Below are 56,910 nucleotides of genomic sequence, written 5' to 3'. Positions count from 1 at the left end.
ATCAGGTTATGCTGAACAATTTGTCCAAAAATTCGGATTAAATTTGCAATCTACCCCAGCGGTATATGGCTGTGGCGGCTAATCGGCATGGTCGCTGGTATGGGCAGTGCCGCGCAAACCGCTATAAATGGTCATTTAGGTGTCGTTCTAGGTTCATCAGTTAAGGCGGCATTCATTTCATTTTTGGTCGGTACCGTTACCTTGGTGATTGCAAATCTTTTGCTACAACCAAAATTGCAGATTGTTCAAGGCGAACATGGTAATCCATGGTGGATGTGGCTCGGCGGCGTATTTGGTGGCTTATTCGTTGCCGGTAATGCGTATTTAGTACCAAGTCTGGGGACCGGACTTGCAGTGGTTGTTATACTTGTTGGTCAAATGAGTGGTGGACTGGTGGTTGATCAATTTGGACTACTAGAATCTGCTAAAAATCCGATCACGCTACTCAAAATTGTTGGTATTATCGTTATGTTGATTGGTGTTGGCATAATCAGATTGTTATAAAGATGGTTTTCCTTGAACAAGGTCGCTAGCATATCAGTACGAGCTTGCATTTATACAAATTAGGTTGCAATTTACCATGCTTGAATAAATCAAAAAATGGCACCCGATGAAATTTTAACCTCATCAGGTGCCATTTTTTAGTTAAGTTGCATCATAACGACGGTTTTCAAACGAAAGCCGCGTGAGCATCAATCTGCCGAAAAGTAGCTAATCACATCTAAACTCGTATAGCTGACTGGAAAAGCGTGCTGTTGCCGGACCTGTTCTTGCCGTTTCGTAATACCATTATTCGCTAACGATTCCGGACTTTCGGCTAACGAAAAGTTGAAGATCCGGAACGTGTCATGAACGCCCCAAGGTACTGCAATGACTTGGGGATTGCCGAGAAATTCAGGGAAATCGTGGTAGAGCGCGGCTAAAAAATTCATGGCGAGCGGTTCGAGCAAGCGATGGAGTTTTTCATACTGCGTCCGGGCAATCAAGTTACCGACTTGTAAATAGCGCTCTAATTCAACATCAGTTGGATTTTCGCTCAAGGGCATGCCCTCAGGTTCAAACCACGCCTCCTGTTCTGGAAATTCGGCCAGAATTGCTAACAAATGTTGCTTGGTTGGCGTGATTGGTTCGGTCGGTTCCAGCGCATCTAACTGGGTGGCAATCACGTCACTTTCGAGATGTTCATCGTAAGCGTCGTTGATTGTAAAGCTAAATAGCGGACCAGATTGACGAAATTGACCGGTCAGCGGGAATTCGAACATAATTTGCCGATCGTTATCAATGAAATGAATGTTTCCCGCAAAAAGACACTTATCCGCGTCGATTTTTTCAATTTTCAAATCTAAGTCGAGGTCGGGGGTGACCGCGAATAATTCGTCGAGTTCAATTCCCAGGGCCCGCGTAATCTTATTGAGGTGGTTAAAGGTAATACTTTTGGCGCGACCATTAATTAGCTTGGTTAAGGTTTTAGGGTTGATGCCCGTCATGTCTGAAAATTCCTCATGGCTAATGGTGCGGTCCTGTAATAAGGTTTCGAGTTGTGATTGAATCATGCGAAAACACTCCTTTGAGTAGTTAGTTGCGAAGGTTGCCCCTTACACTTACTAATTACGCAAAACGATACAGGATACATGTGTAATACTATAAAAAATTAAAAATGGTGAATTTCTTTTTTACGTGCTAAGGCTAATTGCGGCTGGGCGTGTTGTTCATGATGCCAGTAAGCAATGATTAATAAAATCACGATGAGAACTTGCATGGATGATAACACGAAATCGGTCAGGCCATACGCCAAAATAATCGGGAGCGTCATGGCGAAGTAACGTAAATTTGGATGCCGTTGCGGACTTTGCCAGATTTGTTTCATTGACCAGCCGCCACCAACAATCAACATCAGGAAACCGACGCCACCCAAAATGCCGAATGAGGCGAGGAGCATCAAGAAAATATCGTGGGCATGGGGTACCGAAGTGCCGGTTAATTTTAAATACTGCTCGGCAAAACCGTAGTAAGTGACGCCAAATAGCGGCGCATTTTTGAATAAGGCCCAACTATTTTTCCAAATTTCGGTGCGGCCTTGCCACGAAGCGAGCCATGAGTGACTGCGGGGTAAATAAATCAGCAGGAGCATGCCCGCAGCACCTAGCAGACTGGTGACCACTAAACCATGGCGCCAATTCAACATATAGCTGGCCCAAAGAATCATCAAAACCATGATGGCCAGTCCCGTGCGTGATTTGGTTTGGTAGATGCCTAACATTAATAACGCGGCCCAGCCCCATTGTGTCCATTGCATGCTAGTGGTCGCAATTTTGGTGGTGGCGTGCGTGGTTAACTGAACTAACAGCAAGCCTAACGCAATCAACATCAGGCAACACGCGTCATTGGGGTTGTAGGCGGAACCAAAGAGGCGATTCTTATTGGCCGCATATCCCCAAAGGAGGTCGCCTAGCAAGAATTTCAGCCAATTGGGAAAATTCAGCCAGTGGTTGAGCCAATGAAATAAGTTACCACTGACCATAATGTATAAGCCAAATTGAATAATGAATTGCCGCACGTCCGCTAACGTAATGACGTGAGCGGACTGGCGACACAGCAGCCATAAATTCATCAAGACGAATAACATGAGCATCGATAGTAAGACACTTTTCCAATCATGATGATTTAAGTTCAGGCCAGTGACGACCATTAATAGTAAGATAAACGCTAACATCATATCGTGGGCGATCGTTTTGGGGCGCTTGAACAGTTTTAGCCATTGCCAACGGCTGAGATAGATCAGCCAACCGATGCCGACGGGTGGCAAAACTGCCAGTAGTTTTAGCCCATTTAAAAATTTTGTCGTGGATAGTTGCCGATTGTCCATAGTCATCAAACTTTCTCTCTATAAGTTAGATATCTTGAAACGTCATAAGTTATCAAGGCTTTCTATTATCGGGGTCAAATTTGAATTCTTTGTGGTGTTTTTAAAAAATTTAGTCATTTTCACCAAAATTTAGTAAGCTTAAGAAAACTGTTAAACTTTCAGTGGAAAAACCGCAACCATCATCGAAACAATGGTAAAATGTGAGTAGTTAAATACCGACCATCAAAGGAGTTTTGTGTGTGGATGCTCAACAGTTATCCCAACGGTTAGCGACCGTTGGTGAATTTGTACCAAAAGGTGCGCGGGTCGCGGATATTGGTTCGGACCACGCCTATTTACCGGCTAACTTAGCGTTAAATCACCGCATCAGTTATGGGGTTGCCGGTGAAGTGGTCGCGGGACCTTTTCATAACGCGCAACACGAAATCAATAAACTTGGCTTAAGTGACATTTTAACGGCGCGTTTAGCGGATGGTTTGTCGGCCATCGAACCCGCCGACCGCATCGATACGGTCACGATTGCGGGGATGGGCGGTCCGTTGATTCGCCATATCTTGACAGCCAATCCAGAACGCTTGGCGGGTGTTAACCGGCTTGTGCTAGAACCCAATGTCGGCGAAGCCACGGTCCGTGACTGGTTGCAACAACATCAGTTTAAGATTACGGCGGAACGGATTTTGAGTGAAGATGGGCATACCTATGAAATTATCGTGGCCGATAAAGTGGCGACCCCCGTCACATACACCGCCGCGGAGTTGTTATTTGGGCCATTTTTATTGCCGGAAAAGTCACCGGTGTTTATCGCTAAGTGGCAACGTGAATTACAGCGCACGCAAATGGCGGTCAGTCACATGCAACAAGCCAAAGTCGCGCCAACTGCCAATTTGGCGGCGGCCAATGCTAAAATTGAATTAATTGAAGGAGTCTTAGCGGATGCAGGCAAATGAGTTAATTAGTCGTTTTGAACAATTAGCACCTTTGAAGTTGAAGTGGAAAAATGATCCGACCGGGTTACAAATTGGTGACCCTAATCAAACGATTCATAAAGTGTTAGTGACTTTAGATGTGCGGCCAGAAGTCGTCGATGAAGCTATTGCGATGGGGGCGGAGATGATTTTTGCCCACCATCCGGTCATGTTTCGTCCGGCGAATAACTTAGATTATCAAGATCCACAAAAAGCGATGTATGCGAAAATTGCGGCTCATCATATTTTGGTTTATGCGGCGCATACGAACTTGGATAGCGCGGACGGCGGCATGAACGACTGGCTCGCTCAAGCGCTCGGACTGCAAAATGTCAGCGGTTTAGTGCCGGGCTATCACGCCGAAGCGGTCAAAATGACCGTGATGACACCCACGGCTTGCGTCGAACAAGTCCAAGATTATTTAACCAAAGCTTGTGGTGCGACCGTCAACCACTATGCGTTCAATTCTGGTGAACAATTCAGCGTCAACTTATTAAAAGATGACTTAGTGGCGGCGGTTGCCGGGGTCAATGCCATTGTGCCAGCTGGTCAGTGGCATTACGAAGTGTCACCACTGCTCACGGGTGGTCATCAATATACAATGGGCCGTGTGGGTGATTTGGCGCAACCGATGACCGTCCAAGCATTCGCGGAACATTGCAAGCAAGTCTTTGGGATCAGCGGCTTGCGGCTCGTTAGTCAGCATCCCGAACAACAGGTCAGTCGGGTCGCGGTTTTAGGTGGCGATGGCGGTAAGTTCTATCACGATGCCTTAGCCGCCGGCGCGCAAGTCTACGTCACTGGCGATGTTTATTATCATACCGGCCATGATATGTTAGCGGCCGGCTTAAACGTTGTCGACCCCGGACATCATGTCGAAAGTATCTGCAAGGCCCAATTAACCACGTTATTTAACCAATGGCGAATTGAAAACGATTGGCCGTTGGAAATTAAAGCTTCACAGTTAAACACTGATCCATTTACGTTCATTTAGAAAGGAAGATGTTTTATGGCAACTTATCCACATTTAATTAGCGATTTTTTATCATTTGTAAAAGTTAACAGTCGGTCCGACGAAAGTTCGACGACGATTCCATCTTCACCACGCGAAACCGCGTTCTTGGAAACTTTAATGAAGAAACTCACCGACTTAGGGCTGAGTGACGTGCACCAAGATCCCCAAAGTGCCTACGTATTTGCGACTGTGCCGGCCAATACTGACAAAAAAGTTAAAACATTAGGCTTCATTTCTCATATTGATACGGCCGATTTCAATTCCGAAAATATTGACCCACAAATCGTTGAAAATTATGACGGCAAGTCCGTGATTAAATTAGGCGATAGCGGTTACGAACTAGATCCAAAAGTGTTCCCACATTTGAAGAACTATGCGGGCCACGATTTAATTACGACCGATGGGACGACCTTATTAGGCGCCGATGACAAATCGGGGGTCGCTGAATTATTCAGTGTCGCCGAATATTTGTTAGCCCATCCTGAAGTTAAGCACGGCGATGTCCGCTTTGGCTTTGGTCCCGATGAAGAAATCGGGACGGGAGCGGACCACTTTAACGTGGCGGACTTCAACTGTGATTATGCTTACACCGTTGATGGCGGTCCTTTGGGCGAATTGGAATATGAAACGTTCAACGCCGCTCAAGCCGAAGTTAACATCAGTGGGGTCAACGTCCATCCTGGGGAAGCTTATGGCGTCATGGTCAACGCGTTACAATTAGCGGTTGATTTCCAAAATGCCTTACCCGCAGCGGAAGTGCCGGAAAAGACCCAAGGACGTGAAGGCTTCTTCTTCATGTTAGCGTTAGATGGGACGGTTGATAGTGCCAAGATGACTTATATTATCCGGGACCACGACCGTGATAAGTTCGAAGCGCGCAAGGCCTTATTTAAGGAAGCTGCCGCTAAGATTAACGCCCAATATGACGTTGAACATATCAAGATTGATATGAAAGACCAATATTACAACATGCGCGAAGTTATCGAAAAAGACATGACGGTCGTCGACTTGGCTAAACAAGCGATGCAAGAACTCGACATCGAACCAATCATCTATCCCGTTCGTGGTGGGACCGATGGCTCGAAGATTTCGTTCATGGGCTTACCAACACCAAACTTATTTGCTGGTGGCGAAAACATGCATGGGCGCTTCGAATACGTTTCCGAACAAGTGATGGCACGCGCCGTCGACGTGGTCTTACAGATCATCAAGAATAACGCAAAATAGAGCTTAATAATTGACCATTACTGACCTTTCGTTATACAATACAAAGGTCAATAAAGGTCAAACCTGAATTGGCAGCTAATTTAGCTGCCTTTTTGCTACCTGAGAATTGAGGAGGTCTGTGATATGAATCCAGAACAATTAACCGAAAGTTTACAACAAGCGTTGGCACAAGCGCAACAAATCGCGCAAACACGGCACCATCAAGAAATCGGTGTGCCGCATTTATTTAAATTTTTAACCCAACCCGGTGAACTAGTCCGGCAAATCTTTAGTGAAGCCGGCGTCGATTTGGATAAACTGCAAGTCGAACTCGATAAAGAATTAGACGATATTAGTACCGTTAGTGGCGGTAACGTTCAATATGGTCAAAGTTTTAGCAGCAGTTTAGCCCAACTGATGCAAACTGCCGAAGCCAAGCGCAAATCACTCGGTGACGACTTCTTAGCCACGGATACGGTGGCCTTAGCGTTGATGGACCAAACGGGTGACCAACTAACGAAGTATTTGAATCAAGCTGGCACCACGACGCAACAAGTTAAGAATGCGGTTGAACGCATTCGTAGTGGGCAACGGGTAACATCGCGTAACCAAGAAGACCAATATCAGGCGCTCGAAAAATACGGCGTTGATTTGGTCAAAGCCGCCCGTCAAGGTAATCAAGACCCCGTGATTGGTCGGGATGAAGAAATTTTAGACGTGATTCGGATTCTTTCCCGCAAAACGAAAAATAACCCGGTATTAATCGGGGAACCAGGGGTCGGTAAAACGGCGATCGTCGAAGGCTTAGCCCAACGGATCGTCCGCGGCGACGTCCCGGAAAACTTAAAAGATAAGACGTTATTTTCATTAGATATGGGGTCCTTAATTGCGGGGGCGAAGTATCGTGGTGAATTCGAAGAACGTCTCAAGGCAGTTTTAAAAGAAATCAAAAAGAGCGATGGCCAGATCATCATGTTTATTGATGAAATCCATAATATTGTCGGTGCCGGTAAGACGGAAGGCAGTATGGATGCGGGTAACTTGCTCAAACCGATGTTAGCCCGGGGCGAACTCCATTTGATTGGGGCGACGACGTTAGATGAATATCGTCAATATTTGGAAAAAGATAAAGCGCTGGAACGGCGGTTCCAAAAAGTTTTAGTGGCCGAACCATCCGTTGACGATACCATTAGTATTTTGCGGGGCTTGAAGGAACGCTTTGAAATTCATCATGGCGTCCGCATTCATGACAACGCGTTAGTAGCGGCCGCAAAGTTATCCGATCGTTACATTACGGACCATTTCTTACCTGACAAGGCGTTGGACTTAGTCGATGAAGCGTCTGCGGAAATTCGCGTTGAAATGAACTCCAATCCGACTGAATTAGACCAAGTTAACCGACAATTAATGCGGTTGGAAGTTGAAGAAGCGGCGTTAAAGAAAGAAACTGATGACGCATCAGTGAAACGCTTAGCTGATTTACAAAAAGAATTAGCCAGTGCCAAGGAAAAGCAACGCGCCTTAGCGGAACGCTGGAGTGCTGAAAAGAAGAGCCTACAAGCGTTGAGTGACAAGAAGGCGGCTTTGGATAAAGCGAAGCATGATCTGGAAAATGCCGAAAGTAAGTACGACTTAGAAAAAGCCGCCAAATTACAACACGGCACGATTCCAAAGTTAGAAGACGAATTAAAGGCGATGGAAGCCAACGACCATCATGACGATTGGCTAGTGGAAGAATCAGTTACCGCCGACCAAGTTGCCAATGTGGTTTCCCGGATGACTGGGATTCCGGTCAACAAATTGGTTGCCGGTGAACGTGAAAAGTTACTCCATTTAGCGGACAATTTGCATGAACGGGTCGTTGGTCAAGACCAGGCCGTTAATGCCGTCGCCGATGCCGTCTTACGGTCACGGGCCGGGTTACAAGACCCGAACCGCCCACTCGGTTCCTTCATGTTCCTCGGGCCAACCGGGGTCGGGAAGACCGAATTGGCGAAAGCGTTAGCGGAAAACTTATTCGATGCCGATGATCACATGGTCCGCATTGATATGAGTGAATATATGGAAAAAGAATCGGTGTCACGGTTAGTCGGGGCTGCCCCCGGTTATGTCGGCTACGAAGAAGGTGGCCAATTGACTGAAGCCGTCCGGCGCAATCCATATTCCATCGTGTTATTTGATGAAATTGAAAAAGCGCATCCCGATGTCTTTAACATTTTGTTACAGGTTTTAGATGATGGGCGTTTAACGGATGGTCAAGGTCGGACGGTCGACTTCAAGAACACGATTTTAATTATGACTTCGAACTTAGGGTCAGAATTATTATTAGCCGGCATGAACGACCAAGGCGAATTGTCAGCGGATACGCACAAACAAGTGATGACGTTAGTCCAAAGTCGCTTCAAACCAGAATTCTTGAACCGGATTGATGACATCATCATGTTCACGCCATTACAATTGAGCGCGATTGAACAAATCGTGGGCAAGTTGATTGACCGGTTATCCGGTCGCTTACAAGACCGCGAAATCACCTTGAAGATTTCCGACGAAGCGAAGCAATGGATTGCCAAACAAGGCTACGAGCCAGCTTATGGCGCGCGCCCATTACGGCGATTCATCACGAATCACGTCGAAACACCATTGGCTAAAGAAATCATTGCCGGTCGTGTAGCGCCACATTCGACGGTTGAGATTAATTTACTAGATGATCAATTAGTCTTCGAAAACCAAGCGCAACCGGAAGCAACGCCGGCTGAATAAGCTAGCGGTTCGATTGTTGATGGCTAGCCGGCTTCCGTGATAATATCACTCGATTATACGGCTCGTCTAAAGCACAACAAGTCCCGGTCACAAATGGTGGCCGGGACTTGTTGTGCTTAAAATTGAAATTATTCAGTTTAGCTGGAGGTCAGCGCTGCATCTTTGGAGGCCCTTCTCTAAATTAGTTGTTATTATAGTAAGTTACTGTATTCCTCAATAACGAACAAAAAATGTCTAACACAAATGGGCACGACCACCAAACTGAATTAGATCGGCACTATTATTATCGAAAAACAATCTAGCTGCCAGCTGACTGTAATGGAAGTCGCCATGCGGGTGGTGTTAGCGGGATTGGGTTGTATCCCGTTTACACCACGGACGTCTTTTGAGACTTGGGCTTCAGGCTCAAAAGCGAGGGCCAAGACCGCTTCTCAGGCTTGGGCCGGTCCTCATGGCGACTGGAATTACGGTCAGCTGGCAGCGACAAAATAGCACAAAAAAAGCTCATCCGTAGCAAACGCGTGCTGCGGATGAGCTTTTTCAGTAAATTAATTACTTGTTTTCGGAACCTTTAAAGGGCATCGAATGGTTAGTAATGTAAGTAATGCCGTTAACCATAACTAAGGCAAAAACTGCGGCGATAATCCCAATTTGTCCAAAGTTGTAGTTAAGGGTTTCAAGTTGACCACCGATGTAACCGATGATTTCCCCGAAGATTACACTCCAAACCACGACCATAATTTGTTTCGTCATTGTGCCGACACCTCCCAATGCAAGTATTTTAGCACAACCAATTAGAAAAGCAATTGGTTTATCACTGCCAACCTGAACAACTGTTTGGTATAATATACTTAACGATTTTATCGAAAGGAGACTATCATGGCTTACATTCCGTTACAAGTCTTGAGTACGTACAGTTTGTTGCAAAGTACGACTAAAATTAATGACTTAGTTCAGACCGCCAAAAAGCTAGGGTATCCGGCGTTGGCCTTGACCGATGTCGACGTGATGTATGGCATTGTTGATTTCTACAATGCTTGTCGGGCGGCGGATATCAAGCCAATCTTAGGCATTACGCTGAACTTACCCGGGCAGCAGTTAGTTGACCAAACGTTTGATTTAGTCGTTTTAGCCAAGGATTTAGCTGGTTATCAAGCCTTAATGCAGTTGTCGACGCTGAAGCAAACGGCCACGGCTGACGAACCGTTAACCTTTGACGCGGTCTTGCCACATTTGGCGCACTTAATGGTCTTAACGCCGGCGCGTGACAGTGAACTAGTCGCATTAGTAATGCAAGACCAACCCGATGTTGCGCAGACGTATATGCAAGCCTTGCAGACGGCGGTCGATGCCGATAGCTTGTATATCGGGGTGTCACTCGATCAAGCACCTGCATTACGGGCAACGTTGACGGCGTTTGCGGACCGCGTACAATTACCGGTCGTGGCTTTGGACCCGGTCGATTACTTGAATGCGACCGATTACTTTGCAGTGTCCGTATTACGGGCAATTGACAGTGGGCAAACCATCGACCAGCCGGAACAATTACGCGGCATTACGGGTAGTCACTTTTTGCAACCGGTTGATGATTTAGCCGCGGCATACAACGACTTGAATTTAACGGCGGCAGTACAAGCGACCCAAACGATTGCGGCTGCGTGTTCGGTTGAATTAGTGTTCCAAAAGCCGCAACTGCCTAAATTTCCAACGCCCGACCAGCAACCGGCGAATCAATATTTACGCCAGTTGTGTGAGCAAGGCTTAACTGCACGCTTACAGGCCTTGCCAGCTGATACCGACACGCAACCGTATCATGACCGCTTGGACCGTGAATTAACGGTCATTGATCAGATGGGCTTTGATGATTACTTCTTAATTGTGTGGGATGTCATGAATTATGCCCACGATGCCCAAATTACTACTGGTCCTGGTCGGGGTTCGGCCGCGGGCTCATTGGTGGCGTATGTTTTACAAATTACCGATGTTGACCCACTACAATACGGGCTGTTGTTTGAACGCTTCTTGAATGCCAAGCGGGCGAATATGCCCGATATTGATTTGGATATCCCGGACAATCGCCGTGAACAAGTTTTAAATTATGTCCACGATAAGTACGGTCATGACCGGGTCGCCCAAATCATTACTTTTGGGACCTTAGCGACCAAACAGGCGTTGCGCGACGTGGGCCGGGTCTTTGGTTTATCAACGTTTGAAATGAGCGATTGGAGCGTGGCAGTGCCGAGTCAGTTCCATATTACGTTGGACCAGGCTTATCATGACTCCCGCCGGCTACAAAATTTAGTGGCAGATTCGTCGAAAAATCAGTTGCTATTTGAAACGGCGCAACGTTTAGAAGGCTTACCCCGGCATTACTCGACCCATGCGGCCGGAGTTGTCTTGAGTCAAGCCCCGTTGATTTCCATTGTGCCATTACAAGCGGGCAGTGAAACGATGATGATGACGCAATATACCAAGGATACCGTGGAAGCAGTCGGTCTGTTGAAAATGGATTTCTTGGGCTTACGGAACTTGTCGTTAATGGCGAGTGCCTTGCACTACGTAAAGCGTCAAAATGGGCAACCACTAGCGATTACTAAAATTGATTTGAATGATCCGGCCACTCTGAAGTTATTCCAAGCGGGCGACACAACGGGAGTCTTCCAATTTGAATCGGCGGGGGTTCGTAATGTTTTGCGCAAGCTCCATCCGGATAACTTCGAACTCGTCGCCGCGGTCAATGCGTTGTATCGACCGGGGCCAATGGAAAATATCGACCACTTCATTGCCCGCAAAGACGGGCATGAACCGGTCACTTATCCCGCCCAAGAGTTACAACCAATCTTGGGTCCGACGTACGGCATCTTAGTTTATCAAGAACAAGTCATGCAAGTGGCGGCCGTCATGGGTGGCTTTAGTCTTGGTGAAGCCGATTTACTACGGCGGGCGATGAGTAAGAAGAAAAAAGCGGTCATTGATGAAATGCGGCAAAAATTCATTACCGGCGCGGAACAGAACCACTTTTCAGCGGCCGTGGCGACGCAAGTCTACCAATATATCGAACAATTTGCCAATTACGGTTTCAACCGTTCGCATGCGGTGGCGTACAGTAAGATGGCGTTTGAATTAGCTTATTTGAAAGTTCATTATCCCGGCGCCTTTTTTACGTCGCTAATGAACTCGATTTTAGGTAATGGCACGAAGCTGAAACAATATTTAGCGGAAGCCAAGCAACATCACGTTAAAATTTTGCCACCCGATATTAATCAAAGTGGCCAGTATTTTGATTGGGACGGGCACCAAATCATCTTCGGTTTGAGTTCGATTAAAGGCTTGCGCCGCGACTTTATTCAAAGCGTTATCACTGAACGCCAAGCTAACGGGCCATTCAAGACGTTACAACAATTCATGCAACGCTTAGATCCAAAGTGGCTCAAAGCCGATTTGATGAACGCTCTCATTTACGCGGGGGCCTTTGACCATTTTGGCTTGAATCGCGCCGAGCTGTTGACGAGTGTGCCGGAATTAATGTCCAGTGCGGAATTAGCTGGTAACAGTATGAGCTTGTTCCGATCGTTAGCCCCTAAGATCAAAAAGCAGCCTGAATTGCCGTTGGGCGAACGCTTAGCTAAAGAAGCCGAGTATTTAGGGGCCTATGTTTCGGGGCATCCGGTCGAGTCTTACCAGTGGCTGGCTCGCCAACAACAGGTGCAAAATGTTAGCACGCTCAACGTTGAACAACGTACCAAAATATTGGTCTATATTACGAAGATTCGCGTGATTCGTACCAAAAAAGGGCAACAGATGGCATTTGCGACCGGGAGCGACGAATCCGGGGAAATTGATTTAACGATTTTTCCGAATACTTACCAACGGTTGCAAGCCGACTTACAAACTGAAAAAATTGTCTTGATTAGTGGCAAAGTCGAACAACAGCGCGGTTTACAAGTCATTGTGGGCCAGTGGCAGCTAGCGGAGAATTTTCCGGCACCGACGAGCAAGTTGTTCCTCCAATTGACGCCGGATTTAGCGACGGCAGCGGTTCAGCGGCAAATATTGACGATTTTACGGCGCTTTGCGGGGCCGAATCCGGTCATTATTTACTCACAAGCCGATAAAAAGTCAGTTGAACTAAATTCACAGTATTGGGTGACCAATAATGATGAAATTGTTGGAACGCTTACAAGCCTATTAGGTCGCGATAATGTCGTCATGAGAAACGAAAACCCCTGATGCGACGGCGTTTTTTGAGGGATTTAATTTGAAAAAATAACAGACAACTTTTATGAAAAGTGTTAAAATCACTTATGGAGTTACGAACTCAATTTATTGCCTGAGGTGAAAAAATGAAACGCATTGGTATTTTAACCAGTGGCGGCGACGCTCCTGGTATGAATGCGGCCGTTCGTGCGGTTGCTCGTAAAGCAATGGCCGAAGGGTTAGAAGCATATGGCATCAATTACGGTTTTGCCGGATTGGTTGCTGGGGACATTCATAAATTAGAGTCAGCAGATTTAGATGGCGTTGTTGGACAAGGTGGTACTTTACTTTATTCAGCCCGTTACCCTGAATTTGCACATGAAGAAGGTCAATTGAAAGGTATCGAACAATTAAAAAAATTCGGTATCGATGCTTTGGTTGTTATCGGTGGCGACGGTTCTTATCATGGGGCCTTACGTTTAACTGAACATGGCTACAACACAATTGGGCTTCCTGGGACAATTGATAATGATATTCCATTTACTGACTTTACGATCGGGTTTGATACGGCAGTTAACACTGACGTTGAAGCGCTTGATCGGATTCATGATACGGCTCACAGTCATGACCGGACTTTCGTTGTGGAAGTTATGGGTCGTGGCGCTGGGGACGTTGCAATGTGGGCTGGTATTTCTGCCGGCGCCGATGCTATCGTGATTCCAGAACAAGATTGGGACATGGAAACTATTGCCAATACCATCAAACACAACCGCGCAAACGGTCATCGCAGCAATATTGTTGTCTTGGCTGAAGGCGTGATGGGTGCTGATGAATTCGTTGAAAAGTTATCTGAATACGGTGACTTTGATACGCGGGCTAACACAATCGGCCATATGCAACGCGGTGGTCGTCCAAGTGCTAAAGACCGGGTGATGGCTAGCAAGATGGGTGCTTACGCCGTAGAACTCTTACTTGATGGTAAGGGTGGCTTAGCCGTTGGTATCCAAAATAACCAATTGGTCACTCACAGCATGTTGGACTTATTTGATTCCAAGCATGAATCTGAATTGACTTTGACTAAGTTGAACGAAGATATTCGTTTCAACTAAATCGTTTTTCTACTAATCTGATAAAAATGACGTAAATGTCTTTTTATAAAAAACTTTCAAGGGAGAGATTTTTCTTATGAAGAAAACCAAGATTGTTTCAACACTTGGTCCTGCCAGCACCGATACTGACACTATTGTTAAATTAATCGAAGCCGGCGCAAATATTTTCCGCTTTAACTTCTCACATGGTGACCATGCAGAACATTTGGATCGTTTAAACAAGGTCCACGAAGCAGAAAAGATTACGGGTAAGACCGTTGGTATCATGCTTGATACTAAGGGTGCTGAAATTCGGACGACTGTTCAAAAAGACGGTAAGTCTGAATACAAGATCGGTGATAAGGTACGTATTTCCATGGACGATTCACTTGAATCAACTAAGGAAAAGATTGCCGTTACCTATGATGGCTTATATGACGACGTTCATGTAGGTGGTCATGTACTCTTCGATGATGGTTTATTAGACATGAAGATCGATGAAAAAGACGACGCAAATCGCGAATTAGTTACGACTGTTCAAAATGCCGGCGTCTTAGGCTCACGTAAGGGTACTAACGCTCCTGGCGTTTCTATCAACTTACCTGGGATCACTGAAAAAGACTCTGACGATATTCGTTTTGGTTTGGAACATGAAATCAACTATATCGCTGCTTCCTTCGTACGTAAGCCACAAGATGTCTTAGACATCCGTCAATTACTCGAAGAAAAGCACATGGAACACGTTCAAATCTTCCCTAAGATCGAATCACAAGAAGGTATCGACAACGCCGATGAAATTCTTAAGGTTTGTGATGGGTTAATGGTTGCTCGTGGTGACATGGGTGTTGAAATTCCAGCTGAAAATGTGCCATTGGTACAAAAGAGCTTAATCAAGAAATGTAACGCTTTAGGTATGCCAGTTATTACTGCTACCCAAATGCTTGATTCAATGCAAGAAAACCCACGTCCTACTCGTGCCGAAGCATCTGACGTTGCCAACGCTGTCTTTGACGGTACTGACGCAACGATGCTTTCTGGTGAAAGTGCTAATGGGCTTTACCCTGTTGAATCAGTTGCTATGATGGCTAAGATTGACCAAAAGGCTGAAAACACTTTAGCTGAAAACGGCAACTTACAATTAAACCGTTTCGACAAGACTAGTGTTACTGAAACTATCGGTATCGCGATTGCTCGTGCTGCTAAGAACCTTGGCATCAAGACGATTGTTGCTGCGACTGAATCTGGCTACACTGCTAAGATGATTTCGAAGTACCGTCCAAATGCTGATATCTTGGCTATCACTTTTGACGAACGGACTCAACGTGGCTTAATGGTTAACTGGGGTGTTCAACCAATCGTGGCTGACAAACCAGAAACTACTGATGACATGTTTGATTTAGCTGCTTCAAAGGCCGTTGAACTTGGCTTTGCTAAGGAAGGCGACTTAATCTTGATTACTGCCGGTGTGCCTGTTGGTGAACGCGGTACGACTAACATCATGAAGATCCAATTAATTGGTTCTAAGTTAGCTGATGGTCAAGGTGTCGGTGACGAAACTGTTATCGGTAAAGCAGTTATTGCTACTTCTGCACAAGAAGCTATCGACAAAGCGGTTGAAGGCGGCGTTTTAGTTACTAAGACGACCGACAAAGACTACTTACCAGCAATCGAAAAGTCTAGCGCTTTAGTTGTTGAAAACGGTGGTTTAACTTCACATGCTGCTGTTGTTGGTATCTCAATGGGTATTCCAGTTATCGTTGGTGTTAAGGACGCTACTACTGTAATCTCTGATGGTCAATTGATCACCGTTGATTCACGTCGTGGTATCGTTTACCGCGGTGCTTCAAACGCTCTTTAAGATTAACTTCAACTTAAATAAAAAAGTCATCGCCTCGGCGATGGCTTTTTTGTTACATAATTGAAAGGATGCTTGCCGCTGCCGGCTGACCGTAATTCCATCCGCTATGGGGACCGGTCCAAGCCTGAGAACCGGTCTTGGACCTCGCTTTTGAGCCGACAACCCAAGTCTCAAAAGACGTCCGTGGTGTAAACGGGATACAAACCAATCCCGTTAACGCCACCCGCATGGCGGATTCCATTACGGTCAGCCGACAGCTAAATTGATTTTTATCATAATGGTGTGACACCTCGCCAGCATAACGGTCGGACTATTTATTCGCCCATTATTGAGAAAGAATGGCGCTTGGAAGCTGTCGGTCCATGAGCGCGGCCAGATGGATGCTGAAATTGCGCTACTTGCACAATGACTGCCATTATTACGATGCTTACAGATTATTTATCGGTAAGACTATCTTGAAGGTGTCTGCTAACTAGCTAGAGCTCACCCGGTGGCTTTGCTAGCGGTATTTCGTTCGCATTGTTTAATACTAACTATGGTGTGACGTCATGACGTTCAGCTTAAAAATTTGGGCGGACTGGAAGCTTGGTGACTCAAAAAGGGTGTGGTAAGGTGGAACTAACAGTAGGTATGGGAGGGGCATGGTTATGGCGACAACTTTTGAACATGGGTTTATTGATATTCATGATGCCACGCAAAATAATTTACGGCATGTTAATTTACAAGTGCCAAAGTATGCGACGACGGTATTTGTAGGCTTATCGGGGTCCGGAAAGTCCTCATTAGTCTTTGATACGATTGCGGCGGCATCGCGGCGGGAACTCAATGAGACCTTTCCGAGTTTCACGCAGCAGTATTTGCCTAAATACGGCCAACCGCATGTGGGCGAGATTGACCATTTACCGGTCGCCATTGTAATTGAGCAGCAGCGGCTTGGGAAAAATGCGCGGTCGACGTTAGCGACTTATACGGGAATTTATTCGTTATTGCGGTTGTTGTTTTCCCGAATTGGCCAGCCATTTATCGGGTATTCCGATACATTTTCATTCAACTTACCACAAGGCATGTGTCCCGCCTGTCAAGGGCTGGGCTACGTGGATGATATTGATGAAGCCAAGCTAATTGACCCTGAAAAGTCGTTAAACGAAGGGGCAATCACGTTTGTGAGCTTCGGTCCGGATACGTGGCGGTGGCGGCGTTATGCGACCAGTGGCTTGTTTGATAATGATAAGCCGTTGAAGGACTATACGGCTGATGAATATGAAATGTTGATGCACGCGCCGCAACAAAAATTGGCCCATCCTGGCGACGGCTTTCCCCGGACGGCCTTGTATGAAGGCGTGGTCCCACGGATTCGGCGGTCGGTCATCGGCAAAAAAGAAGCCGAACATCATCGTGTCGCCATCGCAGCGATTGTGACGCGCAAGCCTTGTCCGGCCTGTCATGGGACGCGTTTAAAGCCGGAAGTTTTGACCAATCATATTAATGGCCTAAATATTGCGGATGTCACGGCCATGGATTTACAGCATGTCTTGCGTTTTCTCCAAGGAATCACCGCCCCGTTAGCAACGGATGTCGTCCGTGAATTGACGACTAAGATTCAGTCGCTAGTTGAGATTGGCTTGGGATACTTGACCTTGGATCGGGGGACTAGCTCACTATCTGGTGGGGAGGCCCAACGGATTAAAATCGCTAAGTATTTGACGAGTGCCTTAGTCGACATGGTTTATATTTTGGATGAACCGAGTGTCGGGTTACATCCGCATGATATTCAGCTCGTGAAACAAGCCTTAACGCGATTGAAAGATAAAGGGAATACCATTTTAGTCGTTGAACATAACCCAGCGATGATTGACTTTGCCGATTATGTGGTTGAGATGGGACCTAAAGCTGGGCAAGCCGGTGGGGCCGTGACCTTCACGGGGACTTATGACGAGCTGCTAGCGTCGGATTCATTGACCGGAAAGTGGTTACGTCAACCGCATCAATTCGGCTCTGAGCGGCAACCAACCGGTCAGATTGCGTTGCGTCAGTTGACTCAAAATAATTTAAAACAAGTCGATGTCGATATTCCGTTAGGGGTCATGACTGTCATTTCCGGCGTGGCTGGTTCAGGCAAGTCGTCGTTAGTGACCGCCTTGAAGCAGCACTTGACCCAAGACTATATTGATTTAGCTCAAGCCCCGGTCGGCATTAACATTCGGTCGACACCAGCGACTTATTTAGGGTTGTTAGATGGCATTCGCAAGCTGTTTAGCGACGCAAACGGGCGTGTGGGGACGAGTTTATTTAGCTATAATGGCAAAGGCGCGTGCCCGCGTTGTAAAGGTAAAGGGGTCACCATCACTAACATGGCCTTCATGGATCCAGTCGTGCAGACTTGTGAATTGTGCCACGGCCAGCGTTATAGCGAGACTGCCTTGCAATATCAGTATCAAGGTAAAAATATTGCGGAAGTTTTGCAATTGTCAGTGCAGGCTGCGGCCACTTTCTTTGCCGATACGCCTAAAGTGGCGACCGCACTAGCTAATTTGGACCGGGTGGGGCTAGGCTACTTAACGTTAGCCCAACCGTTAACCACGCTATCAGGTGGCGAGTTGCAACGGCTAAAATTAGCGGTGGAACTCGGTAAAAAAGGGACGATTTATTTGTTAGATGAACCAACGGCGGGCCTGCATCTACAAGATACCGCCCGCTTACTAAAATTGTTTAACGAACTCGTAGCCGCTGGTAATTCACTAATTATCATCGAACACAACTTAGCCGTGATTAGTCAAGCGGATTGGTTGATTGATGTCGGTCCGGATGCTGGCCAATATGGTGGCCGCATCCAGTATGCCGGTGTCCCGAGATTAGCCGTCGCTGAGTCGACTTCGCGGACGGGCGTGGCGCTCCGCGACTGGGTCACATCAACCGATTAGGATGCTGATTTATTAATGGTTTGATTAGACTATACAAGCCAAGTTCAGTGGCGTATATTGATAAAGCAACAAAAATCAATTAAATGAGGTTACTGAATGAAATTATTAATGATTCAAGCACATCCTGCCACGGCCAGCCACTCTAATTCGTTAGATGTCGCTGAGCGATTCCGCCAAGCGTACCAAGCTAATCACCCGGATGATGAAGTCATCATTCGCGATGTATCGGCTGGTTCACCAGGCATTAGCAGTGATTTGTTTGGAGCTATGCAACACCTACGCGCGGGGATGGCCCGCGAAGCCTTACCGGCGAGCGAACAAAAGCTAATGCAGCAACGCCACTTACTGATTGAAGAATTTGTTACTGCTGATAAATATGTTTTTGTAAATCCCAATTATAATTATTTTTTGCCGACCGAAATGAAGCAATATATTGATACGATTGCGGCCGTCCGGCAACTTTTCTACTACACGCCCGCGGGTCCCGTCGGCTTGTTACATGATAAGAAAGCCTTGCATATTCAGGCGTCCGGTGATATTTATCACACCGGTCCGAATCCCCAGCACACGAAAGATTTCGGCGATGAATATTTGCAATACATCTTACAAATTTTTGGGGTAACGGATTATCACGGCCTCTTTATTGAAGGTGGTCGCCTTAATCCAGAAAAGACAACCGATATTTTGGCGTCCGCACGGCAACAAGCAGAAACGCTGGCGGCTACCTTCTAAAACTTACTTAAAAAACATGCTAGTAGCTCGATACTGATGCCGATATGGTATTGGTGATTGATGCTATAAAAAATAGTAACGGACTGACAGCAAATCGCAATTTTTATGCGAATAGTCTACTAAACCGACACCCAAAAATTGGTGTCGGTTTTTTTAGGCTTATTTTAGCGGTAGGTGAATAGTAGTGGCATTAGCTCGAAAAGACTACGCTTAACGATGATGGGCAAAACGCTCAACTTGCTGTGCTAAATATTCGGGTGGCTCAGGCGTACCACGGGCGAGCCAGTCGGTTGCGACATTGACTACGGCGCCCGAGAAGAACTCAAGATAGTACGGTTCGTTGAAAATGGCATACGTGCGATTGTTGATGCGTTGTTGGCGGATGAGCAATTGAAAGACGGTTTGAAATGTTTTAATCAAGATCGTTAGTTTGCCGTTTTTTATCAATAATTTCGAAGTGTTGGCTTCACTTTTAGTCAGCTCAAAATAATGAGTCATCAGTTCCAGTAGGTTGATTTTACGGGCATTGGGCAAGTGTCGTAAGTAATTAAGCATATTTTGTTCTTGAAATGCGATGATAATATCATCGAAGCTATGATAATTGCGGTAAAAGTATGTGCGTGAGACGTGCGCTTTTTGACACAACTCAGTAATCGCAATATTGGCCATGGGTTTATCGGTCATGAGCTGGAGTAAGGCTTGATAAATGGCGGTTAAATTTTGTTGTTTACGTTGTTGTGGATTCATCAGTAACAACATCTCCCTTTTTGTAACCTAAACCTATCTTAATTGATGGGGTGGCCGTTACACTACCAATAACACTTAAAGGGGGAATTTTATGATGAAAAAAACAACTTTAACCGTGGGTACGATGGCGATTGGCATCTTCTTATGTATGCTCGATACGACGGTGATGAACATTGCTTTACCCGCCATGCAAACGGGGTTGCAGACGAGTTTGTCCCAATTGTCGTGGGCCTTGAATTTATATACGATTTTGTTTGCCAGTTTGACGATTCCACTTGGCCGGTTAGCGGATATTTATGGTCGCCATCGCTTTTATATTCTGGGGCTAGCCTTATTTCTAATGGGTTCGCTAACTTCAGGGATGGCCGCAAGTGTCAGTTGGTTAATTGCCGGGCGCGGTATTCAAAGTTTAGGCGCGGCGATTGTCTTTCCGGCCAGCATGACGATTGGCCTGGAACATGTTAGTCTCGCTAAACGAACGAGTGTCATCGCGATCTTAGGTACGACACAAGGCTTAGCTTCGGCCCTTGGACCAACGATTGGCGGCGCGGTCACCCAGTTTTGGGGCTGGCGGGGAATTTTCCTAATTAATGTGCCGTTAGTCGTTTTGGCGTTAGGGTTATGTTTATGGCTACTTGATTGGCACCAGCCGCGGCTCCGTAACGTTAAGATTGATTGGTGGGGCAGTTTATTTTCAATGGTGACCTTGTTTAGTTTGACACTAGTGCTCGTTAAAGGGAGCGATTGGGGTTGGACTAGCAGCGTGATTTTAGCATTAGGCGGCCTGAGCATTGTTAGTTTGAGCGTATTTATTTGGACGGAGGCCCATGTGGCGCAACCAATGATGCCACTGGACTTATTTAAGACCCGCCAATTTACGGGTGCGGCCGTTATTACCGTTATTGCAGGGATTTTTCTAGTGGCGTTACTAGTTTTGTTACCGAGCTTCTTTACTAAAGTTCAAAGTCACGACGAATTAACGGCCGCGTTAATGATTACCCCAACGTCATTAATGATTTTTATCTTTTCACCAATCAGTGGGTTATTACTGACTAAAGTGGGACCACGCTTAGTCATTGCTAGCGGAGCGGTTGCGATGGTGGCCGGCTACATCGTGATTAGTTGGGCCGACCCGGCCGACTATTGGCAAGTCTTGTTAGCACTACTACTCGTTGGTGCGGGCTATGGGATTATGATTGGACCAATCACGGTCTTAGCGGCTGGCAACTTTACGGGTGACTTATTAACGGCGTCACAAAGTGTGATTGGCGTCGCCCGTCAAATTGGGACTTCCTTAGCCGTCGCAATTTTCGTGGCGGCCCTGTCAACTAATTTAACGACGGCGAAAACGCATATTTGGCACACGGCGCAGCGCGAAGTGGCGGCATTAACGATTGATCGTCAAGCAAAGACTGACACACTGACTGCCGTTTATCGGCAATTACAAACCGAACAAACGGCGATGACGAGTGGTCCGGCCATCAGTGCCGCCAAACAACGCCGTTTAGTGCAGACGACCACCCAAAGAGTGCTCCAGCAAAAACACTTACAAGCCGCCCCGACTGCCGTCAAAAAACAAGTTGCCAAACAAGTGCAGCAACAAGTCGCACGGACGGTTGCCACGGATAATCGACAAATCGCGCAAGTGACGGCCAAAATTAAACACACGACAAAAATGGCGTTGACCCAAGCTTTCATGCGACCATATCGCATCGCGTTACCGTTTACAATCAGTTTGTTACTACTCGTGGGCTTGTTTGATCGACGGCGTGATTATTTGCAATTGACGGATGAACATGAAAAAAATTCCGGAACTCACCAGTGATTTTACCGCGAATCCTCGTAATTTAGCGCGTTTTCAGTTACAATAAATATCACGTGAGGTGTCGTATGGAAAGTTGGTTGTTTTTATTAGCGATTCTACTCGTGGCGTGGCTGGGAAAAAATCAGTCCTTGCAAATTGCCACGATCGTCGTCTTAGTGATTAAATTAATTCCTAACACAAGTAAGCTGTTAACCACGATTGGCCAAAAGGGCATCAATTGGGGGGTTACCGTGATTACGGTGGCCATCTTGATTCCGATTGCAACTGGTCAGATTGGTTTTAAAGACTTATGGCACGCGTTTAAATCACCCGTAGGCTGGATTGCGGTCGCTTGTGGCGTACTGGTTTCAGTCTTGTCGTTTCATGGCGTGGGGCTACTTTCGGCTAGTCCGGAAATTACGGTCGCTTTAGTTTTTGGGACGATTATGGGCGTGGTGTTATTACGGGGAGTTGCCGCCGGACCGATTATTGCGGCCGGCATTACTTATTGCATTATTACGGTATTACACTTGAGTTTGCAATGATATTGAAGGAGTTTATTAATGAATAGTTTTATAGGAACGGTCGTCCAGGCCAAAGTTACCGATGAAAATGATACGGCCTATTTTGTCCAATACGAAGGGCAAACCTTGATGGTCGACAAAATGGAACCCGAAAAACCCCTCCATATTGGTGGGTTATACGAAGGGTTTGTTTATGAAAATGAAGATCACCATTTACAAATGACCCGGTTCATCCCGGAGATTTCGTATGATCAATTTGTTTGGGGAACCGTTGTCCGGACCCGCCATGATTTGGGCGTCTTCGTGGATGTCGGTTTGCCAAATAAAGATTTGGTGGTCTCATTGGACGAGTTACCAACGATTAGTCGGTTATGGCCCAAAAAAGATGACCGCTTATATGTGAAGTTAGCGCATGATAATAAAGGTCGTTTATGGGCCACCCTCGCTGACCAAGCGGAATTCGCCGCCATGGCCAAACCGTATGACAAGGATGCCGTGAAGAATGCGGATACCCAAGCGACGGTCTTTCGCTTGAAGATGGCCGGGACGTCCGTTATTACCGATGATGGTCATTTAGGCTTCGTACATCCGTCTGAACGGGACCAAGAACCCCGCTTAGGTCAACATGTCAAAGCCCGGGTCATCGGTCATTTACGTGATGGCGAATTGAACTTATCTTTGAAGCCGCGGGGCTATGAAGAAATTGGTGACGATGCGCAAATGTTGTTAGCCGCGTTACAACATCAAGCGGACCATACGTTACCATTTTGGGACAAGAGTGATCCGGAAGATATCCGGACTTACTTCGGTATTAGCAAGTCCCAATTCAAACGGGCCGTGGGTAATTTATTGAAGCAACGCATCATTACCCAACAACCTGGTGAAATTAAATTAATCGAGGACTTGGATGACCAAGCCGAAGATTAATCAAAAGATGCAGGACCAGCTTGCTGATTACCTGCATTTTTTGCGTGTTGAACGCGGTTTAGTAACGAATAGTATTAAGAGTTATCAGCAAGACTTGACCGAGTTTTGTCAATATTTGACGACCCAAAAAATCGCCGATTTGCAAACGGTCGACCGCTACGTCATCTTGAATTATTTGCAATTTTTAGATGAGGGTGGGAAGTCCCGCAATACGATTATTCACGCGGTTTCCAGTTTGCGTAAGTTTTTTCAATACTTGGCGCAGATGCATCAAGTGGATAGTGACCCGATGCTGAAGATTGACACCCCCAAACGGGCTCAGCATTTGCCACAAGTCTTGTCGGCTAAGGAAGTTGAAAATTTATTGGCGGTGCCTAAGGTTGATACGCCCTTAGGTTTGCGTGACCGGGCCTTGTTAGAAGTCATGTATGCCACGGGGTTGCGGGTCAGTGAAACGATTAACTTGAAACTCGACGATTTACATTTAGACTTAGGTTTGATTCAAACGATTGGGAAAGGTGATAAAGAACGCATCATTCCGATCGGCGATGTCGCAATCGACTTTTTAGAACGGTATTTAAAGACGGCCCGGCCGAAGTTGGCCTCGCCAAAACGGCGTAATCCGTACATCTTTTTGAATAATCATGGCGGTCAGTTGACGCGTCAAGGCGTTTGGAAGAATCTAAAAGCACAAGTCAAAGCCGCGGGAATCGAAAAAAATGTCACGCCGCATACGCTACGACATTCGTTTGCGACCCATATTTTAGAAAATGGGGCCGATTTGCGGGTTGTGCAAGAATTAATGGGGCACGCCGATATTTCGACGACCCAAATTTATACGCATATTACGAAAAAACGCCTCGCGGAAGTTTATAATAAGTATCATCCACGAGCGTAATTAGGAGGATTGAGATGTTAGTCAAATATCGCAAAGATTACGAAAAAGTGGCGATGGGCCTGTTATCATTGTTGCCAGACTTTAAAGATATCGCGCATTTGCAAATGGAAATGCAGTGGTATCAATCAACTGGCAACCATCAATTATATTTATGGCGGCAAGCCGATGGTGACTTTAGCGGGGTGATTGGCATCGAAGTCGGACCTGATTTTGTGTTGGTTCACCATAACTCGTTATCACCCGAAGAACGCAATTCTGCTAATCAAGGCCAAATGCTTGATGAGCTGGCTGCGTTATATCCGGGCAAACGGGTGATGGGGACCTTAGCGATGGCAACAATTATTGGAGCGTGGGAACATCATCGAGACAAACAATCAACAACAGCCGATCACCATTAAGATCTCCGAATTTGAAGGTCCCTTGGACTTGTTGTTACACATGATTCGGCAAAACAAAATGGATATTTATGATATCCCGATTGCGGATATTACGCAGCAATACTTAGATTATTTGCATTCAATGGCGACGCTGCAATTAGACATCGCCGGCGACTATTTGGTGATGGCGGCCACGTTAATGACGATCAAGAGTCGGTATTTATTACCACAACCGACCGTCGATGACGATGAAGAGGCCGACGCGGATGAAGACCCGCGTGATTCGTTAGTTGCCGAATTATTAGCTTATAAAGTTTATCAAGAAGCGGCGGGCGAGTTACGGGTCAAAGAGCAAGCGCGGCATCAACATTTTACGCGTGAAGCGATGCTGATTCCCACCGACTTGGCGGCGCCGAAGCTTACGGCGGGCATCACCGTGGATGACTTGCAAGCGGCTTTTCGCCAATTAGTCGCTAAACGGCGGCGGGCGCGACCATTGATGAAAACCGTCGCTGCCGACCCGGTCAACATTGAAGACCGGATGACCCAGATTAAGACCCAATTAGTGGAGCATCCCCAAGGGGTCGACTTTGCGGACTTATTTACGGTCACGGCATCTGACGATATGTTAGTCACAACATTTATGGCCGTGTTAGAATTGACCAAGCAAACGCAATTAAAATTAGTACAAGCGGAGCGGCTCGGGCCAATCCAGTTATATTTGAGAACGGATGAACAGCATGACGAACATTGAACAAATTGAAGGGCTCTTATTTGTGGCTGGCGATGAAGGCATTACGGTGGCGGAGATGGAACATGCCACTGGCTTTGCTAAGCCAGCAATTAACACGATGTTAACGGCCTTGGCGACCCAATATGACCAGGCACCCGATTGTGCATTGACGATTCTATCAACGGCCAACACGTATCGTTTAGCGACTAAGGCCGAAGTGGCACCAATTTTGAAACGGTACTTTGAAGCGCCGTTGACGACGAGTTTGTCGCAAGCGTCACTAGAAGTTTTGGCGATTATTGCGTATCGGCAACCGCTGACCCGGATTGAAATCGATGAGATTCGGGGGGTCCAGAGTGGTTCGACGATTCAAAAATTAGTGTTGCGGCAATTAGTGACCGAAACGGGCCGGTTAAACGAGCCGGGGCGGCCGATTTTGTATGGTACGACGGAAACATTTTTAGATTACTTTGGGTTAAAATCACTGGACGACTTACCGGCCATCGACTTAGAAGCTTTGACCGATACGGAACATCCAGCCCCAGAAACTGACTTGTTCTTAACCGCCTTTCAAGATAAATTGCAAGGCAACTCAGCAGATAGTGAGGAAAAATAATGGCAGAACGATTACAAAAAGTCATGGCTGAAGCGGGGGTCGCTTCACGGCGCAAGTCGGAAGTTTTGATCACCTCTGGCCATGTTAAAGTGAACGGTAAAACCGTCACGACCTTAGGGGTCAAAGTTGAACCAAGTGACCACGTCGAAGTCGACGGCACCCCGTTATTGGCGGAAAAACCCGTCTATTACTTATTTTATAAACCACGCGGCGTGGTGACCACGGTTCACGATGAAAAAGGCCGCAAAACGGTTATGGACTTCTTCAAGGATGTCCCTGAACGGATTTATCCGGTGGGCCGGTTGGATTATGATACGTCCGGCTTACTCATCATGACCAACGATGGCGCCTTAGCGAACCGCTTGACTCATCCAAAATTTGAAGTTAAAAAGACTTATATGGCCAAAGTCGAAGGCGTCCCAACCAACGCTGACTTGAAGCAACTGCGGTTAGGGGTCGAAATCGACGGTCGTAAGACGGCCCCCGCTAAGTCGAACTTGATGGATAGTGACCATAAAAAGAATAATGCGTTGGTCCAATTAACGATTCATGAAGGTCATAACCACCAAGTTAAGAAGATGATGGCGGCGATTGGCCATCCAGTGACGAAGTTAAAACGGGAACGCTATGGGGTTTTAGACTTGCAAAGTCTCCAACCAGGCGAGTATCGTAAACTTAAACCAATTGAAATTAGCAAATTAAAGGGCGAACGATAAAACGCTTACAATTCGTCCTTGCATTTTGTTAGTCAACTAGTTACAATATACCTGTATTAAAAATTCAATATTGGTTCATCTTCAGGGCAGGGTGTGATTCCCGACCGGCGGTAATAGCCCGCGACCTATGCAATGCATAGTGATTTGGTGTAATTCCAAAGTCGACAGTTAAAGTCTGGTATAAAGAAGATCGAGCTTATTTGTCATAAACTAGCAAATAAACCCGCCCTGATGACTAACGTTAAAGTTAGGTTATTGGGGCGTTTTTTTGTAAAGAATACGGCAATATGGTTCATTGAAGATGACCCATAGGAGGGTGCGTTATGCAACAAACAACGTTACGCCGACTAGTGGGCATTGCCTTGCTCGGCGCGTGTGCTTATATTTTAATGTTATTGGAGTTTCCAATTATTCCAATGGCCAGTTGGATGAAGATTGACTTCTCGGATATTCCCATTTTGATTGGGCTATTTTTATACGGGATGGGTGGGGCCTTTACGATCACCATCATTAAGTTAGTCTTGCATTCAGCGACGGCTGGTTTTGCAATCTATGATTTAATCGGGTCGTTTGCGAGTTTCTTAGGTTCTGCGGTGTTAATCATCGCCTTTGCACTCGTCTTACGCTACTATCGCGGTAATGAAAAATACCGGATGCCGATTGCGATTGCAATTGCCACGGTTGGACTCGTCATTATTGAGTCGTTAGCGAATATGACCTTTGTCTTGCCGTTTTACATTCAAGTCATGGGCTTCAAACTCAGCGTCCCAGTGAACACGTTAGTCTTAATTGCCGTCATTCCATTTAATTTGATTAAAGGTCTGTTAGTCGGCAACGTCTTTTGGTTAGTCTACAATCGCTTAGCTGGTTGGCTCGGCGATCACAACCAATTGATGAGTCGGGTGAATTAAAAAATAGTTGTGATTGCCGTTGTGCGACAGTGATAATTCCAGTCGCCGTGGCGACCGGTGCGAGCCAAAGTGCGGTCTCGCACCTCACTTTGAAGCTTGGCCTAACCCGCCAATCTCCAAAGATGTCGGTGCCGTAAGCTCGGCCAAAAGCACGCCGAACTAACGGCACTTTCACGGCAACTTCCATTATCACTGACGCACAACTGAATTAGTTTTCGATTTAAAATGGTGCGACTACAATTTTTTGTGGTCGCACCATTTGTGTTGGTTACGGTTTTTGCTGAATTGAAATTAGTTGTGGCCAGGCTTTTTCGGTAAATAACTGGTAGTAAAAAAGCCAATCAAACTTCCAGCAGAGTTCGTTATCGCTAACGCAAACTGTATTGATTTTTGTTTGGAAGTGGCGCTGGTTCAGCTGTTTTTTTGCCGGAACTACACCACCGATATCTTTGGCTATTCTTTCTCAAAATTAGTTAATATTTATAGTGAATTAAACATATTTTACGATGCCAAACACAAAAGATATCCAACCTGTATTAGTGTGGCACTATTATTATTAAAAAACATCTAGCCGCCGACTGACCGTGATGGAAATCGCCATGCGGGTGGTGTTAATGGGATTGGGGTGTATCCCGTTTACACCACGGTCCTCATAGCGGCTGGAATTACGGTCAGTCGGCAGCGGCAATTTTTGACTAACCATTAGAAAAAAACGGTGAACGAGCTGTTTTACGGAGTTACCTAATGATTGGTCAAGTGCGCTTGAAAATGCTATGCTGAAAAGACTGAAAGGGGCGACCGTGGGTGTTTACGGATTATATATTAATGATGTTTAGTACGGAACCACGGCGGGCGAAAGCCGTCTTTAATGTGTTGCGCGGGCGGCGGACGGTTTCGACGTTGTTTGCGGGTCTGACCTATGACTGTTTGTCAGCATTGGACAGTTGGCATGGGGTTCCTATGGAAAAGTTTTTAGCCAGCTTGCAAGAACTGCTCACGGCCGGCGACTTGGCGACACCGATGGAAGGTTATGTCCAGTTGACGACTGCCGGGGCCGCCCATAAAGAACAGTTGCAAGCAACGTTGTACCAACCCGTGGCTTTTCGGGCATTTCAAACGATTGATGTGCGTCGTTTTACCGCGATTAGTGCGTTGGCGCTGCAAGTGGCGTCACAAGCCGTGCATCATCAGAATCGTTATTATCCGCTAACGACTGACCCCGGGATTCAAGCCATTGTTAAACAGTGGTTTCGGCGTCAAACCGTGGCACACTTGGGCGAACAGCTACATACGGAATTAACGACTTTTTTGCAGTCGTTGCCGGCGCCGTTACCGACCGTCTTTGTCGCAAGTATTAGTGGCTTTGAAAATCCGGGACAAACGGATCAACAACTGGCGACGCAATTGGATAAAACACCGTTAGAAATTTTAGTGATGCGTAAAGATTTAGCTTGTCGGTGGTGTTTGTGGCTAGAAACGCAACCACAGTCGTGTTTAGCGACGCTATTACAACCCTTAGTCAAAAGTAATCCCGTGACGCCCAGTGCTTGGCAGACATATCAAACGGTCCAACAAGGCTTAACGGTCGAGCAAGTGGCGATTCAGCGCCGTTTAAAGCTGAGTACCGTGCGCGAGCACCTGTTAGAAGTTGCCATCTTAGTGCCGACTTTCCCATATACGCAAGTATTGACGCCGGCCCGGGTGCAGACGTTAACCGAAATTTTTGCTGATCAGCCGGTGGTGGCGAACTGGCGCTTTGAACAAGTGCAAACAGTCGCCCCGGAAATGGATTTTTTCTGGTTTCGTTTATTTCAAATTATGAGGTGTCAGACGAATGCAGCGTGAGCAAATTTATCAGTTATTAAAACAAAAATACGGCTTTGATGAATTTCGTCCTGGGCAGTATGAGGTCATTAGCCAATTGTTGGCGGGGCAGGATGTCTTGGCGGTTTTGCCAACCGGGACCGGTAAGTCGTTGATTTATCAATTAGTTGGCACTATCATGCCGGGGCTAGTCGTGGTGGTGTCGCCGCTGATTTCTTTAATGCAAGATCAAGTGGCACGCCTGAATTATCAAGGCGAAAAACAAGTGGCCGCCTTGACTTCGCAATTATCTTTTGGGACCCGTCAGCAAGTGTTACGGCACTTAAATGCGTATAAATTCTTATTTGTTTCGCCCGAAATGTTGAAACAGCCGGAAGTCTTAGCGGCGGTGCAAGCCACGCCGATTGCTTTATTCGTGGTCGATGAAGCTCACTGTATTTCTACGTGGGGGCCGGATTTTCGCCCCGATTACTTGGCGCTCGGCCAGTTGCGCGAACAACTTCAGCCACAGCGGACGTTGATGCTAACGGCAACCGCAACGACCCAAGTGCGGCAAGATATTTTGGCCCAGTTACGCTTGCCCGCGGCCCAACAAGTCGTGTATTCAGCGAATCGGCCAAACATTTATTTAGGGGTGGCGGCGGTCGCTAATGAAGATGAAAAACGGCAAATGCTCCAACAGCTGGTTGTGACGGTCAAAGGGCCCACGATTGTTTACTTCAGCTCCAAGCGGCAGACTGATTTGATTGCCGAATGGCTCCAAAGTACGACCGGATTGCGGGTCGCCGGGTATCACGCCGGTTTATCAGGTGAAGACCGCTTCAAGATTCAGCAACAATTTATGGCCGGCCAGTTAGATGTTATTTGTGCCACGTCAGCGTTTGGCATGGGGATTGATAAGGCCGATATTCGCTTAGTGATTCATTATCACTTACCTACGAGTTTGGCCGACTATGTACAAGAAATTGGTCGGGCGGGTCGTGACGGGGGCCAATCGTTAGCTGTCTTGCTCTACGCACCTGGCGACGAACAGTTAGTCCGTAATTTAAATGACTTAACGTCGGCATCCGCCAATGAAATTACGCAGGCGTTTCAGCTGTATCAGCAAAATATCACCCCCCATGATGATTTAGGCCAAGTGTTACAGTTTTATTGGGAACACGATTATACGGTGGAGCAAGTGACCAAGATCTTTGAAAAACGGCAACGTGGAAAAAATGATGAACTGCGTCAACTACTCGCTTATGTTCAAGCGGAAGGCTGTCGGCGGGCCGTTTTGTTAGCTCATTTTGATGAACCGGCGCCGACGCATACTAACGAATGCTGTCAGTTAAAGGGCGATTCGCTCCCAGTAGCGGCACTTAATTTACAAGCGCCATTACGTGCGCAAACACCCCCCAATCCAGCGTGGGAATCGATTTTAGACCAGTTGTTTTTACAAAATTCTTAAAGAAATCAATTAAGGGTTATGTTACAATATTGGTTGAAAGTTTTTTGAGGAGGAACACCCTATGAGTCAAAAAAATGATAATGAAAAGTCCCAAAAAGATAAACCATGGGACAAAACTTTTGAAGACGATCGGGATGATTCGGGCAATTTGTCGCGGACTCAAAAACGCAAACAGGATAGCAGCAATTCAACATTGACCACCGTTTTAGTGGTTTTAATTTTGTTGTTGGCCTTAGCACCAATTGGTTATTTTTTGGTGAAGAAAAATTCGCTGAATAATCCGCAACAAACCGAACAAGTCGCTAGCTCGAGTTCGAAGAGCAAGTCTTCGAGTGTCGCCGCTTCAAAAGCCTCTTCAAAGGCCGCCGCTAAAAGCGAGTCGGTCGCAGCTGCTAAGAAAAAGGCAGCGGCGAAGAGCAGCAGTTTAGCTTTGGCTAGTTCCAAAAAAGCTGCTAGTAGTGTCAGTGCCAGCTCTGAAAGTACGGCGAGTACTGAGAGCAGCAGTGACAGCAGTAGTAGCGCATCAAGTAGCAGCAGTAGCTCCGAATCAACTAGTAAGAAATACGTAACCGTTGAAGCCGGTCAAGGGGTTTATCGGGTCGCGACGAATGCCGGGATTTCCGTGGACAAACTCTTAGAATTAAATGGCTTATCATCCGGTTCCACAATTTCAGCTGGTCAAAAGCTACGCGTTCGTTAAGCACGAACAGCTGCTAAAATTGGAGGGTAAGAACTTAATGGCAGAACAAGCATTACAAGTTGCCATCGATGGCCCAGCATCCGCTGGTAAGAGTACCGTTGCCAAACTCGTTGCCAAACGGTTTGGCTATATTTATGTCGATACTGGTGCCATGTATCGAGCCGTAACTTATTGGGCAATGCACCACCAAGTTGAATTGACTGACGAGGCGGCCGTTGCCGATTTAATGCAAACACTCACGATCAGTTTCAAACCAGGTGAGCCTGACCAACTCGTGTTTGCCAATGACGAAGAAATCACCATGGCCATTCGCCAACCGGACGTCACGAATAACGTGTCGACGATTGCGGCCTTGCCTAAGGTTCGCGAAATTTTAACGGACCAACAACGTGAAATCGCCCAACGGGGTGGCATCGTCATGGACGGTCGGGATATCGGGACGACCGTTTTACCCGATGCGGAAGTGAAAATCTTCTTAGTTGCATCGGCCGCGGAACGCGCTAAACGGCGTTACGCTGAAAACATCAAAAAAGGGATCGATACGCCTTTAGCCCAATTGCAAGCTGAGATTGAACTCCGGGACCATAAGGATTCAACTCGGAAAGTATCACCATTGACCCAAGCAGCCGATGCAATTCTTGTTGATACGACACCCATGTCGATTGAACAAGTGGTTGATACCATCGCTGATATTATAAAAAAACAAAGTTCAACAATCTAATTGCATTTACTTAGTGCTTTTAGCTAGCTTTTCATTGCGTTTTCAGCTATGATATAGGTTAGAGTTATTGTTGACAGGAGGAAATTTGCATGAGTGAAAACGAAAACAGTCAAAATGAGAAAAATGAACTTTTAGACGCTTTAAATAGCGTTGAAGAAGTTAACGTCGGTGACGTAGTTAAGGGTGAAGTCTTAGCTATTGATGACGACAAGCAAGTTATTGTTGGTATCCAAGGTACTGGTGTTGAAGGGGTGGTTCCTTTGAAGGAACTTTCAACTTCACGCGTAAACGATGTCAACGAAGCTGCTAAAGTCGGTGACGTTTTAGACTTAGTTGTCATTTCTCGGATTGGCAGCGACAAAGAAAACGGTAGTTACTTACTATCACACCGTCGCCTAGAAGCTCGCAAAGTTTGGGACGACGTTGAAAAAGAATACGAAGCAGGTCATACGATTAAAGCTCCTGTAACGCAAGTAGTTAAGGGCGGCTTAGTCGTTGATGCTGGCGTACGTGGCTTCATCCCGGCCTCAATGATTGATGATCACTATGTTGAAGACTTGAACGCTTACAAAGGTCAAGAACTCGAACTTAAGATTATCGAAATCGAACCAAGCGAAAACCGCTTGATCTTATCACACCGTGCCGTTGTTGAAAAGCAACTCGAAGCACAACGTGAAGAAGCTTTGAAGACCTTACAAGCTGGCGAAGTTGTTGAAGGTAAAGTTGCTCGTTTGACCAACTTTGGTGCCTTTGTTGACCTCGGTGGTATCGATGGGTTAGTTCACGTTTCAGAAATTTCATTTGATCGGGTTGAAAAGCCTGCTGATGTTTTGAAGGTTGGTCAAGAAGTTAAGGTTAAGATCTTATCTGTTGACGCTGACCGTGAACGGGTTTCATTATCAATCAAAGCCACTTTACCAGAACCATGGGATGGCATTGAAGAAAAAGCTCCTCAAGGCGCTGTCTTAGACGGTAAAGTTAAACGTTTGACTAGCTTTGGTGCTTTCGTTGAAGTCTTCCCTGGTGTTGAAGGTTTGGTTCACATTTCACAAATCTCACATCAACACATTGCAACGCCAAACGACGTATTGAAGGTCGGCCAAGACATCAAGGTTAAAGTCTTAGATGTTCGTCCTGACGAAAAACGTTTAGCATTGTCAATCAAGGCTTTGGAAGAAAAGCCACAAGCTGCTGAAGGCGAAGAAGAAAACCACAGCAACAACAACCGCGGTGGGAACAACCGTCGTAACAATCGTCGCGACGACCGTTCAGCTGCTGAACGCTCAACGGCTAACGCACCAGAAGAATCAACTGGTTTCAGTTTAGGTGATTTGATTGGTGACGCTTTGAAGAACGCTGAAAACAACGATGATGAAAAGTAATCATTGATTGCTTCTAAAAATACCCTTCAAGCTTGCCTTGAAGGATATTTTTTTATGAATTTAAATATTTTTTGAATGGCGGTTATGACTTGCCGCCAGTTGCGAACTGCCATGACACCGTGGGGCAGACCTGGGGCCAAAATGCGGTCCCCAGGGCGCTTGGAAGCCCCACACAACCCGTGGGTCTACCAAGTCGGCCCACAGTCTAAGCCACCAAAAAACAGTGACTAAGACTGTCGACACGGTGCCATGGCAGTTCGCAACTGGCTATCAGTGTATTGCAACGATGGACACTTAGTAATATGCTGAAAGTTGCGTTTTTGGCGGTAATTGGTACACTGAATGTGGCGCAATTATCGGTCAGCTATCAATTCACAGATTGATATTAGATGATGTTAGTGAATAATCATCGCAATTAGTCGGAGGTCCGCTGAAATTTCGCTGTGAAAATGATCTTAGCGGGTGTTTTTTGGCCGCTTAGATCATGGGTCGTGTTGGTAGACGGGCGGTCTTGGCCTGGCTGCCAACCGCTGTTGATGACCGCACTCTGGCATCAACAGGTTGCCCCACAGCGATGTTTCAGCGGACCGGAGACGGCTCAAAACGTCAAATAACTCAAATTTGAATGAATATGCACGAAGGAGGAACACAACATGCCAAAACCAGTAGTGGCAATTGTTGGACGCCCTAATGTGGGTAAATCCACGATTTTTAACCGGATTGCCGGGGACCGAATCTCGATTGTTGAAGATACGCCCGGGGTTACGCGGGATCGGATTTATGCCAATAGTGAATGGTTAGGACAACAATTCAGTTTAATTGATACTGGTGGGATCGATATTGACGATGCCCCCTTTATTAAACAAATTACCGAACAGGCGGAAATCGCGATCGATGAAGCCGATGTTATCGTTTATTTGGTCAGCGCTAAAGAAGGCGTGACGGATGCCGATGAACACGTGGCCCAAATTTTATATCGGTCGGATAAGCCGGTCGTTTTAGCGGTCAATAAAGTGGATAATCCGGAATTACGGAGTGAAATTTATGATTTCTATTCCTTAGGTTTCGGCGATCCCTATCCAATTTCTGGGGCCCATGGCTTGGGACTTGGGGATTTATTGGATGCCGTCATCAAAAACTTCCCTGAAAGTGGCGAAGACGATGAACCGGGCACGATTCGGTTCAGTTTGATTGGTCGGCCGAACGTTGGTAAATCATCGATTGTTAACGCCTTATTAGGTGAAGACCGGGTCATCGTCTCGGACGTGGCCGGGACGACACGGGATGCGATTGATACGAAGTTTACCGATAAAGAAGGTAATCGCTTCGTCATGGTCGATACTGCCGGGATTCGGAAAAAAGGTAAAGTTTACGAAAACACGGAACGTTACAGTGTGATGCGCGCGTTAAAGGCGATTGACAATAGTGACGTGGCCTTATTCGTTATCAATGGTGAAGAAGGCATTCGGGAACAAGACAAGCGGGTGGCTGGTTACGCGCATGAAGCGGGTAAAGCTATCGTGATCGTGGTCAATAAGTGGGATTTGGTTAAAAAAGATAACCATACCATGCAAGAATTCGAACAGTACATTCGTGACCAGTTCGTTTACTTGAGCTATGCACCGATTGTTTTCGTGTCGGCTAAGACGAGTCAACGGTTGGAACAATTACCGGCCTTGATTCAAAAGGTCAACATGAACCATTCACGGCGGATTCAATCATCTGTCTTGAACGATGTCATCATGGATGCGATTGCGATGAATCCAACGCCAAGTGATAACGGGAAACGGTTGCGCGTTTATTACGCGACCCAAGTGGCCATCCAACCACCAACCTTTGTCGTGTTTGTCAATGATCCTGATATGATGCACTTTTCATACGAACGGTTCCTCGAAAATCAAATTCGGAACGCTTTTGATTTTACGGGTACGCCAATTCATATGATCGAACGGCGGCGGAAGTAGCCAAAATGGCGCAAACTAGGCATTTTAGCATAAGGTATCAAAGTTGTAAACGATTATTACTCAATTTCGATATTTTAGCCAAAAACCTTAAAAAAGCTTGCTATTACAGCATTCCTATGCTATCTTTGAACAAGAAATGATGCTTGTCATCGTTTCTCTCATTTTTGGACCACTCAAAAATGATCATCTGGATGTACGGAATTTAAAAATGAACATACATCTTCACTCTGTAAAGGGGAGGTGAATCAAACATGGCAAACAAAGCTGAATTAGTTAACAACGTTGCTGCTGCAACTAACTTAACTAAGAAAGACGCAACTGCTGCTGTAGACGCAGTATTTGCATCAATCCAAGACACTCTTGCAAAGGGTGAAAAAGTTCAACTCATCGGATTTGGTAACTTCGAAGTACGTGAACGTGCTGCTCGTAAGGGCCGTAACCCACAAACTGGCGACGAAATCCAAATTCCAGCAAGCAAAGTACCTGCATTTAAGCCAGGGAAAGCTTTAAAGGATGCAGTTAAATAAGCGTCACTAAAGTTTCAAACTTTAAAGTCAGTATAGCAACCGTTATACTGGCTTTTTTGTGTGCATTTGCGTTATGATAGTAAGTCGAATTATGACTAAATGGCGAAAAAAGGATGGGTGCAATGACTTATTCAGAAAAAATGCTCGCCGCGTTATCCAACGGGCAATTAGAAACAGCCAATAAACATTTCGCGTGGGCGCTTCGTAAAGATGATGACGACACGTTGTATAGTTTGGCCGAAGAATTATACGGACTAGGCTTCCTAAAGCAAGCCACCCGTATTTATAAAAAATTATTAGCAAAGTATCCGGACGAAGATGATTTGCGGACCAGCTTAGCCGATATTGCCATTGATGATGACGATACTGACTTAGCACTCGATTATTTACATCAAGTAAAACCCGATTCACCGGCGTATGTCCAAGCTTTATTAGTGGAGGCCGACTTATATCAAACGCAAGAGCTATTTGAAGTGAGCGAACAAAAACTGGTGGAAGCGTACAATTTAGCGCCCGACGAACCAATTGTTGAATTTGCGTTGGCCGAATTTTACTTCTTAATTCGTAATTACAATAAAGCGATTCGTTTCTATCTGGATTTAATCAAAAAAGGCCAGTTAGAAATTTCTAAAGTGAACTTAGTTGAACGGTTAGGGGTCTCGTATGCCGAAGCCGGGAAATTTGAACAAGCGGTTGGGTATTTAGAACAAATCAAACCGGCTAAATTAACGCCGGATAGTCAATTTGAACTTGGATTTACGTACTTACAATTGAACGAACCGCGCAAAGCCATCGACGTATTCAACAAGTTACGTGAACAAGATTCACAATATGCGACGGTCTATCCTTACTTGGCTGAAGCCCAAGAACAACTCAACCAGCTTGATAAGGCCTTATTGACGTTACAAGAAGGTTTAGCGGTCGATCAGTATAATGAGCAGCTCTATTTGCAAACGGCGCGTATCGCCCTCAAATTGGACGATATGGACCTTGGTGAGAAGTATTTGCGTGAAGGCTTGAGTATTGATCCGGATAATTTGACGACGGTATTGGAATTATCTAATTTGTTAGTTAAGCAAGAACGCTATCAAGATAATATTGATTTGTTGGACCAATATTTACAGAGTAATGAATTTGACCCACAATTTTATTGGAACTTGGCGATCTCTAACGACCGCCTTGATCACTTCAAACAGGCCAAAGATAACTATGAAGCTGCCTATCCGTTCTTTGAACATAATGCCGACTTCTTGAAACCAGCGATTTACTTCTTCCGTGAAGCAGGGTTAATTGATGAAACCGTGGCGGCCTTACGCAACTATTTGACGATTCAACCGGACGACGGTGAGATGGTCGCAATGTTGGAAGATTATGAGGACCAAGGGTATTAGCATTGATTAAATCGTGATGAGGCGGCGTGGCTGTGAATTGAAAATGCTTCCAACTTTGGTAAAATAAGGTTATTAATTAACTTTAGGGGGATGCAGCCTTGAACGTAGCACTAATCGCAACGGATATCGACGGGACCTTTTTACGAGATGACCGTCATTTTGATCATGACCGTTTTCAAGCGCAATTAGATAAAATGAATGCTAATGGGCAACATTTTGTGGTCGCCAGTGGCAATCAGTTGCAACATTGTATCGACGTGTTTGACAAAATTAATGGTGAATTTACGTACGTGGCCGAAAATGGTAGTTTGGTGATTGATAATCATGGCCATATTTTGCACGAAAGTTTGCTGGCAGGTCCGTTAGTTGACGAACTCTTGACTTACGTCGCGACCACGCCGGAATTAGCCGGTGCCAGTATTTCAATTTCAGGTAAACAAGGGTCGTACTTGCGGCCACAAGATGATAATGAAATTATGCGCTACTTTTTAAGCAAGCGGCACGTCATCGACGATTTAACCAACATCGATGACCATATTTATAAAGCGACGTTTAGTTGGGATGACGAACAAGCCAACTTACACGCTAAAATGATTAACGACCACTTTGCCGGGCAATTACGGGCAACCGTCAGTGGTGGCGGGGGCTTTGATGTGATTGCACCGCACGTTAACAAGGCGACCGGGCTCGCCTACTTGCAAGATCATTGGCAAGTGGCACCGAGTGCGACGGCCGCGTTTGGTGACAACGGTAACGATATTGAAATGCTCAGTGAAGCAGATTACAGCTACGCCATGAAGAACGCGATTGCGCCCGTCAAAGCGGCCGCAAATTACGAAACGCGTTTCGACAACAACCATGACGGCGTCCTCGACGTCATTGATACGTTGATTTGATCGGCTGATTTGGAATTGCCACAGTTGGCTGACCGTCATGGAATCGTCCTGGGACCGGTCCAAGCCTGAGAAGCGGTCTTGGACCTCGCTTTTGAGCCTGAAAAGCAAGTCTCAAAAGACGTCCGTGGTGTAAACGGGCAAAAAACGTCCGTTAACACCACTTTCAGGACGATTCCATGACGGTCAGCCAACTGCTAATTTCAGCTCAGTTTCAAAATAATGTTAAGGATACGAATTTGTGATTGAATGTTTTCGATGGTGATTAGTCTAAGCAAGCATTAGTCCTCACTATCGACTCACAACTAAATTGATTTCAAAATGAAGATGGTTCCGCTACCGATGTTGTAGCGGGACCATTTGTGTATTGATTAGTCTAGTTGTCGGTGGCTTTAACGGGGAGATTGCGTTATCACATGGCTGACTTTTGCGACGTTAGTTAGAAGGTTTGCAAATCTGTTCAAGTGGTTTTGACTGCACCCCCCAACAGGTAGAATGTTTGATAAGTGGTTAGGGACAATTAATGGTCAAATTTGTAAATTGGCCGTTACCGGTAATAAAATTCACGGTAATCCAATATTCTGTTAAAATATAAGGTATGTATTAGTGATGAGTAGCCCTGTTGGCAAACTCGTCAAGTCAAATAAAGCTCAAGCAAGTTTTAATTGAGTTAGAGGAGGAATTGTTTTGGTAAAAGTAATTGTGGCCGGCTATCAAGGTCGGATGGGTAGTACTGCTGCTCAAATGGTCATTGATACCCCTGATTTTGAATTGGTGGGCGTTTATGATGCGCGCGGTAAGGATACGAATTTGGGTGACAATGAACACTTTAAAGGCCAAGACGTGCCCGCATTCCATGATTTAACGAAGATTGATACGGATGCGACGGTTTGGATCGACTTTACGATTCCCACGGCCGTCTATGAAAATGCCAAATTTGCTTTGAATCACGGTATCTCACCAGTTATTGGGACGACCGGGATGACCGATGAACAAGTTGCTGATTTACAAAAATTAGCTAAAGACAAGCAAGTTGGGGGCTTGATCGCACCTAACTTCGGCATCAGCGCTGTTTTGCTGATGCAATTCGCACAACAAGCGGCTAAATATTTCCCAGATGTTGAAATTATCGAAATGCACCACGACGATAAGATTGACTCGCCAAGTGGGACCGCGATTAGTACGGCGAAGAAAATTGCGGAAGTGCGGAAGCCTAAAGAACAAGGCAATCCCGATGCCACGGAAACTTTACCAGGTGCGCGGGGGGCTGAATACGAAGGCATGCGGATTCATGCGGTGCGCTTACCAGGGTTAGTGGCCCATGAAGAAGTCATGTTTGGGGGCCCCGGTGAAGGCTTAACGATTCGCCAAGATTCCTTTGACCGGATTTCATTTATGACCGGGGTTAAAGTCGCCGTTGAAAAAGTTAACCAATATCACGAACTGTTTGTCGGGTTGGAGAACTTACTATGATTTTGACCCAATTGCCACCGGAGTTTGAAGCCGCCAAGCCAATTTTAGCAACGATTGAAGCGGCCGGTTACGAAGCTTACTTTGTCGGTGGTTGTGTTCGGGATACGATTTTAGGCAAACCGTTGCATGATGTCGATATTGCGACCAGTGCGTTTCCCGCGGAAGTCAAAGGCTTGTTCAAACGGACGGTCGATACGGGGATTGAACACGGAACGGTCATGATTTTGGACCACGGCGAAGGTTATGAAACGACGACGTTTCGGACGGAATCGGGGTATCAAGATTTTCGGCGCCCCGACCAAGTGACCTTTGTGCGTTCGTTAAAAGAAGACTTGAAACGGCGTGATTTCACGATTAACGCCTTAGCCATGAAAGCCAACGGTGAAGTCATTGATTTATTCGATGGCTTAGCCGACTTAAAGGCGGGCGTTTTACGCGCAGTTGGTGTGGCGGAAGACCGCTTCCATGAAGATGCGTTGCGGATGATGCGGGCGGTTCGGTTTGCTAGCCAGTTGGATTTTGCAATTGAACCCGCCACCGAAGCTGCCGTTAAAGACAATGCGGCGTTACTGACCAAAATCGCGGTGGAACGGACGCGCGTGGAATGGGAAAAGCTCTTAATGGGGCAACAACCTACTCGGGGCTTGCAGGCTTTAGTCCGGACCGACTTATATCGGTACATGCCGCTAATGGCCGACCAACAAGCGATGCTGACTAAATTGATTGAACTACCTGCTTGGCAATTAACGTCTATTGAAAGTACGTGGACGATGCTTAGTTGGTTAATGGGTGATACGAGTGGTGTTGCGGTGCGGAAACTACTCAAAGCATGGAAGACTAGTAATGAGTTGATTGACCATGTGACCGCCGCAACGGCCGTTTTAAGCGCGTTAAACGCGACTGGTACATTATCGGCCCGCGAGTTATTTGACGCCGGTGCGGCCGCGTTAACCACTGCTAATCAAGTGGCGGATATTCTCGGGTTTGGAGTTGACCAAACTGAATTGATGGCCAACTACGCGGCATTACCGATTCAAAACAAACGCGACTTAGCCATCAACGGTGGCGATTTAATCAAACAACAGGTCGTCACCCCGGGGCCGGCAATGGGTCAAATCTTAGCCCAATTGTTAGCCGCGGTGGTCACTGGTAAAGTCGCGAACCAATATGACGAATTGCTTGACTTTGCAAGGATGGTAACGGATACAAAAAATAATTGAATTTTTTGCTAAGTCTGGTACGATTGAGTTGAAACTAATTCTGCAATGAGGTGATCGAACATGGAAAGAGCATTAGACGCATTAAAGTTTTATTTCCGTAATGGTGATACGTGGGTTGTGAAACATAACGATATTTCTGACCTTTGGATTAGTCGGGTTACAACGAGTTATGGTCGAATCAAAGGTGGCAAGATGACGATTATTCATCCTTGCAAATCTTTCAAGGCTGAATTTTTACCAGACGCAGATGCGGTTGACCCCGATGCAACCAATTTATCATCCGTAACTAGTGGGATGTTTGAACGGGTTTTACAGTATCAAGATATTGAAAAGTTAGATATTTTGTTCGGTGACGAACGGGGTAGCGAACGCGTTTACTTACCATTCAAAGCCAAAGATGTTGATGGCATTGATAATGTCTATCAAACCAGCTCGATGTCTAAAGACGGCAAGTTACACTTAGTTGTCGACGACGATCGGACCGTTATTGATGTTTATAAAGACCACGAATAATCTAGTAGTTCACTCAAAAGCATGTCGTTTACGCGGCATGCTTTTTTTGCTTGGTTATTTATTGCCGCTGTCGGCTGACCGTAATTCCAGCCGTCATGGGGACCGGTTCAAGCCTGAGGGGCGGTCTTGAACCTCGCTTTTGAGCCCAAAAATCAAGTCTCAAAAGGCGTCCGTGGTGTAAACGGGATACGGACCAATCCCGTTAACGCCACCTGCATGGCAGCTTCCATTACGGTCAGCCGACAGCTCGATTGTTTTTGAGAATAATGATGCCATTCTAATTCAGTTTGGTGATTGGAAACGTTCATGTTGGACATTCTTATAGTTCGGTCGAACTTGCGCCACTTCTACGGCTATGTCCGTTAATGCCCAACTAAATGTGATTTCTATTTAGAATGGCGGGACAAACAATGTTTTGGGATTGCCAGATGAGCTGTCGATGGGGGGAGAACAAGAAAAATTGTTGCATTACCTTATTTGTCCGGACGAATCAATACTTTGAACCCTGTCACCAAAAAGGCGATGCCGGTAACTTAAATGTTATCGGTACCGCCTTTTTAACGTTATTGCTTTTCATGAATGATATTAAGCAGTAGTTCGACGAATAACATGGGGACTGCTTGGGCATCGACCACGGAACGGTTGGAAAAAGCACTGCCGGGGAGCACTAAGGTCTGTTCAAAGGCTGCCGCTAGTTCCGCTTTAGGATTCATGGTAATCAAAAATGAATTTTTCGGCATATTATTAGCCACACTCGCGAGAAAATGATTGAAGTTATTTTTACTGCCACTAATTGAAAAAAGTACCAAGGTTGAGTCTGGCGCCATTGTATTCGTTAAGTGGGCGGCATTAATATAATCGTCGGCGTGTAAGGACAGAATTCCGAGATCCTCTAAACCTAAGAAGAGTTCTTTAGCTGGTAACGCCGAAAAGTGCACGCCCAATAAGTAATTCATGGTGGGCGTCATTAAGGCGGTCGCTAATTTTTTTAGTAGCTTGGCGTCTAGTTGATGGAGTTGGGTGATTAACTGGGCGTAGTCGTTTAAAAAGCCATCGCTTAAGTCACTCGTGCTGGTATGATGGCGAGCGCCGCGTAAATAGTTGATCATTTCAAAGCGAAAATCTTTATAGCCTTGAAAACCTAACGATTGGCAGAAACGTAAGACGGCTGACGTCGAGGTGCCGGCGCGGTCGGCTAGTTTGGTAATCGTGAATGTTTCGACGTGTTCGGGATATTTTAAGATATATTGGCTGACCTTTAATTCTGATTTTGAAAATTCGGTCGTATGCTGTTGAATACTTTCGATAATCGTCATGGTAAAGTCCTCGCTGATTAGTTGATAAGTTAACTTTAAGGCAAACTGATAATTTAGTCAAAAATAAATGACAATTTTGTCATTGACAGCGATTTCAACACCTGCTATGCTTATCTCGTGATAAAATTGTCAATTTTAAATAACAAAATTGTCAAAAGAGAGGACTGTGACCCATGGACTATCATAAGTTAGCGGCGGATATTGTGAAAAATGTCGGCGGAGTTGACAATATTGAAGTTGTCAATCATTGCATGACGCGGTTGCGTTTCAACTTAAAAGAAGTGAACCGTGCGAACAAAGAATCATTGGAGGCTTTAGATGGCGTGTTGGGCGTCGTTTATGCTGGCGAACAGTATATGGTTATTTTAGGTCAAAACTTGATTCCAACCTATGAAGCAGTCATCAAAGACTTCGATATTCAGGCTGGGGCCAGCGTTGATGAGAATCTCGATGATCTTTCTAAGCAGTATGAACCATTGACCTGGAAAAACGTCGGGACTAAATTTATTGGCTTTATTTCGGCATCAGTCACCCCGTTAATCCCCGGATTAATTGCCGGGGGCATGTTGAAAGTGGTCTTGTTATTAATCGTGAGCTTCGTGGACGCGGCCTACGCGAAGACACCGTCATATCTATTATTATCGGCGATTGCCGACGCGCCGTTTTACTTCATGCCAATTATTGTCGCTTATGGTGCCGCCACTAAATTAGGCGGTACGCCAGTTTACGCCATGGTCGCAACCGCGGCATTATTACATGGTAACTACACGACGATGGTTACCGCGGCGACCAAGGGTGTCACGCTGTTTGGCTTCAACGTCAAATTACTGAGCTATGGCACAACTTTGTTACCCGCTTTGTTAGTTGCCATTGTTGCTTACTATGCCGAAAAATATCTGAACAAAATTGTACCGGGGATTTTCCGGTCCGTCTTTGTCGGCATGGGGACGATTTTTATCGCCGGGTCACTCGGATACTTAATCTTAGGACCGCTTGGGAACATGCTCGGACAATACATTGCCAGTTTTTTTATGTTCTTGAATAGTACCGTCGGACCGTTGGCAGTGGGGTTATTAGCGGCTGCTTTACCATGGATGGTCATGGCCGGGATGCATACGGCCTTAGCACCATTCATGACGCAGTTACTCAGTAATCCCGGGTATGATGCGATTTTACGACCAGCCTTCATTTTGCATAATATGTCTGAAGGTGGCGCCAACTTAGGGGTGGCCGCGCGGACTAAAAATAGCCAATTCCGCAGTGAATGTGTTTCGTTAGCCATTGGTTGTATTGTTGCCGGTGTCACTGAACCCGCGATTTATGGGGTCAATTTGAAGTATCGTAAACCGATGTATGGTGTCATGGCGGGCGGCTTTGCTGGTGGTGTTATCGCAAGCTTGTTAGGTGCTAAAGCTTACGTCATGGGTTACTCCAATTTGTTAGCGCTGCCAATATTTCAACAAACGGTTCTGGCCATGGTTATTGCCATTGTGGTCGCCATCGCAACTTCCGCGATTGTCACCTTCATTTTAGGAATTGATGAACAGCCGGCGCCCAAAGTCACCGAACCAGTCCAAAAGACTTACCCCGATGATGCGATTACCGCGGTCAGTGATGGTGAACTAATTGATTTAGCGGCAGTCCATGATGAGACGTTTGCCAGCAAGGTCCTCGGTGACGGGGTGGCGCTTAAGTTAACTAGTGATTTCATTTGTGCGCCTGCTAATGGGACCTTAGCCACGATGTTTCCAACCGGACACGCCTTTGGAGTTGTGACCAATACAGGTGTTGAGTTACTCGTGCATATCGGGATTGATACGGTCAATTTACAAGGTGATGGTTTTGATGTTTTAGTGCACCAAGATGAAGTCGTTCGCGCCGGCCAGCCGATTGTCCGCGTTGATCGTGATAAATTGGAAAAAGCGGGCTATGATTTGACGACGATGTTGATTGTTACCAATGCCAATAACCAAACGATTCAATTGCAAACTAGTGGTGTCGTTAAGGTTGGTACCCAATTAAATTAGAAAAAGGGAGATTTTAATGATGAGTAAGGCAACGAAAACATTACCAGCTGATTTTTTATGGGGCGGTGCAACCGCCGATTTTCAATATGAAGGTGGCTTTGATGAAGGCGGCCGCGGCGTTTTATCGCATGATTATGAAACGGACGGTTCACAAGCGCATCCGCGGCATCATACGATGCAACTGCCAGATGGTCGGTTAATCAAGCCGAAGAGTTCGTTTATTTTGGCCGAAGATGTTCCCGATGAGGCGCAACCGGTGTTTCTCGATGACCAGTACTATCCGAGTCATCAAGCGGTTGATTTTTATCATCATTACAAGGAAGATATTAAATTAATGGCCGGGATGGGCTTCAACGTCTTTCGTTTCTCAGTTTGTTGGAGTCGCATTTTTCCGACTGGTGAAGAAGCTGAACCTAATGCGGCGGGGCTGAAGTTTTACGATGATGTTATTAACGAAATGGCGAAGTACCAGATGGAGCCACTTATCACGATTTGTCATGACGAGTTGCCGATGAATTTGGCCATTAAATATAACGGCTGGACTTCCCGTAAAGTAATCGATGCGTATGTGAAATATGCCAAAACGTTATTCGAACATTTTGGCGACCGCTGTCGGTATTGGCTGACCTTTAATGAAATCAACGCGGTACGTGGATTTGGCCCGACTGGTGTGCGGCAAGCAACCGGGCATGACCGCTATTTGGCGGCGCACAATATGTTCGTGGCGTCGGCTAAAACGGTCATTCTTGGTCATAAAATGATGCCGGGCAGTCAATTTGGTGCGATGTATGCGATGAGTGAGTTATATCCGGCAACTTGCAAGCCAGCTGACATGTTCCATCATCTGCAAGCGCGGCGTGAAAACTGGTATTTCATTGATATTATGGGTCGCGGCTACTATCCAAGTTATGCGGAAGAACTATGGCAGCGGCACGGCTTTGACCACCTGGAAATGGCGGCGACGGATGCGGCAACCTTAAAAGCTGGTCAACTTGACTACATTGCGTTCAGTTACTATCGGTCAAATACGACTAAAGATGGGGATGACTGGTTCAACGTTGGCGGCAGTACCAATCCTTATTTGGCAGAAACGCCATGGGGTTGGCCGGTTGACCCATTGGGACTGCGTTATTGTATGAATGAGATTTACGACCGTATTCAAAAGCCGATTTTCATTGTCGAAAACGGGATGGGCGCAATTGACCAAGCTGATAATCAAGATTATGTGGAAGATGATTATCGTATCGATTATTTACAACAACACCTTTCAGCAATGGCTGATGCCATCAATATCGACCACGTGCCATGTTTAGGTTATACGATGTGGGGCCCAATTGATTTGGTTTCCTTATCAACCGGTGAAATGAAGAAGCGTTATGGGTTTGTATATGTTGATATGGATGACAAAGGTCACGGTACTTTGAAGCGGACCCCTAAAAAATCCTATCGATGGATGAAACAGGTCATCGCTACTAATGGGGCCGCCTTGGCGGATAAATAAGTTCCTTTAAGTATCAAATATATTCGAAAAATCAACTCGATGCCTTTGGTCGTTAGAAGATAAGGTGTTGAGCTGATTTTTTTCAGTCTCATTAAAAATTGATAATGAAGATCAGTGGCGCTTTAATTGGTGACTGCTTAAAAATAAAAATTGAGTTTGAAACGAAAATATTATGTTAGCGGTCAATTTAGCTGGGTGATACTAGGGGGAGTACCGTGTCGCAATGATTGGCTGGTGGGCTTCCGGCTAATCATTGGCGGCGACTTTTGAGACTGACGATGGGTCGTTGTCAGGCTCAAAAGCACCCTGACGACCGCTTTTTGGCGTCAGGTCTCCGCCACGGTACTCCCCCTAGTAGCGCCCGGCGACAACTAGCAGACCCAAAAATAATTAGGCGGTTGTGAGTTGTGTTTTCGGGCAATTCTAGCTAAGATAGAAATAATGACTAAAAAAAGGGTGGATCGTTTAAATGCAAACATTACGAGCAGAAAATCTGACCCGGACGTACGGTGAGAAAACGTTATTTAAAGATATTTCGTTTATCGTCAATGAACATGACCGCATCGGGGTTATCGGGGTCAACGGCTCCGGTAAAACCAACTTATTAGATGTGTTGGCCGGCGTCACGGCGCCGGAACATGGTGAATTGATTAAACCAAAAAATTATGAAATTGGGTACTTGAAACAACAACCTGATTTAGATGAAAGTTTAACGGTGATTGATGCCGTCTTGGCTGGCAGTCAGGATATCTTTCGCACGATTCGGCACTATGAAGCGACTTTGGCCGCTTATGCCGATGCACCGGAAGACCCGGCCACGCAACAAGCCTACATGGACGCCGAAACGAAGATGAATCAAGAAGATGCGTGGACCGCTGAAAGTGATGTCAAAACGATTTTGACGCAGTTGCACATCACGGATTTAAAACAGACGATTAAAACCATGTCTGGTGGTCAACGTAAGCGGGTCGGCTTGGCGCAAGTCTTGATTCAATCGCCGGATTTATTATTATTGGACGAACCGACCAACCACTTGGATTTTGATTCCATTGAATGGTTGGAAAACTACTTAGCCAGCTATAAAGGCGCGTTGATGGTCGTGACTCATGACCGGTATTTCTTGGACCAAGTTGCCAATCAAATGTTTGAATTATCATTTGGCGAACTTTATAAATATACTGGTAACTATCAAGCTTTCGTGCAAGCCAAAGCTGAACGGGTCGCCCGCGATATTACCGCGGAACATAAGCAACAACAGTTATATAAAAAGGAACTCGCTTGGATGCGGGCGGGAGCGCCGGCACGGAGTACGAAACAACAAGGCCGTATTAACCGCTTTAACGATTTAAAGGATAATCTCAATACGTTACAAGTCGACGGTGATGTCGATATTTCGTTAGGCCAACAACGCTTAGGTAAAAAAGTCATTGAATTAAAAGACGCCAACTTAAAGTTTGACGACCAAACGATTTTACAGGACTTTTCAATCTTGATTCAAGCCAAAGACCGCATTGGGATTACTGGGATCAATGGTGCCGGTAAGTCCAGCTTGTTAAATGTGATTGCCGGTAAATTGCCACTGGATTCTGGAACTGTCACGATTGGCGAAACCGTTAAGATGGCGTACTACACGCAACAAACGGAACCGATTCCTGGTGACAAGCGAATTATCAACTATTTGCAAGATGTCGGGGAAAATGTCGTTAACAAGCAAGGTGAACGGGTTTCGGTCACCGAATTGTTGGAAGAATTCCTATTCCCACGCTCGATGCACGGCACCTTGATTCGTAAGTTATCCGGTGGCGAAAAGCGACGGTTGTACTTATTGAAATTATTAATGCAACAACCCAACGTCTTATTACTGGATGAACCAACTAACGATTTAGATATCGGGACGTTAACTGTTTTGGAAAATTACTTGTCGGACTTTGCTGGGACCGTGATTACAGTTTCTCATGACCGTTATTTCTTGGATAAAGTCGGCGATAAGTTATTGATTTTTGATGGTCAAGGCCATATTGAACGGTATGCTGGGCGTTTTTCAAGTTATTTGAAAGACCAAAAGACGGCCAATCAAGCTCCCACGACGGCACCAAAGAAAGCCAAGCCGGTTGCTGAAGAAACGGCGGCTCCGGCTAAGCCGAAAGAAAAAGTCAAGCTGACTTACGCAGAACAGCTCGAATACGGCAAAATCGAAGGTGTGATTGAAGAACTCGATGCGCATAAGCGCGAGATTGAAACGGCGATGGCCGAAAACGCTAGTGATTATGGCAAATTGGCCGATTTACAAAAAGAATTGACCGCGACTGAAAAGTCAATCGATGAAAAGATGGACCGCTGGGATTATTTGAGCCAGTACGCTGAATAGGAGAGGAGCCCTCACATGTTAGAAGACAGTTACTTGAACTTAGCGCGCGAAATTTTGGACCATGGCACGTATAAAGATGATCGGACCGGTACCGGGACTTATAGTGTGTTTGGTTATCAGATGCGTTTTAATTTAGCGGAAGGTTTTCCGTTATTGACTACCAAAAAGGTCCCATTTGGTCTGATTAAAAGTGAATTGTTATGGTTTTTGCACGGCGATACGAACATTCAATACTTATTGCAACATCGCAACCATATTTGGGATGAATGGGCGTTTAAAAATTGGGTGACTAGTGCGGATTACCAAGGCCCTGATATGACGAACTTTGAACACCGCCGCTTAGACGATGCCGATTTTGCGCCAATTTATCATGAACAGATGCAGTTATTTGATGACCGCATCTTAAATGACCAAGCCTTTGCGGATAAATTTGGTAATCTTGGGGATGTTTACGGCGCACAGTGGCGGCACTGGCAAACCCGTAACGGCGAAACGATTGACCAAATCGCCAATGTGATCGACATGATCAAAAAGACCCCGGATTCACGGCGGTTAATCGTGTCGGCTTGGAATCCCGAAGATGTGCCAAGTATGGCCTTACCACCTTGTCACACCTTATTCCAATTTTATGTAGCGGATGGTAAGTTGAGCTGTCAACTTTATCAACGTTCCGGCGATGTCTTCTTAGGCGTGCCTTTCAATATTGCCAGCTACGCGTTGTTGACGCATCTGATTGCCAAGGAAACCGGCTTAGTAGTTGGCGACTTTGTGCATACGCTCGGTGATGCGCATATTTATACGAATCATATCGACCAAATCAAAGAACAACTTAGTCGGACTCCCAAAGCGGCACCACAATTGGAACTAAGCGGGGCCCACGACAGTATTTTTGATTATCAAATGAGTGATATTAAACTAACGGGTTATGACCCAGCGCCGGCTATCAAAGCGCCGGTCGCCATTTAGGAGGACCCCATGATTGCATTGATTTGGGCACAAGATCAAAACGGTTTGATTGGTAATGCTGGTCAATTACCATGGCATCTCCCGGCTGATTTGAAACGCTTCAAACAATTGACCCTTGACCATAAAATTGTGATGGGCCATACGACCTTTGCGGGCTTCAAAAAGCCGTTACCTCATCGGGAAAACATGGTGTTATCCCGTCAAGATTTAACGTTACCGGCGGGTGTTGAACAGTTACATTCGATTGACGAATTATGGGCGTTAGACGCGGCCCGACCGAATGAAATGATTTTTGTCATTGGTGGCAGTCAAGTTTTCGAGGCGGTATTACCAAAAGCCGACCGGTTATACCGGACTATCATTGATGACACTTTTAGTGGTGACACATGGATGCCGACTATCGATTATACCAATTGGCATTTAGTTGATCGCCAAGCCGGGGTAACAGATGTTAAGAATCCGTATCGTTTTCAGTTTGAAGACTATGTTCGCGGGTAATTCGCGGTGAAGAAGTGAAAGTAACGGCCATTTCTGCTATACTGAAAGCATTAATTTATTGTAATGGTTACGTAAAACCATACAAGTTTAAGAAAGCGTGGCAAAGTATGACGAAAACCAAAATTGTGACGGATTCATCAGCGAATTTGACTGATGAAGAAGTTCAAAAATACGATATTACCGTGATTCCATTGACTGTTATGATCGATGGCACGATTTATGTCGAAGATGAAACCATTACGCGCGACGAGTTTATTGACAAGATGGCCACGGCCAAGTCGTTACCTAAGACGAGTCAACCCGCGTTAGGGACGTTCATTGAAACGTTTGATAAATTAGGGGCCGACGGCAGTGATGTGGTTTGCATTAACATGTTGGAAGCTATTTCGGGGACGGTGCATACCGCTGAACAAGCCGCTTCGATTACGAAAACCGATGTCACGGTCATTGATGCCAAAACGACTGACCGTGCGATGGCTTTTCAAGTTGTTAATGCGGCCAAGTTAGCGCAAACTGGCGCTGACAAGCAAGCCGTGATTGACATCGTGCACGCGACCCAAGCGCATACCAAATTATTTATGGGCGTCATGACCTTGGATAATTTAGTTGCTGGGGGCCGCATTAGTCGCATGACGGGTGCGATTAGTAACTTACTTAACGTTAAGGTGGCTTTGGAAGTCGATAACGGCGCCTTAGATGTTAAAATGAAAGGCCGCGGGGTCAAATCGATCAATAAATTCTTTGATAAAATTTTAGAAGATATTATTAATACCCCGAACGTGGTTGAAGTCGCTATTTCGCACGTCGGCGTGGCAGAACGTTGTGAAGAATATAAGACGCGTTTACAAGCGGCGTTACCAAATTTAAAAGTTAGTGTGCAACCCACGGTGCCGATTATCGCGACCCATGGTGGTCCGGGGGCTTTTGCGGTCGAATACCACACGCAAGCACTTTAATAACGGCATAGGGGGCGCGATGGTAGCGCTCCTTTTGCATATCTGAGTCAAAGGTAGAAAGGTTGCTAGAATTGCATGCATAAATTATGGGAAGGCGTCAAAGTCGTCCTGATTGTGGCCGTCTTGGCGGCCGGCGTCTTTTGGGGTGTTCATCACTTCATGAACCCGACCACTAACTCGACAACGAGCAGTACTTCGTCGAAAAAAACGACGAAAACAACGGTGGCGCATAAGAAAAAGATTAGCTTGGTGGCCGTGGGTGATTCCCTCACACAAGGTGTCGGTGACCAAAGCGAAGGCGGCTATGTCGGCCAAATCAAAACGATGCTTGAAAAGAAGCAGAATTTGACGGTCAGCACAACCAATGCTGGCAAATCTGGTGACCGTAGTGATCAGATTTTAGCGCGGATCAACAAGTCGACCACGTTACAAAAAGAAATTGCTAACGCCGATGTAATTACCGTCACGGTTGGTGGTAACGATTTGTTACAAACGTTAGAAGGTTCGATTACGTCAACGAGCACCGCCAAAAATAATTCGACGGTCGCCAAGGCCCAAACGGAATACGCGGCTAAATTAAAGAAGTTATTTGATAAAATACAAGGATTAAATAAAAATGCATCAATTTTTGTGTTTAGCATTTATAATCCAATTTATGTGAACTTCCCGAATGTCACGTCGATCACGCACTATATTAGTCAGTGGAACGACCAGACGAAGACCACGATTAGTTCGTATAATCATACGTACTTTATGGATATCAACTGGACGATGTCGCACGGCCAATATAAGACCGCGGCGCAGATCAAGGCGTTGAAGAAAGCGTCCAATAGCACGGATTTAACCACGATTACCAATGCGACGATTAGTTCAGCATTGAGTGCTAAGTCGAAAGATAATGATTTGATTTCAAATAGTGATAACTTCCATCCGAATAAGACTGGATACGCGGTGTTCACGAAGAAACTTTATCAAACGATGATGGCGCACGATGCTTGGTTACTCAAAAAATAAATAAGGGGGACGCGATATGCGCGAACAACAACGATCAGAAAAGAAGGCCGCGGCCCCAGCCAAGGCAAAAGCACCCAAAGGCCCCATTAATATTTGGAAATGGGTCGCCATTGTCTTGATTGCATTAATTATTGGGACCGGCGCTTATTTTGGCACCCAAGTCATGAGCTCGTCGAATACGACGGTCGAAAATACGAAGTCCAGTTCCAGCGCCGCAAGTGTGCCCATCACCATGAACCGGCAACAATTAAACGCGTTAGCATCATACTACTTGACGGATTTACAAAAAGATCAAGATTTGAAATACAAGTTTGTCGTTCGTTCCGACGGGGCTTACTTACTTGGAACGACTAAGATTTTAGGTCAAAGTGTTTCATTCGTAATTACGATGCAACCGAGCGTCATTAGTAATGGGAATATCTCATTGAAGGCCACGAAGTTATCCGTTGGGACGATGTCGTTACCAATTAGTTTTGTCATCAACTACATCAACAATAATTACAAGATTCCTAGTTGGGTCAAGATGAATGCCAAGAGTAAGACGATTGATTTATACTTGAACAAGTTAGTCGGTAAAAATGACGTGCGTTATAGCGTCGATAAATTAGACTTGAAGAACAACGTCTTCAAGTTTGAAATGCACATTCCAAAGAGTAGTAGTAATTAGTGAGGCGAATCATGCACAAAACGTTTTATCAATATTTAATGACGCAACGAAATCCTGACAGTACGGAAGCGGTGGCCGAATTCGCCAATAACGCGTTTTTTGACCAGGCGTTTCCGAAACAAAGTAAGGATTTCCACGAAGTCTCGCAATATTTAGAGCTCAATGCGGGATACTTACCAGGCATGACCATCTTCGATGAAGCCTGGCAAGCCTATCTTGCGAGTGAAGCATAACCAATTTTAGTTAGGGAAAGAGGATTTTTGGCATGCCAGAGGAACCTAAAGATCCACAAGTCACACCAGCAGCCAAGACGGACGATGCCGGACAAAATCCACATTTGAAGTCGAAGAAAAATCGGCCTAAACGCCGCGTCGGGTTATGGACTTACATTATTTCCATTATTGTCGCGTTAGGCGTGGGGATTGGGGGCACGTATTGGTTCTTAGGTCGCGCTGTGACCCAAGAAATCAATAACATGCAACAAACGAGTGCCGCGATGAAGAAGATTCAGTCGGTCTACTCGACCATCAGTGAGAACTACTACAAGCCGGTCAATGCTAACAAGTTAGCGAACGGCGCCATCAATGGGATGGTCAGTTCTTTGGGGGATAAGTTCTCCGAATACATGGATAAGAGTGAAACCGAAAGCTTGAATGACACGATTGACAGTTCATTTTCTGGGATTGGGGCGCAAGTTCAAAAGTCCGGGAGCTATATTCAAATCATTTCACCAATCGCCGGCACGCCAGCGAAGAAGGCTGGTCTGAAGCCGAAAGATATCATCAAGAAAGTTAACGGCAAGTCGATTGCTGGCTTGACCTTGACCGAAGCCGTCAATAAAATGCGCGGCAAAGTCGGGACGACCGTTAAGCTTGAAATCGAACGGGGCGGCAAGACCTTCAACGTTACATTGAAGCGGGCTAAGATTCCGGTGACTACGGTTAACTACAAGATGGTTGGCGGGAGCAAGAAGATTGGTTATATCACGGTTTCAACTTTCTCAACGAACACCGCTAAAGAATTCAAGACGGCTTTAAAAGCCTTGGATAAAAAAGGTGCTAAGAAGCTGATCATCGACATGCGGGGCAACCCGGGTGGCTTGATGACGGCCGCCTTGAAGATGGCATCCATCTTCCTGAAAGACGGCAAGACCATCATGCAAGTGCAAACCCGTGGTGCCGCCGCTGAAAAATATGTGGCTGGTAAGAAGTATGATGGTGGTTTCAAGGAAACTAAGCCAACCACGGTCTTAATTGATGGTGGGAGTGCTTCGGCCGCCGAAATCTTCTCGGCCGCCTTGCAACAATCCGGCAACGCGAAGTTAGTCGGTTCACAGTCATACGGTAAAGGGACCGTCCAAACCGTCACGTCATTTAGTGACAAGACGGAAATGAAGATTACGATTGCCAAGTGGTTGACGCCAAATGGCACGTGGATCAACAAGAAGGGCTTAACGCCAAACGTTAAGGCTAGCGAACCTAGTTACGCCAACTTAACCGTGATTAGTAGTGTTAAGAACTTAACGGCGGGTAACGTCAATGACAATGTGAAGACGTTACAAGAATATTTGAAGGCGTTAGGTTACTTTGATGGTAAGGTCAACGGCTACTTCGGGACGACCACGACGAGTGCCATTAAGCAATATCAAAAACACGCTAAGATCACTGTCACCGGTAAGATGGATAAAAACACCTTGACGAAGATGGAAACGGAATTAGCCACTAAAATCACTGACAACGACCGGGCTTACAATGCCGCGTTGAAGTTGATGGAAAAATAGTTTTTTTAAGCACTCAGTCTGAGGACTGGGTGTTTTTTTGCAATCGACGTGGTTAGCAGGTTCGTGATGCAAGCTTTGGCGAAATCCTTAATTCGATTGGCTGACAGCAGTACCCAAAAGATGGCCGTTTTTTTTGAGTTAAGCTACAATACAGTTGTAAATTAAATTGGAGGCTAATCGAATGCAAACAACCTATTCGCCCGCGCAGGCCCAAAAAGACTTTTATCAAATTTTAGAACAAGTAACTGCTAACCATCAGCCAGTAACGATTCAGCAACCCGATGATGCCTTGAATGCCGTGATAATCAGCAAGCAGGACTTTCAGGCGTTGCAAACAACGGTTTATCTGGCCGGTCAAGGAGTCTTAGCTAAGGTTAAAGCACGTGAACAAAATAACGATGGCTTTACAGATGTTGATGATATTGATTGGGACAATCTGTGAAGTGGTTCTAAGCGGATGTCAGTCGAGTTGAAACAGCTGCGGTCACAATTAAGTCCACGATTGCCAAATATGTAATGTTTTTCCGTATCGTTAAGTGAAAAGAGGATGGCGCATGGCAGTGCAAAAAACATTTTATAATCCTGAACTAGAACAATCAGCTAGCTATACGGAGCAGTGGGTGATTGAATTCGTTCAAGTATTGGATCAAAAACAGCTCCGGGTCAAACATCATTATTGGCTTGATGCTAATGGCGTCAAGTGGACGGATTTTGACCATCCGTTCGAGAATCTATTCGAAGATTTCACAGCTTATCGGCTCGCGGTCCACTATTTGCAACCAAGTGAGATTCAAACTTATCGTCAACAATATCGAATGAATTTAAGTGATTTGGCACAGGTTAGTGGTTTGTCCGTCGCTGTGTTGCAGGCGATTGAAAAAAACGAGCGCCTGCAAACAAGCGCTGAGGACGCGGCGTTGCGACGAGTGTTCGATGCGGCTGAAACGAGTCGATTGGAGTTATAGTAAATGTGATCTGCTTCTTGTAATTTAGGTCGATACTATTGATTAAAAAGTCAGGAGACTAATACCTTGTCATCAATCAATAAACCAGTTCGGCTGGTAGGATTGGCGAAGTCTAAAGCAATCAGGATTTCTCGTGAGATTCTTAAGCAGTTAAACCTAGATGATCGTCAGCAATTTGACCTCGTCATTAAGAATAATGCCATTGTGTTACTCCCATACCGAAATCAACCACGAGACATTCATGAGTTGTTTTCGGGTTGGCCAGATGATGGTCAGCGTGAGCACGAATTAGATTGGGGCCAGTCGGTAGTGAACTGAAATGGTAACATTGGGTGATTATCGTGGATGGGTGTGGGACTATCGATTGATGAGATGAAACCTAATTGTTAATGTCGTGTTAGGAAGTGAGTTAATAATGCGCAAGCAAAAATTCTATAATCTTGAGAAAGATACTACCGATTGGTATACCGAACGATGGCTTAATGAACAAACACGGGTGCGTGACGTCGACAACTTACAGGTGTGGCATCATTATTGGGAGGATGTGGCAGGTGATTTGTGGGTTGATTTTAATAACCCGGAAGAAAACGTGCATCAAGATTTTCTGGCTTATCGGCAAGCCAAGCAGTACTTGACGCCGGAACAATTACAGGCCGTTCGGCACTTAGCCGCTCTTTCAATCCCTGCTTTTGCTAAATTGGTTGGCCTTTCAGCCAATGCCTTACGAGAATTAGAACAAGATCAACGCGTGCAAACTGATGCTGAAGAACGGCGCTTAGTACCGGTCTGGCAATCTTTTCAAAATGATGCGCAGCTTAGTGAACGCTGATGTGAAATCAGGTAGGTGTCCGGTTTGATGGTATCAAAATTGACATACTTAAGGTAGATTGTAAAATTAATCCGAACGCTGTTCGGACAAAAAAGATCAGCTTC

The 56,910-nt window shown here is 45.8% G+C and carries 49 protein-coding genes and 1 riboswitch; of the genes, 44 read left to right on the top strand and 5 right to left on the bottom strand.

The window, feature by feature from the left end:
• Positions 1-18 precede the first annotated feature (18 nt).
• Positions 19-504, top strand: coding sequence for a DMT family transporter (locus DY78_RS14435; protein WP_082621251.1), 486 nt, complete (start codon positions 19-21; stop codon positions 502-504).
• Positions 505-692: 188 nt separating this feature from the next.
• Here the strand turns inward: DY78_RS14435 and DY78_RS14430 are convergent, their stop codons facing one another.
• Together DY78_RS14430 and DY78_RS14425 are read right to left on the bottom strand one after the other, a co-directional pair.
• Complete coding sequence (locus DY78_RS14430; protein ID WP_024625141.1) at positions 693-1,553, bottom strand: helix-turn-helix domain-containing protein; 861 nt, start codon at positions 1,551-1,553, stop codon at positions 693-695.
• A 98-nt stretch (positions 1,554-1,651) separates the two neighbouring features.
• Positions 1,652-2,872: an O-antigen ligase family protein gene (locus DY78_RS14425; RefSeq protein WP_235810683.1), complete on the bottom strand. Its 1,221-nt coding sequence runs from the start codon at positions 2,870-2,872 to the stop codon at positions 1,652-1,654.
• Positions 2,873-3,105: 233 nt separating this feature from the next.
• On the opposite strand from DY78_RS14425, the gene DY78_RS14420 reads away from it, so the two are divergent.
• The 4 genes from DY78_RS14420 (at position 3,106) to clpB (ending at position 8,812) form a co-directional block, all read left to right on the top strand.
• Complete coding sequence (locus DY78_RS14420; RefSeq protein ID WP_024625143.1) at positions 3,106-3,813, top strand: tRNA (adenine(22)-N(1))-methyltransferase; 708 nt, start codon at positions 3,106-3,108, stop codon at positions 3,811-3,813.
• Positions 3,800-4,825 (top strand): Nif3-like dinuclear metal center hexameric protein, encoded by a 1,026-nt coding sequence (locus DY78_RS14415; protein WP_024625144.1) that lies wholly within the window; start codon positions 3,800-3,802, stop codon positions 4,823-4,825. The genes DY78_RS14420 and DY78_RS14415 overlap by 14 nt, the downstream gene beginning before the upstream one ends.
• 15 nt (positions 4,826-4,840) lie before the next feature.
• The gene (gene pepT, locus DY78_RS14410; protein ID WP_024625145.1) at positions 4,841-6,073 is read left to right on the top strand and encodes a peptidase T; all 1,233 of its coding nucleotides are present in this window, start codon (positions 4,841-4,843) and stop codon (positions 6,071-6,073) included.
• Between the two features lie 123 nt (positions 6,074-6,196).
• The gene (gene clpB / locus DY78_RS14405; RefSeq protein WP_024625146.1) at positions 6,197-8,812 is read left to right on the top strand and encodes an ATP-dependent chaperone ClpB; all 2,616 of its coding nucleotides are present in this window, start codon (positions 6,197-6,199) and stop codon (positions 8,810-8,812) included.
• Between the two features lie 552 nt (positions 8,813-9,364).
• Here the strand turns inward: clpB and DY78_RS14400 are convergent.
• Positions 9,365-9,565 (bottom strand): YjzD family protein, encoded by a 201-nt coding sequence (locus DY78_RS14400; RefSeq protein ID WP_024625147.1) that lies wholly within the window; start codon positions 9,563-9,565, stop codon positions 9,365-9,367.
• 123 nt (positions 9,566-9,688) lie between these two features.
• Between DY78_RS14400 and dnaE the strand changes: the two genes are divergently transcribed.
• From dnaE to DY78_RS14375, 5 genes are all read left to right on the top strand, one after another.
• Positions 9,689-13,042: a DNA polymerase III subunit alpha gene (gene dnaE / locus DY78_RS14395; RefSeq protein WP_156404136.1), complete on the top strand. Its 3,354-nt coding sequence runs from the start codon at positions 9,689-9,691 to the stop codon at positions 13,040-13,042.
• A 113-nt stretch (positions 13,043-13,155) separates the two neighbouring features.
• Complete coding sequence (gene pfkA / locus DY78_RS14390) at positions 13,156-14,118, top strand: 6-phosphofructokinase (RefSeq protein WP_024625149.1); 963 nt, start codon at positions 13,156-13,158, stop codon at positions 14,116-14,118.
• Between the two features lie 76 nt (positions 14,119-14,194).
• Entirely contained in the window at positions 14,195-15,955 is a 1,761-nt protein-coding gene (gene pyk / locus DY78_RS14385) for a pyruvate kinase (protein ID WP_024625150.1), read from the top strand.
• Between the two features lie 647 nt (positions 15,956-16,602).
• Entirely contained in the window at positions 16,603-18,876 is a 2,274-nt protein-coding gene (locus DY78_RS14380) for an ATP-binding cassette domain-containing protein (RefSeq protein WP_420805693.1), read from the top strand.
• Positions 18,877-18,972: 96 nt separating this feature from the next.
• On the top strand, positions 18,973-19,608 hold the full coding sequence (locus DY78_RS14375) for an FMN-dependent NADH-azoreductase (protein WP_029779023.1): 636 nt from the start codon (positions 18,973-18,975) through the stop codon (positions 19,606-19,608).
• A gap of 210 nt (positions 19,609-19,818) precedes the next feature.
• Here the strand turns inward: DY78_RS14375 and DY78_RS14370 are convergent, their stop codons facing one another.
• A complete protein-coding gene (locus tag DY78_RS14370) occupies positions 19,819-20,355 on the bottom strand; it encodes a TetR/AcrR family transcriptional regulator (RefSeq protein WP_024625152.1) in 537 nt (178 codons plus the stop codon).
• Positions 20,356-20,446: 91 nt separating this feature from the next.
• On the opposite strand from DY78_RS14370, the gene DY78_RS14365 reads away from it, so the two are divergent.
• The 21 genes from DY78_RS14365 (at position 20,447) to DY78_RS14265 (ending at position 41,919) form a co-directional block, all read left to right on the top strand.
• Positions 20,447-22,180, top strand: coding sequence for an MFS transporter (locus DY78_RS14365; RefSeq protein WP_024625153.1), 1,734 nt, complete (start codon positions 20,447-20,449; stop codon positions 22,178-22,180).
• Positions 22,181-22,245: 65 nt separating this feature from the next.
• Positions 22,246-22,704, top strand: coding sequence for a DUF441 domain-containing protein (locus DY78_RS14360; protein ID WP_024625154.1), 459 nt, complete (start codon positions 22,246-22,248; stop codon positions 22,702-22,704).
• Between the two features lie 18 nt (positions 22,705-22,722).
• Entirely contained in the window at positions 22,723-23,610 is an 888-nt protein-coding gene (locus DY78_RS14355) for a CvfB family protein (protein WP_024625155.1), read from the top strand.
• A gap of 7 nt (positions 23,611-23,617) precedes the next feature.
• Positions 23,618-24,508 (top strand): site-specific tyrosine recombinase XerD, encoded by an 891-nt coding sequence (gene xerD / locus DY78_RS14350; RefSeq protein ID WP_024625156.1) that lies wholly within the window; start codon positions 23,618-23,620, stop codon positions 24,506-24,508.
• A gap of 14 nt (positions 24,509-24,522) precedes the next feature.
• The gene (locus tag DY78_RS14345) at positions 24,523-24,906 is read left to right on the top strand and encodes a hypothetical protein (RefSeq protein WP_024625157.1); all 384 of its coding nucleotides are present in this window, start codon (positions 24,523-24,525) and stop codon (positions 24,904-24,906) included.
• Positions 24,907-24,946: 40 nt separating this feature from the next.
• The gene (locus DY78_RS14340; RefSeq protein ID WP_235810684.1) at positions 24,947-25,639 is read left to right on the top strand and encodes a segregation and condensation protein A; all 693 of its coding nucleotides are present in this window, start codon (positions 24,947-24,949) and stop codon (positions 25,637-25,639) included.
• On the top strand, positions 25,626-26,234 hold the full coding sequence (gene scpB, locus DY78_RS14335; protein WP_024625159.1) for an SMC-Scp complex subunit ScpB: 609 nt from the start codon (positions 25,626-25,628) through the stop codon (positions 26,232-26,234). The genes DY78_RS14340 and scpB overlap by 14 nt, the downstream gene beginning before the upstream one ends.
• Positions 26,234-26,950: a pseudouridine synthase gene (locus DY78_RS14330; protein WP_024625160.1), complete on the top strand. Its 717-nt coding sequence runs from the start codon at positions 26,234-26,236 to the stop codon at positions 26,948-26,950. Before scpB ends, DY78_RS14330 begins: the two co-directional genes overlap by 1 nt.
• A 73-nt stretch (positions 26,951-27,023) precedes the next feature.
• Positions 27,024-27,145: riboswitch (FMN riboswitch) on the top strand.
• Between the two features lie 128 nt (positions 27,146-27,273).
• Complete coding sequence (locus DY78_RS14325) at positions 27,274-27,861, top strand: ECF transporter S component (protein WP_024625161.1); 588 nt, start codon at positions 27,274-27,276, stop codon at positions 27,859-27,861.
• Positions 27,862-28,665: 804 nt separating this feature from the next.
• Entirely contained in the window at positions 28,666-29,706 is a 1,041-nt protein-coding gene (locus DY78_RS14320) for a YpbB family protein (RefSeq protein ID WP_024625162.1), read from the top strand.
• Positions 29,696-31,135 carry a RecQ family ATP-dependent DNA helicase gene (locus DY78_RS14315; RefSeq protein WP_024625163.1) on the top strand — a complete coding sequence of 480 codons (1,440 nt, stop codon included), beginning with the start codon at positions 29,696-29,698 and terminating at the stop codon, positions 31,133-31,135. Before DY78_RS14320 ends, DY78_RS14315 begins: the two co-directional genes overlap by 11 nt.
• A gap of 61 nt (positions 31,136-31,196) precedes the next feature.
• The gene (locus DY78_RS14310; protein WP_024625164.1) at positions 31,197-31,835 is read left to right on the top strand and encodes a LysM peptidoglycan-binding domain-containing protein; all 639 of its coding nucleotides are present in this window, start codon (positions 31,197-31,199) and stop codon (positions 31,833-31,835) included.
• A gap of 37 nt (positions 31,836-31,872) precedes the next feature.
• Positions 31,873-32,556 (top strand): (d)CMP kinase, encoded by a 684-nt coding sequence (cmk, locus tag DY78_RS14305; RefSeq protein ID WP_024625165.1) that lies wholly within the window; start codon positions 31,873-31,875, stop codon positions 32,554-32,556.
• Between the two features lie 89 nt (positions 32,557-32,645).
• Complete coding sequence (rpsA, locus tag DY78_RS14300; RefSeq protein ID WP_024625166.1) at positions 32,646-33,938, top strand: 30S ribosomal protein S1; 1,293 nt, start codon at positions 32,646-32,648, stop codon at positions 33,936-33,938.
• A gap of 653 nt (positions 33,939-34,591) precedes the next feature.
• Positions 34,592-35,902, top strand: a complete 1,311-nt coding sequence (der, locus tag DY78_RS14295; RefSeq protein WP_024625167.1) for a ribosome biogenesis GTPase Der — start codon at positions 34,592-34,594, stop codon at positions 35,900-35,902.
• Between the two features lie 251 nt (positions 35,903-36,153).
• Positions 36,154-36,429, top strand: a complete 276-nt coding sequence (locus tag DY78_RS14290; protein WP_003640587.1) for an HU family DNA-binding protein — start codon at positions 36,154-36,156, stop codon at positions 36,427-36,429.
• Between the two features lie 122 nt (positions 36,430-36,551).
• Positions 36,552-37,820 (top strand): tetratricopeptide repeat protein, encoded by a 1,269-nt coding sequence (locus DY78_RS14285; protein WP_024625168.1) that lies wholly within the window; start codon positions 36,552-36,554, stop codon positions 37,818-37,820.
• A gap of 98 nt (positions 37,821-37,918) precedes the next feature.
• Positions 37,919-38,716, top strand: coding sequence for a Cof-type HAD-IIB family hydrolase (locus DY78_RS14280; protein ID WP_024625169.1), 798 nt, complete (start codon positions 37,919-37,921; stop codon positions 38,714-38,716).
• A 684-nt stretch (positions 38,717-39,400) separates the two neighbouring features.
• A complete protein-coding gene (gene dapB, locus DY78_RS14275) occupies positions 39,401-40,186 on the top strand; it encodes a 4-hydroxy-tetrahydrodipicolinate reductase (RefSeq protein ID WP_024625170.1) in 786 nt (261 codons plus the stop codon).
• A complete protein-coding gene (locus tag DY78_RS14270; protein WP_024625171.1) occupies positions 40,183-41,406 on the top strand; it encodes a CCA tRNA nucleotidyltransferase in 1,224 nt (407 codons plus the stop codon). The genes dapB and DY78_RS14270 overlap by 4 nt, the downstream gene beginning before the upstream one ends.
• A 60-nt stretch (positions 41,407-41,466) precedes the next feature.
• Positions 41,467-41,919 (top strand): hypothetical protein, encoded by a 453-nt coding sequence (locus DY78_RS14265; protein WP_024625172.1) that lies wholly within the window; start codon positions 41,467-41,469, stop codon positions 41,917-41,919.
• 563 nt (positions 41,920-42,482) lie between these two features.
• Here the strand turns inward: DY78_RS14265 and DY78_RS14260 are convergent.
• The gene (locus DY78_RS14260; protein ID WP_024625173.1) at positions 42,483-43,235 is read right to left on the bottom strand and encodes a MurR/RpiR family transcriptional regulator; all 753 of its coding nucleotides are present in this window, start codon (positions 43,233-43,235) and stop codon (positions 42,483-42,485) included.
• 173 nt (positions 43,236-43,408) lie between these two features.
• On the opposite strand from DY78_RS14260, the gene DY78_RS14255 reads away from it, so the two are divergent.
• From DY78_RS14255 to DY78_RS14190, 13 genes are all read left to right on the top strand, one after another.
• Entirely contained in the window at positions 43,409-45,262 is a 1,854-nt protein-coding gene (locus DY78_RS14255; RefSeq protein WP_024625174.1) for a glucose PTS transporter subunit IIA, read from the top strand.
• A 16-nt stretch (positions 45,263-45,278) separates the two neighbouring features.
• Positions 45,279-46,763 carry a glycoside hydrolase family 1 protein gene (locus DY78_RS14250; protein WP_235810682.1) on the top strand — a complete coding sequence of 495 codons (1,485 nt, stop codon included), beginning with the start codon at positions 45,279-45,281 and terminating at the stop codon, positions 46,761-46,763.
• A 469-nt stretch (positions 46,764-47,232) separates the two neighbouring features.
• Positions 47,233-49,131 (top strand): ABC-F family ATP-binding cassette domain-containing protein, encoded by a 1,899-nt coding sequence (locus tag DY78_RS14245; protein ID WP_024625176.1) that lies wholly within the window; start codon positions 47,233-47,235, stop codon positions 49,129-49,131.
• Positions 49,132-49,146: 15 nt separating this feature from the next.
• Positions 49,147-50,097 carry a thymidylate synthase gene (locus DY78_RS14240; protein WP_024625177.1) on the top strand — a complete coding sequence of 317 codons (951 nt, stop codon included), beginning with the start codon at positions 49,147-49,149 and terminating at the stop codon, positions 50,095-50,097.
• Positions 50,098-50,106: 9 nt separating this feature from the next.
• Positions 50,107-50,595 (top strand): dihydrofolate reductase, encoded by a 489-nt coding sequence (locus DY78_RS14235; RefSeq protein WP_024625178.1) that lies wholly within the window; start codon positions 50,107-50,109, stop codon positions 50,593-50,595.
• A gap of 107 nt (positions 50,596-50,702) precedes the next feature.
• On the top strand, positions 50,703-51,551 hold the full coding sequence (locus DY78_RS14230) for a DegV family protein (protein WP_024625179.1): 849 nt from the start codon (positions 50,703-50,705) through the stop codon (positions 51,549-51,551).
• Between the two features lie 75 nt (positions 51,552-51,626).
• A complete protein-coding gene (locus tag DY78_RS14225) occupies positions 51,627-52,565 on the top strand; it encodes an SGNH/GDSL hydrolase family protein (RefSeq protein WP_024625180.1) in 939 nt (312 codons plus the stop codon).
• 16 nt (positions 52,566-52,581) lie between these two features.
• Positions 52,582-53,232, top strand: coding sequence for a YpmS family protein (locus tag DY78_RS14220; RefSeq protein ID WP_024625181.1), 651 nt, complete (start codon positions 52,582-52,584; stop codon positions 53,230-53,232).
• A gap of 11 nt (positions 53,233-53,243) precedes the next feature.
• A complete protein-coding gene (locus DY78_RS14215) occupies positions 53,244-53,465 on the top strand; it encodes a YozE family protein (protein WP_024625182.1) in 222 nt (73 codons plus the stop codon).
• A 32-nt stretch (positions 53,466-53,497) separates the two neighbouring features.
• A complete protein-coding gene (locus tag DY78_RS14210; protein ID WP_024625183.1) occupies positions 53,498-55,012 on the top strand; it encodes a S41 family peptidase in 1,515 nt (504 codons plus the stop codon).
• Between the two features lie 181 nt (positions 55,013-55,193).
• On the top strand, positions 55,194-55,454 hold the full coding sequence (locus DY78_RS14205) for a type II toxin-antitoxin system Phd/YefM family antitoxin (RefSeq protein ID WP_024625184.1): 261 nt from the start codon (positions 55,194-55,196) through the stop codon (positions 55,452-55,454).
• Between the two features lie 112 nt (positions 55,455-55,566).
• Positions 55,567-55,977 carry a transcriptional regulator gene (locus DY78_RS14200; RefSeq protein WP_024625185.1) on the top strand — a complete coding sequence of 137 codons (411 nt, stop codon included), beginning with the start codon at positions 55,567-55,569 and terminating at the stop codon, positions 55,975-55,977.
• 415 nt (positions 55,978-56,392) lie between these two features.
• Positions 56,393-56,806: a hypothetical protein gene (locus tag DY78_RS14190; protein ID WP_051385235.1), complete on the top strand. Its 414-nt coding sequence runs from the start codon at positions 56,393-56,395 to the stop codon at positions 56,804-56,806.
• Positions 56,807-56,910 lie beyond the last annotated feature (104 nt).

Origin of the sequence: Lactiplantibacillus fabifermentans DSM 21115, assembly GCF_000498955.2 — a bacterium.
Classification (GTDB): Bacteria; Bacillota; Bacilli; order Lactobacillales; family Lactobacillaceae; genus Lactiplantibacillus; species Lactiplantibacillus fabifermentans.
This window is presented reverse-complemented; position numbering and strand designations above follow the sequence as displayed.

Coding starts and splice junctions, on each gene's coding strand:
- DY78_RS14430 (WP_024625141.1), bottom strand. CDS start 1,553: ATGATTCAATCACAACTCGAAACCTTATTACAGGACCGCACCATTAGC.
- DY78_RS14425 (WP_235810683.1), bottom strand. CDS start 2,872: ATGACTATGGACAATCGGCAACTATCCACGACAAAATTTTTAAATGGG.
- DY78_RS14415 (WP_024625144.1), top strand. CDS start 3,800: ATGCAGGCAAATGAGTTAATTAGTCGTTTTGAACAATTAGCACCTTTG.
- pepT (WP_024625145.1), top strand. CDS start 4,841: ATGGCAACTTATCCACATTTAATTAGCGATTTTTTATCATTTGTAAAA.
- clpB (WP_024625146.1), top strand. CDS start 6,197: ATGAATCCAGAACAATTAACCGAAAGTTTACAACAAGCGTTGGCACAA.
- DY78_RS14400 (WP_024625147.1), bottom strand. CDS start 9,565: ATGACGAAACAAATTATGGTCGTGGTTTGGAGTGTAATCTTCGGGGAA.
- pfkA (WP_024625149.1), top strand. CDS start 13,156: ATGAAACGCATTGGTATTTTAACCAGTGGCGGCGACGCTCCTGGTATG.
- pyk (WP_024625150.1), top strand. CDS start 14,195: ATGAAGAAAACCAAGATTGTTTCAACACTTGGTCCTGCCAGCACCGAT.
- DY78_RS14380 (WP_420805693.1), top strand. CDS start 16,603: ATGGCGACAACTTTTGAACATGGGTTTATTGATATTCATGATGCCACG.
- DY78_RS14375 (WP_029779023.1), top strand. CDS start 18,973: ATGAAATTATTAATGATTCAAGCACATCCTGCCACGGCCAGCCACTCT.
- DY78_RS14370 (WP_024625152.1), bottom strand. CDS start 20,355: ATGAATCCACAACAACGTAAACAACAAAATTTAACCGCCATTTATCAA.
- DY78_RS14365 (WP_024625153.1), top strand. CDS start 20,447: ATGATGAAAAAAACAACTTTAACCGTGGGTACGATGGCGATTGGCATC.
- DY78_RS14360 (WP_024625154.1), top strand. CDS start 22,246: ATGGAAAGTTGGTTGTTTTTATTAGCGATTCTACTCGTGGCGTGGCTG.
- DY78_RS14355 (WP_024625155.1), top strand. CDS start 22,723: ATGAATAGTTTTATAGGAACGGTCGTCCAGGCCAAAGTTACCGATGAA.
- xerD (WP_024625156.1), top strand. CDS start 23,618: ATGCAGGACCAGCTTGCTGATTACCTGCATTTTTTGCGTGTTGAACGC.
- DY78_RS14345 (WP_024625157.1), top strand. CDS start 24,523: ATGTTAGTCAAATATCGCAAAGATTACGAAAAAGTGGCGATGGGCCTG.
- DY78_RS14340 (WP_235810684.1), top strand. CDS start 24,947: ATGATTCGGCAAAACAAAATGGATATTTATGATATCCCGATTGCGGAT.
- scpB (WP_024625159.1), top strand. CDS start 25,626: ATGACGAACATTGAACAAATTGAAGGGCTCTTATTTGTGGCTGGCGAT.
- DY78_RS14330 (WP_024625160.1), top strand. CDS start 26,234: ATGGCAGAACGATTACAAAAAGTCATGGCTGAAGCGGGGGTCGCTTCA.
- DY78_RS14325 (WP_024625161.1), top strand. CDS start 27,274: ATGCAACAAACAACGTTACGCCGACTAGTGGGCATTGCCTTGCTCGGC.
- DY78_RS14315 (WP_024625163.1), top strand. CDS start 29,696: ATGCAGCGTGAGCAAATTTATCAGTTATTAAAACAAAAATACGGCTTT.
- DY78_RS14310 (WP_024625164.1), top strand. CDS start 31,197: ATGAGTCAAAAAAATGATAATGAAAAGTCCCAAAAAGATAAACCATGG.
- cmk (WP_024625165.1), top strand. CDS start 31,873: ATGGCAGAACAAGCATTACAAGTTGCCATCGATGGCCCAGCATCCGCT.
- rpsA (WP_024625166.1), top strand. CDS start 32,646: ATGAGTGAAAACGAAAACAGTCAAAATGAGAAAAATGAACTTTTAGAC.
- der (WP_024625167.1), top strand. CDS start 34,592: ATGCCAAAACCAGTAGTGGCAATTGTTGGACGCCCTAATGTGGGTAAA.
- DY78_RS14290 (WP_003640587.1), top strand. CDS start 36,154: ATGGCAAACAAAGCTGAATTAGTTAACAACGTTGCTGCTGCAACTAAC.
- DY78_RS14285 (WP_024625168.1), top strand. CDS start 36,552: ATGACTTATTCAGAAAAAATGCTCGCCGCGTTATCCAACGGGCAATTA.
- DY78_RS14270 (WP_024625171.1), top strand. CDS start 40,183: ATGATTTTGACCCAATTGCCACCGGAGTTTGAAGCCGCCAAGCCAATT.
- DY78_RS14265 (WP_024625172.1), top strand. CDS start 41,467: ATGGAAAGAGCATTAGACGCATTAAAGTTTTATTTCCGTAATGGTGAT.
- DY78_RS14260 (WP_024625173.1), bottom strand. CDS start 43,235: ATGACGATTATCGAAAGTATTCAACAGCATACGACCGAATTTTCAAAA.
- DY78_RS14255 (WP_024625174.1), top strand. CDS start 43,409: ATGGACTATCATAAGTTAGCGGCGGATATTGTGAAAAATGTCGGCGGA.
- DY78_RS14250 (WP_235810682.1), top strand. CDS start 45,279: ATGATGAGTAAGGCAACGAAAACATTACCAGCTGATTTTTTATGGGGC.
- DY78_RS14245 (WP_024625176.1), top strand. CDS start 47,233: ATGCAAACATTACGAGCAGAAAATCTGACCCGGACGTACGGTGAGAAA.
- DY78_RS14240 (WP_024625177.1), top strand. CDS start 49,147: ATGTTAGAAGACAGTTACTTGAACTTAGCGCGCGAAATTTTGGACCAT.
- DY78_RS14235 (WP_024625178.1), top strand. CDS start 50,107: ATGATTGCATTGATTTGGGCACAAGATCAAAACGGTTTGATTGGTAAT.
- DY78_RS14230 (WP_024625179.1), top strand. CDS start 50,703: ATGACGAAAACCAAAATTGTGACGGATTCATCAGCGAATTTGACTGAT.
- DY78_RS14225 (WP_024625180.1), top strand. CDS start 51,627: ATGCATAAATTATGGGAAGGCGTCAAAGTCGTCCTGATTGTGGCCGTC.
- DY78_RS14220 (WP_024625181.1), top strand. CDS start 52,582: ATGCGCGAACAACAACGATCAGAAAAGAAGGCCGCGGCCCCAGCCAAG.
- DY78_RS14215 (WP_024625182.1), top strand. CDS start 53,244: ATGCACAAAACGTTTTATCAATATTTAATGACGCAACGAAATCCTGAC.
- DY78_RS14210 (WP_024625183.1), top strand. CDS start 53,498: ATGCCAGAGGAACCTAAAGATCCACAAGTCACACCAGCAGCCAAGACG.
- DY78_RS14205 (WP_024625184.1), top strand. CDS start 55,194: ATGCAAACAACCTATTCGCCCGCGCAGGCCCAAAAAGACTTTTATCAA.
- DY78_RS14200 (WP_024625185.1), top strand. CDS start 55,567: ATGGCAGTGCAAAAAACATTTTATAATCCTGAACTAGAACAATCAGCT.
- DY78_RS14190 (WP_051385235.1), top strand. CDS start 56,393: ATGCGCAAGCAAAAATTCTATAATCTTGAGAAAGATACTACCGATTGG.